General features: G+C 73.0%; 49 protein-coding genes and 1 riboswitch (1 of these 50 running past the window's edge). Of the genes, 32 read left to right on the top strand and 17 right to left on the bottom strand.

Features of this window, described 5'->3' with window-relative positions:
- The 6 genes from ACIG47_RS24250 to ACIG47_RS24225 all read left to right on the top strand — a co-directional run.
- A protein-coding gene (locus tag ACIG47_RS24250) for an anchored repeat ABC transporter, substrate-binding protein (RefSeq protein ID WP_397433630.1) crosses the window boundary here: on the top strand, positions 1 to 1,489 show its 3' portion. It extends 161 nt beyond the left edge of the window; the window shows 1,489 of its 1,650 coding nt (coding positions 162-1,650); its start codon lies beyond the left edge, outside the window; its stop codon occupies positions 1,487 to 1,489.
- Between the two features lie 65 nt (positions 1,490 to 1,554).
- Positions 1,555 to 2,568, top strand: a complete 1,014-nt coding sequence (locus tag ACIG47_RS24245) for a choice-of-anchor M domain-containing protein (protein WP_397433629.1) — start codon at positions 1,555 to 1,557, stop codon at positions 2,566 to 2,568.
- Positions 2,565 to 3,470, top strand: coding sequence for an anchored repeat-type ABC transporter ATP-binding subunit (locus ACIG47_RS24240; protein ID WP_397433627.1), 906 nt, complete (start codon positions 2,565 to 2,567; stop codon positions 3,468 to 3,470). Before ACIG47_RS24245 ends, ACIG47_RS24240 begins: the two co-directional genes overlap by 4 nt.
- Complete coding sequence (locus tag ACIG47_RS24235) at positions 3,467 to 4,339, top strand: anchored repeat-type ABC transporter permease subunit (protein ID WP_397433626.1); 873 nt, start codon at positions 3,467 to 3,469, stop codon at positions 4,337 to 4,339. Before ACIG47_RS24240 ends, ACIG47_RS24235 begins: the two co-directional genes overlap by 4 nt.
- Positions 4,336 to 7,269, top strand: coding sequence for a choice-of-anchor M domain-containing protein (locus tag ACIG47_RS24230; protein ID WP_397433625.1), 2,934 nt, complete (start codon positions 4,336 to 4,338; stop codon positions 7,267 to 7,269). Before ACIG47_RS24235 ends, ACIG47_RS24230 begins: the two co-directional genes overlap by 4 nt.
- 634 nt (positions 7,270 to 7,903) lie before the next feature.
- Positions 7,904 to 8,293, top strand: coding sequence for a hypothetical protein (locus ACIG47_RS24225; protein ID WP_397433624.1), 390 nt, complete (start codon positions 7,904 to 7,906; stop codon positions 8,291 to 8,293).
- 55 nt (positions 8,294 to 8,348) lie between these two features.
- Here ACIG47_RS24225 and ACIG47_RS24220 read toward each other — a convergent pair whose 3' ends face one another.
- From ACIG47_RS24220 to ACIG47_RS24200, 5 genes are all read right to left on the bottom strand, one after another.
- Complete coding sequence (locus ACIG47_RS24220; RefSeq protein WP_397433623.1) at positions 8,349 to 9,182, bottom strand: ABC transporter permease; 834 nt, start codon at positions 9,180 to 9,182, stop codon at positions 8,349 to 8,351.
- Positions 9,179 to 9,970, bottom strand: a complete 792-nt coding sequence (locus ACIG47_RS24215; protein ID WP_397433621.1) for an ABC transporter ATP-binding protein — start codon at positions 9,968 to 9,970, stop codon at positions 9,179 to 9,181. Before ACIG47_RS24215 ends, ACIG47_RS24220 begins: the two co-directional genes overlap by 4 nt.
- Positions 9,967 to 10,533, bottom strand: coding sequence for a TetR/AcrR family transcriptional regulator (locus ACIG47_RS24210; protein ID WP_397433620.1), 567 nt, complete (start codon positions 10,531 to 10,533; stop codon positions 9,967 to 9,969). Before ACIG47_RS24210 ends, ACIG47_RS24215 begins: the two co-directional genes overlap by 4 nt.
- A gap of 44 nt (positions 10,534 to 10,577) precedes the next feature.
- On the bottom strand, positions 10,578 to 11,861 hold the full coding sequence (gene nhaA, locus ACIG47_RS24205; RefSeq protein WP_397433618.1) for a Na+/H+ antiporter NhaA: 1,284 nt from the start codon (positions 11,859 to 11,861) through the stop codon (positions 10,578 to 10,580).
- A 107-nt stretch (positions 11,862 to 11,968) separates the two neighbouring features.
- The gene (locus ACIG47_RS24200; protein WP_397433617.1) at positions 11,969 to 12,613 is read right to left on the bottom strand and encodes a TetR/AcrR family transcriptional regulator; all 645 of its coding nucleotides are present in this window, start codon (positions 12,611 to 12,613) and stop codon (positions 11,969 to 11,971) included.
- Positions 12,614 to 12,765: 152 nt separating this feature from the next.
- On the opposite strand from ACIG47_RS24200, the gene ACIG47_RS24195 reads away from it, so the two are divergent.
- From ACIG47_RS24195 to ACIG47_RS24180, 4 genes are all read left to right on the top strand, one after another.
- A complete protein-coding gene (locus ACIG47_RS24195) occupies positions 12,766 to 14,028 on the top strand; it encodes a glycosyltransferase (RefSeq protein ID WP_397433616.1) in 1,263 nt (420 codons plus the stop codon).
- 160 nt (positions 14,029 to 14,188) lie between these two features.
- Positions 14,189 to 14,563, top strand: a complete 375-nt coding sequence (locus ACIG47_RS24190; RefSeq protein WP_397433615.1) for a DoxX family protein — start codon at positions 14,189 to 14,191, stop codon at positions 14,561 to 14,563.
- Between the two features lie 80 nt (positions 14,564 to 14,643).
- Positions 14,644 to 15,522 (top strand): sigma-70 family RNA polymerase sigma factor, encoded by an 879-nt coding sequence (locus ACIG47_RS24185; RefSeq protein ID WP_397433614.1) that lies wholly within the window; start codon positions 14,644 to 14,646, stop codon positions 15,520 to 15,522.
- A 76-nt stretch (positions 15,523 to 15,598) separates the two neighbouring features.
- Complete coding sequence (locus ACIG47_RS24180; protein WP_397433613.1) at positions 15,599 to 16,510, top strand: SDR family NAD(P)-dependent oxidoreductase; 912 nt, start codon at positions 15,599 to 15,601, stop codon at positions 16,508 to 16,510.
- 247 nt (positions 16,511 to 16,757) lie between these two features.
- Here ACIG47_RS24180 and ACIG47_RS24175 read toward each other — a convergent pair whose 3' ends face one another.
- The gene (locus ACIG47_RS24175) at positions 16,758 to 17,780 is read right to left on the bottom strand and encodes a zinc-dependent alcohol dehydrogenase family protein (RefSeq protein ID WP_397433612.1); all 1,023 of its coding nucleotides are present in this window, start codon (positions 17,778 to 17,780) and stop codon (positions 16,758 to 16,760) included.
- Between the two features lie 185 nt (positions 17,781 to 17,965).
- On the opposite strand from ACIG47_RS24175, the gene ACIG47_RS24170 reads away from it, so the two are divergent.
- Entirely contained in the window at positions 17,966 to 18,829 is an 864-nt protein-coding gene (locus ACIG47_RS24170) for a helix-turn-helix transcriptional regulator (RefSeq protein WP_397433611.1), read from the top strand.
- Between the two features lie 326 nt (positions 18,830 to 19,155).
- On the opposite strand, the gene ACIG47_RS24165 is transcribed toward ACIG47_RS24170, so the two are convergent.
- Entirely contained in the window at positions 19,156 to 20,247 is a 1,092-nt protein-coding gene (locus tag ACIG47_RS24165) for a LacI family DNA-binding transcriptional regulator (protein ID WP_397433609.1), read from the bottom strand.
- Between the two features lie 131 nt (positions 20,248 to 20,378).
- Here ACIG47_RS24165 and ACIG47_RS24160 point away from each other — a divergent pair, with 131 nt between their 5' ends.
- The 4 genes from ACIG47_RS24160 to ACIG47_RS24145 are packed head-to-tail and all read left to right on the top strand — an operon-like array spanning position 20,379 to position 26,258.
- On the top strand, positions 20,379 to 21,683 hold the full coding sequence (locus tag ACIG47_RS24160) for an ABC transporter substrate-binding protein (protein WP_397433608.1): 1,305 nt from the start codon (positions 20,379 to 20,381) through the stop codon (positions 21,681 to 21,683).
- Positions 21,677 to 22,603 (top strand): carbohydrate ABC transporter permease, encoded by a 927-nt coding sequence (locus ACIG47_RS24155; protein ID WP_397433607.1) that lies wholly within the window; start codon positions 21,677 to 21,679, stop codon positions 22,601 to 22,603. The genes ACIG47_RS24160 and ACIG47_RS24155 overlap by 7 nt, the downstream gene beginning before the upstream one ends.
- Entirely contained in the window at positions 22,600 to 23,427 is an 828-nt protein-coding gene (locus ACIG47_RS24150) for a carbohydrate ABC transporter permease (RefSeq protein WP_397410739.1), read from the top strand. The genes ACIG47_RS24155 and ACIG47_RS24150 overlap by 4 nt, the downstream gene beginning before the upstream one ends.
- A 14-nt stretch (positions 23,428 to 23,441) precedes the next feature.
- Positions 23,442 to 26,258, top strand: a complete 2,817-nt coding sequence (locus ACIG47_RS24145) for a family 78 glycoside hydrolase catalytic domain (RefSeq protein WP_397433606.1) — start codon at positions 23,442 to 23,444, stop codon at positions 26,256 to 26,258.
- Here ACIG47_RS24145 and ACIG47_RS24140 read toward each other — a convergent pair.
- Positions 26,230 to 27,093 (bottom strand): SDR family NAD(P)-dependent oxidoreductase, encoded by an 864-nt coding sequence (locus ACIG47_RS24140; RefSeq protein ID WP_397433605.1) that lies wholly within the window; start codon positions 27,091 to 27,093, stop codon positions 26,230 to 26,232. The two genes, ACIG47_RS24145 and ACIG47_RS24140, sit on opposite strands and share 29 nt — an antisense overlap.
- 184 nt (positions 27,094 to 27,277) lie before the next feature.
- On the opposite strand from ACIG47_RS24140, the gene ACIG47_RS24135 reads away from it, so the two are divergent.
- Positions 27,278 to 28,138, top strand: a complete 861-nt coding sequence (locus ACIG47_RS24135; protein ID WP_397433604.1) for a helix-turn-helix transcriptional regulator — start codon at positions 27,278 to 27,280, stop codon at positions 28,136 to 28,138.
- A gap of 106 nt (positions 28,139 to 28,244) precedes the next feature.
- Positions 28,245 to 28,682, top strand: a complete 438-nt coding sequence (locus tag ACIG47_RS24130) for a DUF4383 domain-containing protein (RefSeq protein WP_397433603.1) — start codon at positions 28,245 to 28,247, stop codon at positions 28,680 to 28,682.
- Positions 28,683 to 28,787: 105 nt separating this feature from the next.
- On the opposite strand, the gene ACIG47_RS24125 is transcribed toward ACIG47_RS24130, so the two are convergent.
- From ACIG47_RS24125 to ACIG47_RS24110, 4 genes are all read right to left on the bottom strand, one after another.
- The gene (locus ACIG47_RS24125; RefSeq protein WP_397433602.1) at positions 28,788 to 29,474 is read right to left on the bottom strand and encodes a small multidrug efflux protein; all 687 of its coding nucleotides are present in this window, start codon (positions 29,472 to 29,474) and stop codon (positions 28,788 to 28,790) included.
- A 125-nt stretch (positions 29,475 to 29,599) separates the two neighbouring features.
- Entirely contained in the window at positions 29,600 to 30,661 is a 1,062-nt protein-coding gene (locus ACIG47_RS24120) for a hypothetical protein (protein WP_397433601.1), read from the bottom strand.
- Between the two features lie 173 nt (positions 30,662 to 30,834).
- Positions 30,835 to 31,887, bottom strand: a complete 1,053-nt coding sequence (locus ACIG47_RS24115) for a hypothetical protein (protein WP_397433600.1) — start codon at positions 31,885 to 31,887, stop codon at positions 30,835 to 30,837.
- Between the two features lie 198 nt (positions 31,888 to 32,085).
- Positions 32,086 to 33,690, bottom strand: a complete 1,605-nt coding sequence (locus tag ACIG47_RS24110) for a hypothetical protein (protein ID WP_397433599.1) — start codon at positions 33,688 to 33,690, stop codon at positions 32,086 to 32,088.
- A 408-nt stretch (positions 33,691 to 34,098) separates the two neighbouring features.
- Here ACIG47_RS24110 and ACIG47_RS24105 point away from each other — a divergent pair, with 408 nt between their 5' ends.
- Both ACIG47_RS24105 and ACIG47_RS24100 read left to right on the top strand, forming a co-directional pair.
- On the top strand, positions 34,099 to 36,585 hold the full coding sequence (locus ACIG47_RS24105; protein ID WP_397433598.1) for a hypothetical protein: 2,487 nt from the start codon (positions 34,099 to 34,101) through the stop codon (positions 36,583 to 36,585).
- 150 nt (positions 36,586 to 36,735) lie between these two features.
- Positions 36,736 to 38,832, top strand: coding sequence for a hypothetical protein (locus ACIG47_RS24100; RefSeq protein ID WP_397433597.1), 2,097 nt, complete (start codon positions 36,736 to 36,738; stop codon positions 38,830 to 38,832).
- 7 nt (positions 38,833 to 38,839) lie between these two features.
- On the opposite strand, the gene ACIG47_RS24095 is transcribed toward ACIG47_RS24100, so the two are convergent.
- Positions 38,840 to 39,169: a DUF192 domain-containing protein gene (locus tag ACIG47_RS24095; protein WP_397433643.1), complete on the bottom strand. Its 330-nt coding sequence runs from the start codon at positions 39,167 to 39,169 to the stop codon at positions 38,840 to 38,842.
- Between the two features lie 192 nt (positions 39,170 to 39,361).
- Between ACIG47_RS24095 and ACIG47_RS24090 the strand changes: the two genes are divergently transcribed.
- The 13 genes from ACIG47_RS24090 (at position 39,362) to ACIG47_RS24030 (ending at position 51,351) form a co-directional block, all read left to right on the top strand.
- Entirely contained in the window at positions 39,362 to 40,195 is an 834-nt protein-coding gene (locus ACIG47_RS24090) for a hypothetical protein (RefSeq protein ID WP_397433596.1), read from the top strand.
- Entirely contained in the window at positions 40,192 to 40,896 is a 705-nt protein-coding gene (gene cpaB, locus ACIG47_RS24085) for a Flp pilus assembly protein CpaB (RefSeq protein ID WP_397433595.1), read from the top strand. Before ACIG47_RS24090 ends, cpaB begins: the two co-directional genes overlap by 4 nt.
- Positions 40,897 to 40,898: 2 nt before the next feature.
- Positions 40,899 to 42,575: a hypothetical protein gene (locus ACIG47_RS24080; RefSeq protein ID WP_397433594.1), complete on the top strand. Its 1,677-nt coding sequence runs from the start codon at positions 40,899 to 40,901 to the stop codon at positions 42,573 to 42,575.
- Positions 42,576 to 42,578: 3 nt separating this feature from the next.
- On the top strand, positions 42,579 to 42,944 hold the full coding sequence (locus ACIG47_RS24075; protein WP_397433593.1) for a TadE/TadG family type IV pilus assembly protein: 366 nt from the start codon (positions 42,579 to 42,581) through the stop codon (positions 42,942 to 42,944).
- A gap of 1 nt (position 42,945) precedes the next feature.
- Complete coding sequence (locus tag ACIG47_RS24070; protein ID WP_397433592.1) at positions 42,946 to 44,319, top strand: CpaF family protein; 1,374 nt, start codon at positions 42,946 to 42,948, stop codon at positions 44,317 to 44,319.
- Positions 44,316 to 45,239 carry a type II secretion system F family protein gene (locus ACIG47_RS24065; protein WP_397433591.1) on the top strand — a complete coding sequence of 308 codons (924 nt, stop codon included), beginning with the start codon at positions 44,316 to 44,318 and terminating at the stop codon, positions 45,237 to 45,239. The genes ACIG47_RS24070 and ACIG47_RS24065 overlap by 4 nt, the downstream gene beginning before the upstream one ends.
- Before the next feature lies 1 nt (position 45,240).
- On the top strand, positions 45,241 to 46,122 hold the full coding sequence (locus ACIG47_RS24060; protein ID WP_397433590.1) for a type II secretion system F family protein: 882 nt from the start codon (positions 45,241 to 45,243) through the stop codon (positions 46,120 to 46,122).
- Entirely contained in the window at positions 46,109 to 47,347 is a 1,239-nt protein-coding gene (locus tag ACIG47_RS24055; protein ID WP_397433589.1) for a sensor histidine kinase, read from the top strand. Before ACIG47_RS24060 ends, ACIG47_RS24055 begins: the two co-directional genes overlap by 14 nt.
- Positions 47,347 to 48,030: a response regulator transcription factor gene (locus ACIG47_RS24050; RefSeq protein WP_397433588.1), complete on the top strand. Its 684-nt coding sequence runs from the start codon at positions 47,347 to 47,349 to the stop codon at positions 48,028 to 48,030. Before ACIG47_RS24055 ends, ACIG47_RS24050 begins: the two co-directional genes overlap by 1 nt.
- 68 nt (positions 48,031 to 48,098) lie before the next feature.
- The gene (locus ACIG47_RS24045; RefSeq protein ID WP_397433586.1) at positions 48,099 to 48,347 is read left to right on the top strand and encodes a hypothetical protein; all 249 of its coding nucleotides are present in this window, start codon (positions 48,099 to 48,101) and stop codon (positions 48,345 to 48,347) included.
- 30 nt (positions 48,348 to 48,377) lie between these two features.
- Entirely contained in the window at positions 48,378 to 49,910 is a 1,533-nt protein-coding gene (locus tag ACIG47_RS24040) for an OmpA family protein (RefSeq protein WP_397433585.1), read from the top strand.
- Positions 49,907 to 50,581 carry a pilus assembly protein TadG-related protein gene (locus ACIG47_RS24035; RefSeq protein WP_397433583.1) on the top strand — a complete coding sequence of 225 codons (675 nt, stop codon included), beginning with the start codon at positions 49,907 to 49,909 and terminating at the stop codon, positions 50,579 to 50,581. The genes ACIG47_RS24040 and ACIG47_RS24035 overlap by 4 nt, the downstream gene beginning before the upstream one ends.
- Before the next feature lie 281 nt (positions 50,582 to 50,862).
- Entirely contained in the window at positions 50,863 to 51,351 is a 489-nt protein-coding gene (locus ACIG47_RS24030) for a YbaK/EbsC family protein (RefSeq protein ID WP_397433581.1), read from the top strand.
- 431 nt (positions 51,352 to 51,782) lie between these two features.
- Here the strand turns inward: ACIG47_RS24030 and ACIG47_RS24025 are convergent, their stop codons facing one another.
- The 4 genes from ACIG47_RS24025 to ACIG47_RS24010 form a co-directional block, all read right to left on the bottom strand.
- A complete protein-coding gene (locus tag ACIG47_RS24025) occupies positions 51,783 to 52,676 on the bottom strand; it encodes an SMP-30/gluconolactonase/LRE family protein (RefSeq protein WP_397433580.1) in 894 nt (297 codons plus the stop codon).
- A 73-nt stretch (positions 52,677 to 52,749) separates the two neighbouring features.
- The gene (locus tag ACIG47_RS24020) at positions 52,750 to 53,391 is read right to left on the bottom strand and encodes a cysteine hydrolase family protein (protein ID WP_397433579.1); all 642 of its coding nucleotides are present in this window, start codon (positions 53,389 to 53,391) and stop codon (positions 52,750 to 52,752) included.
- Positions 53,388 to 54,812, bottom strand: a complete 1,425-nt coding sequence (locus ACIG47_RS24015; protein ID WP_397433578.1) for a purine-cytosine permease family protein — start codon at positions 54,810 to 54,812, stop codon at positions 53,388 to 53,390. Before ACIG47_RS24015 ends, ACIG47_RS24020 begins: the two co-directional genes overlap by 4 nt.
- 120 nt (positions 54,813 to 54,932) lie before the next feature.
- On the bottom strand, positions 54,933 to 55,793 hold the full coding sequence (locus ACIG47_RS24010; RefSeq protein ID WP_397433577.1) for a C40 family peptidase: 861 nt from the start codon (positions 55,791 to 55,793) through the stop codon (positions 54,933 to 54,935).
- Position 55,794: 1 nt separating this feature from the next.
- Positions 55,795 to 55,979: riboswitch (cyclic di-AMP (ydaO/yuaA leader) on the bottom strand.
- Positions 55,980 to 56,209: the final 230 nt, after the last annotated feature.

Raw genomic sequence — 56,209 nt, 5'->3', positions numbered from 1 at the left:
GCGCAACGTGGCCGGCGACGGCGTGGAGGTCACCTCGATCGTGCCGCCCACGGGCGACCCGCACTCCTACGACCCGACGCTGCGGGACGTGCGTGACATCGTCTACGCGGACGTGGCCTTCAGCAACTACCTGCTGCTGGAGGCGCACGCCGTGGTCACCACCCTGGACGCGAACCTGCCGGACGGCGCGCCGAACGTCTCGCTGGCGGAGTCCGCCACGAAGTACGCGGCCGAGGTGATCCCGCTGGTGGAGAACGTCAACCTGGACACCGTCTGGCTGGGCCTGCGGGTGCGTGGCGCGGGCACCGAGCTCGGCGCGTCCCGGGCCTCCGAGGTCCGCCTGCGGGCGACCGCCGCGGACGGTCCGGGCCGGATGGCCGGGTACCTCACCGAGACGTTCGGCCGGCCGAGGGTGTACTTCGACTCGGGCGACGGGTTCGACGCGTCCGACGGGTACGCCCGGGACACCGCGACCCTGCCCACCGACGCGCACACGCACATGAGCTGGGCGTTCACCGAGCCGGGCGTCTACCGGGTGGCCATGGACGCGGAGCTGGTGACCGAGCCGGAGGCGAGACCGCAGACCGTGGGGGAGACCACGCTGACCTTCGCCGTCGGGGTGGACCCGTACTCGGTGCCCGGCATGGAGGGCGCAGAGGTACTCGACGCCGGGCACGCCGACGTGGCCGTGGACCTCGACGACGGCGCCGTCGTGCTGCATGCCGACGCCCCGGCCACCGACGCCGCGCCTGCCGAGAGCGGCGACGACGGCACGGGTCACGAGCCGGACACGGGCCACGACCACGCCGACTCCCGCACCCGGACGCTGGACCCCGCCGAGACCGTCGTCTCCGTGCCGAACAAGGCGCTCGCCTCCGTGCCGGCCGGGGCGGGGTTCGGCTTCCTCGGGCGGCCGGGCGACCAGGTCTACCTGCTGCCGCAGGCGGTGCTGGGCAAGCACGTGCACGGGGAGATCGACCCCCACCTGTGGCAGGACGTGCGCAACGCGCAGGCGTACGTCCAGGCGATCCGGGACACCCTGGTCGCGGCCGACCCCGCCCGGGCGGACCAGTTCCGGGCCAACGCGGAGGACTATCTCGCCCTGCTGCGCGAGACGGACGCCTACGTGCACCGCACCATCGCGCGGATCCCACGCTCCGACAGCTACCTCGTCACCACGCACGACGCCTTCGCCTACCTGGGCCGCGCGTACGACGTGGAGGTGGCCGGGTTCGTGACACCGAACCCCGCCACCGAGCCCAGCGTCGCCGACCGCATCAAGCTCACGCGGACCGTGCAGGCGCTGGACGTGCCCGCCGTCTTCCTCGAGCCGAACCTCGCGGCCCGGTCCACCGTGCTCACCGAGGTGGCCCACGAGAACGACCTACGGGTCTGCGACATCTACTCCGACGCGTTCGACGACCACGTCACCACCTACATCGACCTCATGCGCGCCAACGCCGACAGCCTGCGCCGGTGCCTGACATGACCGGACACCCCGTACCTCGACGCCGGACGGCGGACGCACCGCGCCGGCGAGTAGAAGGAGCACCCATGACACCCCGGACCACGCGGAACCCTGCGGCCGCCGCATGCGTGGCAGCGCTGGCCGCAGCCCTGGTCACCGGCGCCGCACCGGTCGCGGTTGCCGACACCGACGACCCCGCGCTCGAGCAGACCGTCGAGTCCGGCGAGGCGGTGGTCGGCGACGAGACCGTGGTGACGGACGGTCACGTCGACATCGGCCCCCGCTTCCTCGACGAGGAGTGGACCATGCTCGCGCGCGACGACCGCGAGGTGCCCTCGGTCTGGCGCGATCCCGCACGGACCGTGCTGCACCTCGGCGACGCGGCCGTCCTGCCGGCACCGGACAGCCCCGACTTCGAGTTCCTCGGCGTCGAGCCCGGGACACCCCTGCACGTCGTGCCGCAGACGCAGGCACCCGACGTCGCCTGGCTGGGCTGGAACACCCAGGACCCCGCGATCGTGGACGCGATCGACCAGGGTGCGACCCTCCGGCTCGACGCGGTGGACGGCCCGGGGGAGGTGTTCGTGTTCCTGCAGGAGGGTGTGACCGGACCGCCGAACGTCCTCTGGGACTCCGGCGAGCCCCTCCCGCAGGAGCTGTGGATGGAGGTGAACACCCACGTCCACGCGAACTGGGTGTTCACCGAGCCCGGTACCTACCTGCTCGACGTGACGATGCTCGCCGACCTGACCGACGGGACGCAGGCCGAGGACCAGAGCACGCTCGTCTTCGCCGTCGGCGCCGACGCCGACCCGGATCAGGCGCTCGCCCTCGCGGCCGAGGGCGCCGACCCCGCGGACGAGCCGTCGGACCAGACCTCGACCGAGGCGGAGAGCGCGCCGGCGACCGCCTCCGCCCCGGCGAGCGCGACGCCGGCACCGAACGGCCCGCAGGCAGACGGGGCGTCGGACGGCGGCAGCACGCTGCTCTGGTGGGCCGTGCCCGCCGGCCTGCTCCTCGTACTGTTCCTCGTCCTGCGTGCCGTACGCGCCCGGCGGGCACGGGCGGTCGCGGACCAGGACGCCGAGGCCGGGCGATGACGGCCACGGCCACGGGTACGTCCGCGGCGCCGGCGCCGTCCGCGGCACCGCCGGTTCTCCAGGTGGACGACCTCTCCGTGGCGCTCGGCGGGCGCCGCGTGCTCGAGAACGTCCGGCTCGGTGTGTCCGAGGGGGAGCTGGTCGGCCTGGTCGGCCCGAACGGTGCCGGCAAGACGACCCTGCTGCGAGCCGTGCTGGGCCTGGTGCCGTCGTCGGGCCGGATCAGCGTCGCGGGGAGTGCCGTGCGGGAGGCTCGTCGGCGGGCCGGGCGAATGCGGCACGCGGCCGCCGGCGACATCGGTTACGTGCCGCAACGGCACGAGTTCGCCTGGGACTTCCCGGCCACGGTCGAGGAGGCGGTGCTGACCGGGCGCGTGGCACGGATCGGCTGGCTGCGCAGTGCCGGCGCCGAGGACTTCCGGAAGGTGCGCCGCGCCCTGGACCGCGTGGAGATGACCGACCTGCGCCGTCGGCCCGTCGGAGAGCTCTCGGGCGGGCAGCGTCAACGGGTGCTCGTCGCCCGTGCCCTGGCGCTCGACCCCCGGGTCCTGCTGCTGGACGAGCCGTTCACCGGCCTGGACGTGCCCACGCAGGAACACCTCACGACCCTGTTCCGTGAGCTGGCGAGCGAGAAGAGAGCCGTCGTCATGACGAACCACGACCTGATCGGCGCGGTGCACGCCACCGACCGGCTGTACCTGCTGAACCGCACCGTCGTGGCCTCCGGCACCCCGGCAGAGCTCGGCAGCCCCGAGCCCTGGATGGCGGCGTTCGGGGTCTCGGCGGGCTCCCCGCTCCTGGCAGCGATCGGCAGGGTCGCACGGTCCCGGTCGGACGACGCACCCGACGCTCGACCGGACGCTCAGCCGGACGCCGGACCGGACGGAGAGGAACGCGCATGATCTCGCCCGTCGACTTCGTCAACGACCTGCTCAACCCCGACCTCGCGTTCCTGCCCAAGGCCCTGCTCATGGCGGTGCTCTCCAGCGTGGTGTGCGGCGTGGTGGGTACGCACGTGGTGCTGCGCGGCATGGCGTTCATCGGCGACGCCGTGGCCCACGCCGTGTTCCCCGGGCTCGCGGTGGCGTTCGTGCTGCAGGGGTCGCTCGTGCTGGGCGGCGCCGTCGCGGGCGTGACGACGGCGCTGCTGGTCGCGCTGTTCGCGCAGAACCGGCGGCTGCGCGAGGACTCCGTGATCGGCGTCTTCTTCGTCGCGGCCTTCGCACTCGGCATCGTGATCATCTCGGCCGCCCCCGGGTACGCGGGGTCGCTCCAGGACTTCCTGTTCGGCTCCATCGTCGGCATTCCCGACGAGAACGTGACCGTCGCCGTCGTCGTCGGGCTGGTGCTCATGGCCGTGCTGTTCCTGTTCCACAAGGAGCTGGTGGCCGTCAGCCTCGACCGCGAGACTGCGCGGGCGCTCGGCCTGCCGGTACTACGGCTCGACCTGCTGCTGTACGTCGTGGTGGCGGCCGCGATCGTGATCTCGGTGCAGACCATCGGCAACGTGCTCGTCCTCGCGCTGCTCGTCACCCCGGCGGCCGCGGCCCGGCTCCTGACGGACCGGCTCGCTCCGATGATGCTGCTCGGCCCGGCGATCGGCGGCGGCTCGGCCCTGGTGGGCCTGTACCTGTCGTGGAGCCTGGACCTCCCGGTGGGCGGCACGATCGTGCTCGTCGCGACCGCCGTCTTCCTCCTGGCCTGGCTCTTCGCACCCCGGCACGGCGCGGTGGCCCGCGCGACGACCCGCACGAGAGAGGTTTCACCATGACCCCCCTGGCACTCCGCCGCCGGTCCGAGGAGGCCGCACGGACGCCACTGCGGCGTGGCACCGGCGCCGGCCGGCGACGGCGCACCGCGGCAGCCCTCGCCGTCGGCGTCGCCGCCGCGCTCGCGGCCCCTGTGGCCGCGGCGCACGCCGCGGAGGGCCCCGCTCCGCGACCGACCGAGTACCGGGTGCTGCAGAAGGTGCACACCGACGCGGTCTCCACGTTCCTCGACGACGGGCGGTTCACGCTGGGCACCCGGGCGGACCTGCCGGAGGGCAACGGCACCCGCCTGGATCCCGCGCAGACGCTGTTCCACGTGGACGACGCGGCCCGGCAGACCATCCCCGCCGGGTACGAGTTCGTCGGCCCCGCGGGGGAGACCGCGTGGATCGCGCCCGAGTCCAACCCGTCCGGCGGCGACGGGTACACGCAGCTCTGGCCCGGGTTCTCGACCGAGTCCGTCCCGTCCGGTGGCGTCGACGACAACGCGACGACCTTCCGCCTCACGTCCGTCGAGGCCCCGGAGGGCGGGCAGGTCGAGGTGTGGCGAGGTGCGGGCGCCGGGCTGACCCGGATGTGGTCGTCGGACGAAGGCATCGCCCAGTTCGCCGTCGGCCGCACCCACCTGCACGCCAACTGGGCCTTCACCCGCCCGGGGACCTACCGGCTGACCGTCGAGGGCACCGCGACGATCGGCGGCGAGCCGGTCACCGACAGCGAGGTCTACACGTTCGTCGTCGGTGGGCTGCCCGAGACGGTCGAGACCACGACCGGGCTGACGGCGTCGGCGACCGAGATCGTCCAGGGCAGCCCGCTGTCCCTGTCCGCGCGGGTGGCTCCTGCCGGGGTGGACGGGTACGTCGAGTTCCGCGACGGCACGAGGGCACTCGGCCACGCCGAGGTGTCCGACACGGGAGAGGCCGAGCTGGAGGTGCCCGACCTCGGTGTCGGGACCCGCTCCCTGACGGCGGTGTTCGTACCCGTGGTCGCTAACTTCACGACCGGCTCGACCTCGGAACCGGTCGAGGTCACGGTGGTGGACGGCTCCGGTGCCGAGTTCGGCATCGTCGGCGTCGCGGACTCCTACCGGCCCGGTGACACGATGACCGCGACTGTGGTGGGCGCCACGCTCCAGGGGGACCAGGTCTTCCGCTGGCGGCTGCGCACCCAGGGCTTCGACTCGACGGTGATACCGCAGGGCTCCACCGCGACGTCCTTCACGCGCGAGCTCGACGCGCTCGCCGACGACACCGAGATCAGCGTCACCGTCTACGATCCCGGCACCCGGACGACCCTCGCGGAGTCCCCGTGGGTGCCGATCGTCGTCGAGAACCAGGGGGCCACGCCCGTCGTCACCGTGACCGAGGGACATCACGACCCGCTGCTGCCCGGAGACGTCATCGAGTACACCCTCAGCGGCCGCGAGCTCGGGCCGGGCGAGTCGATCACCTGGGGCTTCCTGCCGTACGGTGCCTTCTTCGGCGCGGAGATCGGCGAGTGGTCCTGGGAAGCGACCTACCCGGACGAGAACCGGACCACGATCCGCCTCCGCTCCAAGGTCAACCCCGACCAGACGGAGCCGTACTACGGGCCCCTGACCGCGAGCATCGTCAAGGACGGCATCGCCATCGCCCGCTCCGGCTTCCACACCGTCACCACCGGGCACCGCGAGCTCAACGTCACGGGCCACCGCAACCTCTACCGCGAGGGCGGCACCGTCACGATGGACGCCACTGTCTACCCCGAGCGCGCGGGAGACGACTTCACCTACACCTGGCGGTTCACCCAGGGCGAGTCGACCGAGCTCTGGGGCACCGAGCAGCAGCAGACCGGCGCCATGACCGGACCGCCTCTCCGTCTCGCGGAGCACCACGGCGGCACGCTGCGCCTCGACGTCTACAACAACGGCGCGCTCGCCCAGCAGTCACCCGAGTACACGGTGAACGTGACCGACGACCTGACCTCCCAGATCCTCGAGTTCGGCACCCTCTCCGGGCACTACCACCAGGGAGACCGGATCAGTCTCGGGCTGACCGTGGACCCCCAACCCGTGGCGGGCGACGACCTGCAGTGGCAGTGGAAGTGGCCCGGGTCGGACGCGTGGACGCAGATGACCGGAGTCGAGGACAACCGCTACGACGTGGTCGCGGAGCAGGCGCTCGACGGCGTCGAGCTCCGAGCCGTCCTGGACTACGCCGACCCGGTCACACCATCGGTGATCTCTGAGACCCGCACGATCCACGTCGACGACCACGGCTCTCCTGCACGGCAGAAGGTCACCGTCTCGGGCGAGACCACCTACGTCGAGGGCGATGTCGTGACTCTCACGGCGAACGTCGAGCCGACGACCGTGCTGACCGACTACCGCTGGGAGCGCAAGGCACCGGGCCTGGAGGAGTTCACCGTCGTCGAGGGCCGCACGGGACCGGTGCTGACCTTCGAGGCGGGGATCGGCGACGAGGGCGCGCAGTATCGCGCCGCACCGGTGACGCCGGCCGGCGTGGTCGCCTACGGGCCGTCCGAACCGGTTGCGCTGAACGTGACCCAGGCGCCCGACGACGATCCGGGCAGCGAGGACCCGGGCGCCGAGGACCCGGGCACCGAGGAGCCCGGCGCCGATGATCCGTCCGGCGCTCCGGGGACCGAGGGCCCTGAGAACGAAGGGCCTGAGACCGACGAGCCTGGTGGGTCCGGAAGCAAGGGTCCTGATGGCGACCAGCTGGCTGCAGGGACAGGTGACGGCACGGAGGACCCGGAAGCCGATGCTCCGGCGTCGCCGGGTGCCGACCGGCCGGAGGTTGCGGGCGGCGTCCTGGCAGCGACGGGTGCGTCGGGCGTGGGTTCTCTCCTGGCGGTCGCGTTCAGCCTGAGCCTCGGCGGAGCACTGCTGATCGCGCTGCGTCGTGGACACCTGAGACGAACGCGCATATGAGCACTCGCGCTCGATGCCGTGAGCGAGCGTACGACGGTCAGACCCCCGGGTGGCCTTTCGTGATCCTTGCGGGTGCGGGCCGTACTCGACCCCCGACAGAAACCCGACGGATTCAGCCGCTGCTGACCGTCACCAACGGACTACGCTTGCGCTCACGAGGGTGATTTCTCACCCCGCACACATCGCGGGCCAGAGTCACCAGAGACAGACGTGAGTCGCTGCCACCTGCAGAAACGCCGGCCGTGGAAACAGTGAGAGCGGAAGGGCGACCACGAACCCGCGGGTTGCCGGTACGGGTTGGCGATGCACCCACCTGGGAGCAGAGGGTCGCTGGTTCGAATCCAGTCAGCCCGACCAGAGAACACGGCGGGGAGCAGTCAGCTCCCCGCCGTTCTCCCGCCAGGTCCTCGCGCTGCCGACCGTCACGCCGTCGGCCCGGACGGGGAGACCTCAGGCGCCGTCGTCCTGGTCGGCCGAGTCACCCGCGAGATGCCGCCGTCTCGCAGAGCGGACCAGAACCGGGCCGAAGGTCCCGTGTGCCGATGGTCCTTGGCCCTGCCGCGAGCGTCGTGGGGGCGTGCAGCCTGGCAGTGCGCCGGCGCGACGCGGCGCAGCGGACAGGAGGGCGGGCGTCATGTCGGGATCCGTGCGTTCCCCGTCCCCGGCCCGGCCGGTGGCTCCTTACGTGGCCCGGCGGATGCTGCGTGCCGGCTGGGTGCTCCTGGCGCTGGCACCCGCGGCGTTCGCGCTCGGGATCTTCCTGCGCGGTGTGCTGCTGACGGCCCAGGGATGGCACCCCGACGGCAACCCGGGCCTCCCCGCCGTGGTCGAGCTCCGGGCCACCGTGCCCGCGCTCCTGGTGCTCGTCGTCCCGTGCTGCGCCGCGGCGTGGTACGGGCGCAGGGCGGAACGGCTCGGGCGTCCGGAGGGTCGCGACGTGTGTCGCGTCGCCGGCGTCGTGGCGGCCGTCTCGGTCGTCCTGAGCCTGGCGCAGGTCCTGGCCTTCTGGGGTCTCCGGGCCTGAGCGCAGCCGTTTCCCGGCACACCTGCCGGTGACGCACGCGACCCCTGCACCCGCCTCACACGTTGGTCAGCCGCCGCCACGCCCGCACCACTGCGCCCACCGCGAGCGGCACCACGGCGGCCGCCACGAGCAGGTGCGGCAGGCCGACGGCGGCCGCGGCGTCGGGCCCGCCCATCCCCGTCCAGAGGGACGGCGCGGCGTACGGGAACCAGGAGCCGCCGCCCAGCAGCACCACGATCTGGGTGAGGGCGACGACGCCGACCAGCGCCCCGACCGTCGCGAGCTGGCTGCGTGCCACGGTGGCGACCCACGCGAACGGCAGGGCCAGCCCGCCGCCCAGCAGCCCGGCGACCACTGCGATGCCGGCCTCCCGCCAGGCGCCGAACGAGGCGCCCGAGGACGCCGTCACCACCGCCGACGCGGCGACCGACAGGCCCACGGTCAGCACCACGGACGCCGTGGTCCAGGCGAGCGTGACCAGGCACTTCGCCAGGGCGGTCGTGCTGCGCGGGACGGCGAGCCCGAACAGCGCGCCGGCCGTGCCGCTCTCGAGCTCGCGCCCGAAGGACGACGCGACGAAGAACCCGCCCGCGGCCAGCGCCGCGACGGACAACACCTGGGCGCAGACCGTCAGGTGGGTCGTGGCCAGGTCGCCGGTGGCGTAGTCGGCGAGCTTGGCCGCCGTGGGGCCGCCCGCCTGCGGCGACCTGGCCAGCGCGACCATGCCGACGGCGGCCGCCGGGACGAGCACCGCCAGGAGCGCGGTGGCCAGCCGGGCCACGATCGAGCGGCCGAGCTTGAGGGTTTCGACGGCGAGGGCCGCGGGCAGCGGGGACGCAGGCCCGGCAGGCGCGGGCCTGGCTGAGGTCGGCACGGTGGGTGTGGTCATGCGGGGCTCCCGGTCCTGGTCGCGTGGTCGGTCCCGCCGGCCGGGGCCCCGGTGTCGTGGCTGGTCCCGGCGCGCGCGTCCGCGTCGAGCACCATGGCGAAGAAGCGCTGCTCCAGGTCGGCACCGCCCGGCTCCAGCCGGCCCACGTCCCGCCCGGCGTGCAGCACCACGATCTCGTCCGCGACGCGCGACACCTCGTCCAGGTGGTGGCTCGACACCAGCACGGCCGCGCCGTCGCGGGCCAGGTCCCGGATCAGGCCGCGCACCAGGACGACGCCCTGCGGGTCCAGCGCGCTGGTCGGCTCGTCGAGCACGAGGGCGGCCGGGCGGTGCAGCGTCGCGCACCCGATGCCGAGCCGCTGGAGGTTACCGGCCGAGAGCGCGCGGGCCCGTGCGTCCCGCCAGGGCGCGAGCCCCAGCCGGTCGACCGCCTCGCGTGCCGTGCCGGCGGCGTCGGTGCGGCCCAGCCCGTGCAGGCGCGCAGCGCAGCGCAGGTTCTCGGTGAGGGTCAGCTCCGGGTACACCAGGGGTGCGCCGACGACGTGCCCGAACCGCGCCGCGGCGTCCGCGGGCAGCGTGGCCGGGTCGTGGCCCAGTACCCGGGCCGTACCGTGACCTGGGTGCAGGCGGCCGACCAGCGTGCGCAGCGCCGTCGTCTTGCCCGCGCCGTTGAGGCCGATCAGGGCGGTGACCCGGCCGCCGTCGACCCGCAGGGTGAGGTCGTCGAGGGCGACCCGGCCGCCGAAGGTGCGCGAGACGCCGTCGAGCACGAGGGCCGGCGCGGTCATCGCGCGGCTCCCGCCGGGGCGAGCTGGGCCAGCGCGTGCCGGACCAGGTGGGCGAGCGTGACGTCGTCGGGCTCGGTGGCCCAGGCCAGCAGGGCGGCGGTGGTGGCGGCCAGGCACGCGGAGGCCGCGATGCTCGCGTCCAGTCGCGTGACGCCGTCGGCCACGAGGCGTTGGACGATCGCCTCCTGCGTTGCCTCGGTGCCGATGACGACGGCGGCGCGCAGCGCGGGCGACGCCGCGACCAGGGCCACGCGCCGGCGGGCGGTCGCGTCCTCGGTAGGGGTGATGTCGCCGAGCGCGGCGAGCAGGCCGAGCCGGGTGCGCTCCAGCGGGGGCAGGTGCACCGGCTGGGCGCTCACTGCCTCGGCGATGAGCGGGTCATAGGGGTCGGTGACCAGCACTGCGTCCTTGGTGGGGAAGTGCCGGAAGAAGGTCATGGGGGTGACCCCGGCGGCGTCCGCGATCTGGTTCACCGTGGTGGCGGCGTAGCCCTGGCGCTCGAAGAGGTCGAGCGCCGCGTCGAGGATGCGAGCCCGGGTGCGCAGGGACCGAGGGGTGACCACGCCACAATGTTAGTCACTAACATTGTGGCGTGGCAACGGTCTGCTCAGTGGCTCTCGCGGTCCTCGGCGTCGCCGATGTAACCGCCCACGGGGTCGGGCCGGCCGTCGAGGTTCATGTCCGACGAGCGGGCCCGCCGCGCGTCCCAGCGCAGGGCGACGGCGCCGAGCAGGGCCGCGACGACCGACCCGCACAGCACGGCGATCTTCGCGCCGTCGGCGTGCTCCGAGTCGGTGAAGGACAGTTCGCTGATCAGCAGCGACACGGTGAAGCCGATGCCGGCCAGGAAGCCGACGGGCAGCAGGTCGCGGACCCCGATGCCGTCGGGCAGGCGCAGCGGGGTGAGCCGCGTGATCGCGGCGGTGGCGCCGAGGATCCCGGCCAGCTTGCCCAGCACGAGCCCGGCCGTGATGGCCAGCACCACCGGCTGGCCGATCAGGGCACCCGCACCGTCGCCGTCCACCAGGGTGACGCCTGCCGCGAAGAACGCGAACAGCGGCAGCGCGAGACCCTGGGAGAACGGCCGGACCGTGTGCTCGAACGAGTGTGTGCGCGACGTCGTCTCGCCGTGGCGGGCGATCGCGGGCACGGTGAAGCCGAGCAGCACGCCCGCGATCGTCGCGTGCACGCCGGAGGAGTGCATGAGTGTCCAGGCGACCAGCGCCAGAGGCAGCAGCACGAACCAGCGCGGCGTGCGCGAGCGCACGTGCCAGGCGAACAGCGCCACGCAGACCAGCGCGCCGGCCAGGGCCCACCAGTGGATCTGCTCGGTGTAGAAGACGGCGATCACGACGATGGCCAGCAGGTCGTCCACCACGGCCAGGGTCAGCAGGAAGGTGCGGATGGCCACGGGCAGGCCCCTGCCGAAGATCGCGAGCACGCCGACCGCGAAGGCGATGTCGGTCGCCGTCGGGATGGCCCAGCCGTGCAGGGCGCCGGTGTCGCCGAAGGCGAGCAGCACCGCCACGTAGATCGCGGCGGGCACCACCATGCCGCCCACCGCGGCCACCATGGGCACCCCGGCCTCCTTGGGGTTGCGCAGGCTCCCGGCGACGAACTCGTGCTTGAGCTCCACGCCCACCACGAAGAAGAAGATCGCCAGCAGGCCGTCGGCGGCCCACGCCGCGAGCGAGAGGTCGAGGTGGACGTGCAGGGGCCCGATCCAGGCGGGGCCCACGACGGTCTCGGAGAGCGCGGTGTACGCCTCGCGCCAGGGCGAGTTGGCCCACAGCAGGGCCAGCAGCGCGGCTCCGATGAGCAGCGCGCCTCCGGTGGTCTCGCGGGAGACCCAGGTGCGTACGCGCTGGGGCAGGGTGGTGGTGTGGGGCACGGGGCTCCTCGAGGGGTCGGCGCAGCGGACCAGCCGTCGACCGGTCCACGCCGACCAGACTTCCCGGCACACCCTGGGTAAGACCCTACCTTGTCGGCACGCGGGGGTCAGTGGCGCCCGCCACCGGCCTCAGCGCGGCCGGCGGTGAGCCCCGCGGTGAGCGACTCGATGGTGAGGTCCAGGACGTCGGCGTACCGGTCGCCGAACTCGGCCGCGTGCAGGGGCAGCAGCAGCACCGCGCGCAGCGCGCCGACGACGACGGCCGGGTCGGTGCCCCGGATCGTGCCCGCCGCCTGCTGTTCCGCGACGTAGTCGGCGAGCTCGTTGACGAACTCCACCGGGGCGGGCTCGTCACCCGGCATCCGTGCGTCCTCGGGCCGGACCCTGCCGACGACCAGCGCCATCTCGTCGGGGTGGGTCACGAGCCTGCGGTAGAGCGGGTCGTCCTCCAGGATCGTGACCGAGGCGCGCAGGAAGCGGCGCAGGGCGTCCCGCGCGTCGGTGCCGCGGTGCAGGCCCTCCTCGATGGTGCGGCGGCGGGTCTGCCCGGCCTGTTCGAGCAGGAGGTCGAGGTAGAGGGCCTCCTTGGAGTCGAAGAACGTGTAGAAGGTGGACTTCACGATCCCGGCGTCGGCCACCAGTGCCGCCAGGGACGTCTTGCGCAGGCCCTCGGTGGCGAACAGCCGCCGCCCGGACTCCCGGAGCGAGGCGGTGATCCGCGCGCGCTCGGCCTCGCTGAACGCCACCGGCATCGTCGTCACCCCTTGAAAACGCGTGTGATTCCTGTTTCCAGACTCTACCGGCCGGACGGACAGTGCGTTGACGCGCCGTGCCCGGAGCGCTAGCGTCGTGAAAACAAACATGGTCACGTGTTTTCATGCGTGCTGAACGGGGAGGCGACCCGATGAAGGTCCTGGTGATGACCCTGGGTACCCGTGGCGACGTGCAGCCGTTCGTCGCCCTGGCCCAGGGTCTGGTGGCGGCGGGGCACGAGCCGCTCGTGGTGGCGCCCCACCGGTTCGAGCAGTTCGTCAGCGACCACGGCGTGCCGTTCGCCGGCGTCGACGACGGTCCGATGCGCCTCCTCGACGGTGACGGGGCCGGGGCGGTGCTGGAGGGCGGGATCCGTGCCCGGCTGGCGCTCATGCCGCGCATGGCGGCGATGTTCACCAGGGTGCTGGAGGACTCCTGGGCGGTGGCGCGGGCATCCGGCGCGGACCTCGTGGTGCACAACGGGCAGATCGTGGCCGGGCAGCACGTCGCCGAGGCCCTCGGCGTCCCGGCCGTGCTCGGTCTGCCGATCCCGATGTACGTGCCGACCCGGGAGTTCGCCTGGCCGGGGGTCGAGGTCGCGGGGCGCCTGCCCCGGGCGCTGAACCGGGCCACGTTCCTCGGCATGCGCAGCACCACCACCATGTTCGGCTACGTCGTGGACCGTTGGCGGCGGGACGAGCTGCACCTGTCGCGCCGGCCCGGCCGGCACGACCCCACCCGGGTGGCCGACGGCGGCCGCGCCCGCGTGCTGCACGCGATCAGCCCGGCGGTGCTGCCGCGGCCGGCCGACTGGCCCGGCGAGGCGGAGCTCACCGGGTACTGGACCCTGGCCGGGCCGCCGGCTCCGCTGCCCGCCGGCACCGAGGCGTTCCTGGCCGCGGGGGAGAAGCCCGTGTTCGTGGGATTCGGGTCGATGGCGGGTGCCGATCCGGCGGCCACCACGGCCACCGTCCTGGAGGCGGTGCGGCGCACCGGCCGTCGCCTGGTGGTCGGTGCGGGCTGGGGCGGCCTGGACACCACGGACCTGCCGGAGCACGTCCACGCCGTCACGGACGTGGACTACCGGGCACTGTTTCCCCGGGTCGCCGCCGTCGTCCACCACGGCGGGGCGGGCACCACGGGCGTCGCGTTCGCGGCGGGGACCCCGCAGGTCGTGTGCCCGTTCGTCGCGGACCAGCCGTTCTGGGGCGGGCGGGTCGAGCGGCTCGGGGTCGGCCCGGCCCCGGTGCCCCAGAAGCGGCTCACGGCCGACCGGCTCGCCGCTGCGCTGGAGCACGCCCTGAACGACCGGGCCCGGGCGGAGGCCGGGCGCGTGGCGGCGGCGATGCGCGAGGAGGACGGCGTCGCCACGGCCGTCCGGAGCCTCGAGGGGGCCGGCGAGCGGGTGCGCTGAGGCGCTGCGGCCGGGGTGGTGCCCGCTGCTGCGGGTCGGCCCGTCGCGGTGGGCAGCGCGCGTTCCCGCTGGTCGTCACGTCGGGCAGGGTCCGTCTCGTCGAGGGGGTCGACGGCGCCGGACACGGCCGGCGCCCCGTCCGACCAAGGAGAAAAGCCTCGTGAACCTGACCCTCTGGATCGCCACCGGGCTGCTGGCGGCGGTGGCGCTGCTGGGCGGCACCAGCAAGACGTTCTTCCCCAAGGCGAGGCTGGACGCGCACCCCGCGAGCTGGACGTCCCGCGCGAGCACCGGCTTCGTCAAGGCGCTCGGCGTGCTCGAGCTGCTGGCGGCCGTGGGCCTGGTCCTGCCCGCGGTGCTCGACGTCGCGCCCGTCCTGGTGCCGGTGACCGCCTTGTGCTGGGTGGTGCTCATGGTCGGTGCGATGATCACCCACGGTCGGCTCGGTCAGCCCCGGCTCGTGCTTCTGACGGCGGGTTACCTGGCGCTCGCGGCGTTCGTCGCCTGGGGGAGGTTCTTCGTGGTGCCGCTGTGACCGGTCGGTGCCCGTCGTTACCTTCGCCGGGTGCCGTCCGTCGTACGGGGTGACGTCACCCACCCGAGAGAGGTGCTCGCATGACCGGATCCCGTGCCCAGGACGCCGTGGCCGCGGCGTTCCAGGAGGAGAGAGGACGGCTCGTCGCCGCGGCGCGCCGCATTCTGGGCTCGCCCGCCGACGCCGAGGACGCGGTGCAGGAGGCGTGGCTGCGTCTGTCCGGCCAGGACCCGGCCACGATCGACAACCTCGCCGCATGGCTGACCACGGTGGTGAGCCGGGTGTGCCTGGACATGCTCCGTGCGCGCCGGGCCCGGCCTGCCGTGCCGCACGACGAGCCGCTGTCGCAGCTCGTGGTGACCGAGGACGACGCCGGCACGCCCGAGCAGGACGCCCTGCTGGCCGACTCGGTCGGCCTGGCGCTGCTCGTGGTGCTCGACAGCCTCGGCCCCGACGAGCGGCTGGCCTTCGTGCTGCACGACGTCTTCGGGCTGCCGTTCGACGAGGTCGGCTCGATCCTGGGCAAGTCCACGGACGCGGCGAAGATGACCGCGAGCCGTGCACGCCGCAAGGTGCGCGGTGTCGAGCGGTCCCGCGGCGCACGGGAACGGCAGCGCGCCGCGGTCGACGCGTTCCTGGCCGCAGCGCGCGACGGCGACTTCGCCGGGCTGCTGCGCGTGCTCGACCCCGACGTGGTCTGGCGTGCGCACACGCCGCACGGCGTGGTGGTCCGGATCGGGGCGACCGAGGTGGCCGCCAAGGCGCAGCAGGCCGTGCACGCGCGGGCGACCGCACGCCGCGTCCTGGTCAACGGCGAGCCGGGCATCGTGGTCTGGGGTGCGAACGGCACGGCGCAGGCCGTGATGTCGTGCACCGTCGAGCAGGGGCGGATCGTGGAGATGGTGTCGGTGCTCGACCCGCACGGGCTGGCCGTCGACCTCCCGGCCACGCCCGCGTGACGCCCGCTGTTACCTTCTCGCCCGCCCCGCCGTCGTCTGGGTGTACGGAACATCCACCGCAGGACGGGAGCACATCATGACCAAGACCTGGTTCGTCACCGGTACGTCGCGCGGCCTGGGCCGCGCCTTCGTGGAGGCCGCGCTCGCCCGGGGCGACAGGGTGGCCGCCGCAGCCCGGGACACGTCGACCCTGGATGACCTGGTCGCGGCCCACGGCGACGCGCTGCTGCCGCTCGGGCTCGACGTGACCGACCGGGACGCCGTCCACGCCGGCGTACGGCGGGCGCACGAGCGCTTCGGCCGCCTCGACGTCGTGGTGAACAACGCGGGGTACGCGCAGGTCGGCGCCGTCGAGGAGCTGACGGAGCAGGAGGTGCGCGACCAGCTCGAGACCAACGTGTTCGGGGCGCTATGGGTGGTCCAGGCGGCGCTGCCGTACCTGCGGGAGCAGCGTGGCGGGCACATCGTCCAGATGTCGTCGGCGGCCGGTCTCCTGGCCATGCCGTTGGGGGCCGCCTACCACGTGTCCAAGTGGTCGCTGGAGGCCCTGAACGAGTCGCTCGCGCAGGAGGTCGCCGAGTTCGGGATCAAGGTGACCATCGTCGAGCCGGGTGGGTACGCCACACGGGGCGGCAAGAACCCGGACCCGCTCGACAACGGGCACGTCTCCGCGCCGGACCCGGCCTACGACGGGCTGCGCCGTCGCCTGGCCGAGTTCACCCGGGACCAGCCCGCGGGGGACCCGGCCGCCGCCGCGCAGGCACTCCTCACCCTCGTCGACGCCGAGAACCCGCCCCTGCGGGTGCTGTTCGGCCAGGGCTTCCACGGGCTGCTGCAGAAGGTCTACGCGGACCGGCTCCGGACGTGGGCGGACTGGCAGGACCTGTCGGCACGGGCGCAGGGGTTGCCTGTGCCCGCGCCGGAGCCCCGGCCCGACTCCCGGCTCGACGCCCAGTCCGTCGCCGGGGGCGTCGTGACCCGCGGATGACGCGGGCGACGTCGGACCGCCCGGCCGGACCCGGCGGCCGGGCGGACCGGGCGGGCCGGCCGTCGTGAGAGCGACCAGGGACGACCTGCCCCGCGGGAGGCTGTCACTCGGTGTAGACAACGTCTACTCTCTGCAACCCCTGCCCGCGGGGCACCCTTCCACGGAGACCCCTGGACCACCGCGCAGACGGGTGGATCGTGCCTCAGCCTGAGGCCCGCACCGCCGGCGATGGTCAGGATGCTTCTGGTCAGACGGTGAGCAGCACCTTGGTCGCACGCCGCTCGTCCATGGCCCGGTAGCCCTCGGCCGCGTCCTCCAGGGGCAGGGTCAGGTCGAAGACCTTGCCCGGGTCGATCGTGCGGTCCCAGATGAGCTGGATCAGCTCGGGCAGGAACCGGCGCACGGGGGCGGGCCCGCCGTGCAGGTGCACGCCCGTGTAGAACAGGTCCAGGCCGTCGAGCTGCACGCCGTGCGTCACGCCGACGTACCCGACGTACCCGCCGGGCCGTGCCGACCGGATGGCCTGCCACATCGACTCCTCGGTGCCCACGGCCTCGACCACGCCGTGGGCGCCGTAGCCGCCGGTCAGCTCCTTGACCTTCGCGGCGCCCGCGTCGCCGCGCTCCTCGACGACGTCGGTGGCCCCGAACTCACGGGCCAGCGCCTGGCGCTCGGGGTGGCGGCTGAACACGATGATCCGGTCGGCGCCGAGCTGCTTCGCGGCCAGCACCGCGGAGAGCCCGACGGCGCCGTCGCCGACCACCGCGATGGTCCTGCCCGGCCCCGCCTCGGCGGCCACGGCCGCGAACCAGCCGGTGCCGAGCACGTCGGAGGCGGCGAGCAGCGACGGAACCAGGTCGGCGTCGGGCGCGCCCGGCGTGGGCACGAGGGTGCCGTCGGCCAGCGGGATGCGCGCGAGCTGGGCCTGGGTGCCCACCGAGCCCATCATCACGTGGTGGATGCACCGCGACTGGTACCCGGCCTGGCAGATCTCGCACGTGTTGTCGGAGGCGACGAACGATCCGACGACGTAGTCGCCGACCTTGATGTCCCGCACGTCGTCCCCGACCTGCTCCACCAGGCCGATGTACTCGTGACCCATCGGGGTGGGACCGTTCAGGGTCTCGATGCCCCGGTACGGCCACAGGTCCGACCCGCAGATGCAGGCCGCGGTGACCCGGATGATCGCGTCGGTGGGCTCGACGATCGCGGGGTCCTCACGGTCCTCGACGCGGACGTCGCCGGGGGCGTGCATGACTACTCCACGCATGGTGGTACTCCTTGCTCCGGAGACCTGCTCCGATGATCTGCTCCGGTGATCGCACCGGGACGGCAGGCCGCCTGGTGAGCGGCACCTCCTCAGTGTTCGTCCCGGTCGCCGGGACAGGGAGTCCCTGGCGTGGGGTGTACCGACAGGGCACCCCCGGGCCGGGGCATCCGACCTAGCCTGGGGGCATGGACAACCGAGCAGAGGTGCGCGAGTTCCTCATGACCCGCCGCGCCCGGCTCACGCCGGAGGCGGCGGGGCTGCCCGCGGGCACGCACCGCCGGGTCACGGGCCTGCGCCGCAGCGAGGTGGCCGCGCTCGCCGGCGTCAGCGTGGAGTACTACGCGAAGCTGGAACGTGGCGCGCTCGGCGGTGCCTCGGCGGCCGTCCTGGACGCGCTGTCCCGCGCCCTGCACCTCGACGACGCCGAGCACGCCCACCTGCTCGACCTGGCGCGCGCCGCCGACGGCATCCCGTCGTCGGGGCGCAGCCGCCGCCGGGCCGCCCGTCCGGGACCGCCGCGGTCCAGCCTGCAGTGGGCGCTCGACTCCATGACGGACTCCGTGGCCGTGGTACGCGACCAGCGCCAGGACCTCGTGGCGACCAACGCGCTGGGGCGCGCCTTCTACTCACCGCTGATCGGCGACGGCGGCCGCACGCCGAACTTCGCCCGCTTCCAGTTCCTGGACCCCGCGGCCCGCGAGTTCTACCCGGAGTGGGACCGGTTCGCCCAGATGTGCGTGGCCATCATCCGGGCCGAGGCCGGGCGCGACCCGCACGACAAGGGCATCCAGGACCTCGTGGGCGAGCTGTCGACGCGCAGCGAGCTGTTCCGCAGGCTCTGGGCCGCGCACGACGTCCGCACCCACGGCAGCGGCACCAAGCGGTTCCGGCACCCGGTGGTGGGCGAGCTGACCCTCGTCTACGAGGAGTTCGCGCTGACCGCCGAGCCGGGCCAGGTCATGCTCGTCTACACGGCCGAGCCCGGCTCGCCGTCGGCGGAGGGGCTGCGCCTGCTCGCGTCCTGGTCGGCGGAGCACGCCCCGGCCTGAGCCCTGGGTGCGCCACAGGCCGCGTTGGCGGTGTTTGGTTGGTCGGTTGCTTGTTGGGCTGGTGTGTGGTCGGTCTGTTGCCTGTCGGGCTGGTGTGTGATCGGTCGGTTGCCCGCCGGGCTGGTCGGTGATCGGTCGGTTGCCTGCCGGGTTAGTGGGGGATCGGTCGGTTGCCCGCCCGGGCTGGTGCGCGATCGGTCCCCTGCCTTGAGATCGGTCGCTCAACCGACCGATCTCAAGGCAAGCGACCGAGTTCTCGCGCGAGGTCCGTGCAGGTGACCGAATGCCACCGTCCCGCCACCGTCCCGCCGTCGGCCCGGCACCGTTCAGGGCTGGCGCGGCGCCGCGCTCGAACGTCGCACGTGCAGCACGGCGGGTGCCTCGTACCGCACGGGTTCGGTGCGCCCCGCCAGCCGTTCGAGCAGCAGCCGCACCGCCTCGCGGCCCAGGGTGATGCCGCTCTGGTCCACGCTGGTGAGGGAGACGAGGGGGTGCCGGGCGATCGGCACGTCGTCGTAGCCCACCACCGTGACGTCCTGGGCGTCGAGGCCGGCCTCCGCGACGGCGCTCAGCACGCCGATCGCCAGGGTGTCGTTGCCCGCGAAGATCGCGGTGGGCGGTTCGGGGGAGGCCAGCAGGGTGCGGGTCGCGGCGTGGGCCTCGGAGCCGTCGAACATCGTGTGCACCACCACGGGCTCGAGGCCCCTGGCCCGCATCCGTTCGCGGTAGACGGCGGTGCGTGCGACGTGCGGCTCCTCGCCGGCCTGGCCTGCCCACGGCGGCTCGGGCCGGGACGGGTGGATGGTCAGGTGGGCGATGCGCCGGTGGCCGAGGTCGAACAGGTGCGACATGACCTGGTCGGCGCCGGACCGGTCGTCGCCCGTGATGGTGTCGTAGCGGTCGGACCGGTCGTGCCGGCCGATCATCACCAACGGGGTGTGCTCGGCGATCTGGTCGAGCCAGGCGGGGTCGACGCGAGGAGAGATGGCCACGATGCCGTCCACCTGCCGGTCCGCGAGGCTGTTGATCGCCACGTCGCTCTTCTGGTCCCGGCCGAGCGGGGCGATGATCATCTCGTACGGGGTGGCGGCCAGGGCCTCGGTGGCGCCGTCGACGATCATGGTGAGGAAGTCGTTGCCGACCTGGGGCACCTCGAAACCGAGCGTGAAGCTTGCCCCGCGCATCGCCCGCGCGGCGACCCGGGGCCGGTACCCCAGGCGCTCGATCGCCGCCTCGACCTGTGTGCGCATGTGGTCGCTGACGCCGTACGCGTTGCGGATCACCTTGGACACGGCAGCGCGGGAGACGCCGGCCTCGCGGGCGACGTCCTGGATCGTCGAGGGGCGCAGCCCCGGTCCGGCGGGCGCCGGAGGTGTGCGGGGGACCGGCGGTCGTGCGGCCCGGGGCTCTGAGGTCACGGCTCTGTTCCCGATTCTGTAGATCGGTTGACACCCTATAGGGCGCTCGCTAGCGTGAGCGCACTGAAAGGATTCATTCCGCAGAGTGTAGATCGCTCTACGATCCTTTCGCTCTACAAGGAGGTAGAGAGATGCACCGCGCACTTCGTCGTCGGGCGGTCGTGGCCGCCGCGGCGCTCCCGCTCGCCGTCCTCGCCGGCTGCTCGTCCGGCGGATCGGGTGACGGCACCACCGAGATCACCTTCCTCACCTCGAACGACGCCCCGAACCCCGAGACCGCCGAGGCTCTGGCCGCAGCGTTCGAGGAGGAGCACCCCGACGTCTCCGTCACCGTCGAGATCCGGCCCGGCGGCACCGAGGGCGACAACCTGGTCAAGACCCGCCTGTCCACGGGGGAGATGGCCGACGTCTTCTACTACAACTCCGGCTCCCTGCTCCAGGCGCTCAACCCGGACTCCACGCTCGTGGACCTGAGCGACCAGGAGTGGGTGGGCTCGCTCACCGAGGAGTTCGTCCCGACGGTGAGCACCGACGCCGGCACCTACGGTGCGCCGCTGGGCGCCTCGTTCGCGGGCGGCATCGTCTACAACAAGCCGCTCTACGAGGAGCTCGGTCTGGAGATCCCGGAGACCTGGGACGAGTTCATGGCGAACAACGAGACCATCGCCGCCGAGGGCGACGGCGTGGCCCCGGTCATCCAGACCTACGGCGAGACCTGGACCAGCCAGCTCTTCGTGCTGGGCGACTTCGCCAACGTGCTCGCCGTCGACCCCGAGTGGGCCGACCAGTACACGGCACACGAGCGCTCCTACGCCGAGGAGCCCGCGCTGCTGGGATTCGAGCACCAGCAGGAGGTCGCCGAGGCCGGGTACTTCAACGAGGACTTCCCGTCCGCCACGTTCCCCGACGGTGCCCGCATGGTCGCCGAGGGCGAGGGCGCGCACTACCCGATGCTCTCCAGCGTGATCCAGACGATCCTGCAGAACACCCCCGACGCCGTGGACGACATCGGCTTCTTCGCGCTGCCCGCGCAGGACGCCGAGCACACGCAGGCGACCATCTGGCAGCCCAACGCGCTCTACGTCCCGCGGTCCACCGAGGGCGCCGAGCTGGAGGCGGCCAAGGAGCTCGTCGCGTTCGCGAACAGCGAGGCCGGGTGCGAGATCCAGAACGAGCTGCTGCCGCCCGCCGGGCCGTACGCGGGCACGTGCGAGGTGCTCGACTCCGCTCCGCCGCTCCTGGACGACATCCAGGCCTACTTCGACGCCGGCAAGGCCGCCAACGCCCTGGAGTTCAGCTCCCCGGTCAAGGGCCCGAACCTGGAGAAGGTGACGGTCGAGGTGGGTTCCGGCATCAAGACGGCGCAGGAGGCCGCCGAGTTCTACGACCAGGACGTCGAGAACCAGGCCCGTCAGCTCGGCCTCGAGGGATGGTAGCGGCGGCGACCGCCGAGGTGCGGACCGGCAGGCGCCGCCGGACGGCGGGGTCCACCTCGGCCACCCAGCGCAGCATCTACCCGTCGTGGTTCTACCTGCCGGCCGCGGCGCTCTACCTCGTGTTCTTCGCGGTGCCGACGTTCGCGTCGTTCTGGTTCAGCCTCACCCGCTGGACCCTGTTCGACACCGAGTTCATCGGCCTGGAGAACTTCGTCCAGTTCTTCAGCGAACCGCAGCTCTCCCGCGGCTTCGTGAACACGCTGATCTACGGGTTCGTGACCTCGGGCGCCAAGGTGGTGCTGGGGCTGGCGCTCGCGGTGCTGCTCACCTCGCAGCTCGTGGGCCGCGGCTACCTGCGGTCGGTGGTGTTCTTCCCGGTGCTGGTCTCCACCATCGGCGTCGGCATCACGTTCAAGGCGCTGCTCGACCCGTTCGACGGCGTCGTGAACACCATGCTCGCCGCGTTCGGGATCGAGGGGCCGGGGTGGTTCACCGACCCGAACCAGGCGCTGCTGACCATCGCGGCGGTCGACGTCTGGAAGGGGCTCGGCATCGCGACGCTCATCTACATCGCGGGCATCGTCGCGATCCCGCAGGAGTACTACGAGGCCGCGCGGGTCGACGGTGCGGGCCGGTGGCAGCAGTTCCGCTCCATCACGCTGCCGCTGGTCCAGCCCGCCACCGCCACGGTGATCATCCTGTCGCTGATCGGCGGCCTGCGGTCGTTCGATCTCATCTGGGCCACCACGGGCGGCGGGCCGGGGTTCACCAGCGACGTGATCGGGTCCGTCATCTACAAGCAGTACCAGGCCGGCTTCTACGGGCTGTCCACCGCGGGCAACGTGATCCTCTTCCTGGTGGTCACCGCGGTGATGGTGCCGGTCTCGATGCTGCTCAACCGCAAGGAGGTCGAGCGATGAGGCGCACCGGTTCCTGGGTGGTCGGCATCGTGGCCATCGCGCTCTCCGTGGTGGTCTTCCTCGTCCCGTTCGCCTTCATCTTCCTCACGGCGTCGAAGGACGCGTCGTCGGCGTCGCGGCTGGAGTTCTCCTGGCCGCAGGAGTGGGCGTTCTTCGACAACCTCACCGAGGTGCTCACCACGCGGGACGGCATCGTGGTGCGGGCGTTCGTCAACAGCACGGTGCTGACCGTGGTGAGCGTCGCGATCATGGTGGTGCTCGCGGCGATGGTCGGCTACCTGCTGCAACGGCGCCGCACCCGGCTCAACCCGGTCGTCAACTTCCTCGTGCTGGCGGGCCTCATCGTGCCGCCCGCCGTGGTGCCGACCATCTGGGTGCTGCAGCAGACCGGCCTGTTCAAGACCATGCCCGGCCTCATCCTCGTCGAGGCCACGTTCGGTCTGTCGTTCTGCATCCTGCTGTTCCGTGCGTTCGTGGCCACCATCCCGCGCGAGCTGGACGAGGCGGCGATCATCGACGGCGCCGGGCCGCTGCGGCTCTTCTTCACCGTGGTGCTGCCGCTGCTGCGGCCCGTGATCATCACGATCGTCGTGGTGCAGGCCGTCAACGTGTTCAACGACTTCACGAACCCGCTGTACTTCCTGCCCGGCGACGAGAACGCGACCGTCCAGCTCACGCTCTACAACTTCCAGAGCCAGATGGTCAGCCAGTTCAACCTGCTGTTCATGGACATCCTGCTGATCACGGTGCCGCCGCTGGTCATGTACATCTTCTTCAACCGCCAGATCGTGGCCGGCATGACGTCCGGCGCCGTCAAGGGCTGAGAGGTTCGCATCGCATGAGCAACTACACCCACGTCCGCGAGCTGCGCGTCGAGCGCCGCACCGACGGCGCGTACGCCGACACCCCCACGCCCCGGCTGAGCTGGACCGTCGAGAGCGACGTGCCCGGCTGGTGGCAGGCCGGCGCCGAGGTGCGGCTCGACGGCGAGCACGTCGCCCGCCTCGACACCGACGAGTCGCACTTCGTGCCCTGGCCGTTCGACGCCCTGGCCCCGCACGCCCGGCACACCCTGGAGGTGCGCGTCACGGGTACCGACGGCGGCACCTCGCCCTGGAGCGCCCCCGTCGCCCTGCGCAGCACCTTCCTGGCCGACGGCGAGTGGACCGCCCCGTTCGTGGGGCTCGCCGAACCACCCGTGCCCGCGACCCCGGGCCTGCTGCGCACCGAGCTCGACCTGGGCGGCGAGGTCGCGAGCGCGACCCTGTACGCGTCGGCCCACGGCGTCTACCAGGTGGAGATCAACGGGCAGGACGTCGACGACGCCGTGCTCAAGCCCGGCTGGACCGCCTACCAGCACCGCCTGGTGCACGAGGCGACCGACGTGACGGCCCTGCTGCGCCCCGGCGCGAACGCCGTCGGCGTGCGGCTGGCCGGCGGCTGGTGGACCGAGAGCTACGGGTTCCACGGCGAGGCCCGCCCCTTCTACGGCGAGCAGCCGGCCGTGGCCGTGCAGCTCCACGTCGTGCTCACCGACGGCACCACCCGCGTGCTGACCACGGGCCCGGACTGGCGCGGCGCGGTCGCGGGCCCGGTCACGGCCAGCGGCATCTACGCCGGCGAACGGATCGACGCCCGCCGCGCGCTGCCCGGCTGGAGCCTGCCCGGGTTCGACGACTCGGCCTGGTCGCCCGTCCGCACCGACGACGACGCCGTCGTGCCCGAGCCCGCCCTGGCCGAACCCGTGCGCCGCGTCGACGAGCTCGGCGTCCAGGACGTCATCACCACGCCGTCGGGGCGCACCGTGCTGGACTTCGGCCAGAACCTCGTCGGCCGGCTCCGGGTGCGCGTGTCGGGCGAGGCCGGCCAGGTGATCACCCTGCGGCACGCCGAGGTGCTGGAGCACGGCGAGCTCGGCGTCCGCCCGCTGCGGCACGCCGAGGCCACCGACCGCCTCGTGCTGTCCGGCGGGCAGGACGTGTTCGAGCCCGAGTTCACGTTCCACGGGTTCCGGTACGCCGAGGTGGACGGCTGGCCCGGACGGCTCGACCTCGCGACGGCCCAGGAGGCCGTCACGGCCGTGGTGATCAGCAGCGACATGCGCCGCACCGGGTGGTTCGAGTGCTCCGACGAGCGCGTCAACCGGCTGCACGAGAACGTCGTGTGGGGCATGCGCGGCAACTTCGTCTCCCTGCCCACCGACTGCCCCCAGCGCGACGAGCGCCTCGGCTGGACGGGCGACATCCAGGTCTTCGGCCCCACGGCGAGCTACCTCTACGACAGCGACGCCTTCCTGGCCTCCTGGCTGCGCGACGTCGCCGCCGAGCAGGCCGCACGCGACGGCGTCTGCCCCATCGTGGTGCCGTTCGTGCTGCCCTTCGGCTCCCAGCCCGCGGCCGCCTGGGGCGACGCCGCGACCGTGGTACCCACCACCCTCCTGGAGCGCTTCGCCGACCGGCGGGCGCTCGCGGAGCAGTACCCGAGCATGCGCGCCTGGGCCGACGTGCTGGTCGGCCTGTCGGGCGAGCGGCTGCTGTGGGAGGGGATGTTCCAGTTCGGCGACTGGCTCGACCCCGACGCGCCGCCGGACGACCCCGCCGGAGCCAAGACCGACCCCGACATCGTCGCGAGCGCGTACGTGGTGCGGTCGCTGCAGCTCGTCACCGCGGCCGCGCACGAGCTCGGGGACATCGCGGCCGCCACCCGGTACGCCGACCTCACCGAGCGCGCCCGGCAGGCCTGGGTCCGCGAGTACACGACGCCGTCCGGCCGCGTCGTGTCGGACGCCCAGACCGCCTACGCGCTCGCCATCGCCTTCGACCTGGTCGACGACGCGACGCGCGCCCTCATGGGCGACCGGCTCGCGTGGCTCGTGCGCCGCGCCGGCTACCGGATCGGCACCGGCTTCGTGGGCACCCCGATCGTCCAGGACGCCCTGACCTCGACGGGTCACGCCGACGTCGCCGCCCGCCTGCTCCTGCAGACCGGCGTCCCCTCCTGGCTGTACGCCGTGACCATGGGCGCCACCACGGTCTGGGAGCGCTGGGACAGCATGCTGCCCGACGGCAGCATCAACCCCGGCGAGATGACGTCGTTCAACCACTACGCGTTCGGCGCCGTCGCGGACTGGCTGCACCGCACGGTGGCCGGGCTGGCGCCCGGCACGCACGGGTACCGGCGGCTGCGGGTCGCGCCCGTGCCGATCGCCGGGCTCGACCACGCGGCGACCCGGTTCGAGAGCCCGTACGGGACGGCGGAGGCCGGGTGGACGGCCCGCGACGGGCAGGTCGTGGTCCGCGCGGTGGTGCCGCCGAACACCCGCGCGGAGGTGCTGCTGCCCGGGGGAGACCGCCTGGAGGTAGGGGCCGGCCGGCACGAGTGGACCGTCGCCGACCCCCGCACGCGGCCCGCGCCCGCCCCCGTCACGCTGGGCTCGACGCTCGGCGAGGTCGCCGACGACGCCGAGGCCTACGCGCTGGTCCAGGCCACCGTCGAGGAGCTCGCGGGCCGGCGGACCAGCGCCCTGCGCTCGCTGCGGGAGTGGACCGACCAGCGCACTCTGGAGGAGGAGCTGACACGGCTGGCCCCGGCGGCACGCGAGCGCGTGGGCGCGGCGCTGGAGGTGCTCAGCTCTCGGCGGGGTAGTCGGTCGTGACGGCGAGCGCCCGTGACGCCGCGACGTCGTCGGCCAGGGCCTGGAGGCGGCCGTCGGCGAGGGCGAGGGAGTCCGAGCCCAGGAGCTGGTGAAGCGGCGCGTCCCCGCCGGTCGCCACGGTGATGATCGCCGTGGCGGCCCGGGCGGGGTCGCCCGGCTGGGTGCCGGGGATCTGGTGCAGGTGCTGGTCGACCATCTCGCGGATCGCGGGGTAGGCGTCGCTGGTGGCGGCGGGCAGGCCGACCGAGACCGGGCGCAGGAAGTCGGTGCGCATGTAGCCGGGCTCCACGCTGTTCACCCGGATGCCGTGGTCGGCGACCTCGGCGGCCAGGGACTCGGTGATCGCCTCCAGCGCGAACTTGCCGGCGGTGTAGAGGCTCCAGCCCGGGAAGGAGAGCAGCCCGAGCACGGAGGAGACGTTGATGACGTGGCCGCTGCGGTGCGCCCGGAAGTGGGGCAGCACGGCGCGCAGCACGTTCCAGACGCCGAAGACCTGCACGTCGAACATGGCGCGCGCGTCGGCGTCCGAGACCTCCTCGACCGCGGCGAGGTAGCCGTAGCCCGCGTTGTTGACCACGACGTCGAGGGTGCCGAAGCGGTCGATCGTCTCCGTGACGGCCCGGGTGACCTGCTCCTGGTCGGCCAGGTCGACGGTCAGGGGCAGCAGGCGCGTGGTGTCGCTCCCGGCCAGGGCCGTCGTGAGGCGTTCGGTCGAGCGGGTGGTGGCGGCGACCTGGTCGCCGCGGTCGAGGAGCTGGCGCACCAGCTCGAGGCCGAGCCCGCGGGAGGCGCCGGTGACGAACCAGGTGGCGGGGCGGTCGGTGGGGTAGGTCATGGGAGTTCTCCTTCGTGGTGCGGTGGATGCCGGCACTGCCTGCCGACGTCCACCAGCCTTCCGCCGGAACAGGCACTCCGGGGGCGCATACCGGGCCCGGCGGAACCTCGGTCGCGCCTGACCAGGACGCGGAGGTCCACCCAGACGGCTGCGCCGCACGGACCCGGCCGCGCAGAATGAGGACATGCCCGAGAAGAACACCGAGCTGGCCGACTTCCTGCGGCGCGCCCGCAGCCAGTGCGACGCCTCGCGGGCCGGCCTGCCGGCCGACGGCCGGGTGCGCCGCGTGCCCGGCCTGCGCCGGGAGGAGGTCGCCTTCCTGGCGGGCGTGTCCACCGACTACTACGCGCGTCTGGAGCAGGGGCGGCGGATCGTGCCGTCGCCGTCGGTCGTGGACGCCATCGGCCGCGCGCTCGACCTCGATGCGGCGGGGCGGGCCCACCTCGCCGACCTGATCGGCCTGGGCACCACGAGGCCGCAGCAGCGGTCCCGTCCCGTCCAGCGCGTGCGCCCCGGCCTGTACCAGCTCCTCGACGCGCTGGACGACGTGCCGGTGCTGGTGCTCGGCCGCCGGTCGGACGTGCTGGCACAGAACCGCATGGGCCGGGCGCTGTTCACCGACTTCGAGCGGTTCCCCGCACCGCGGCGCAACTACGCGCGGTGGATGCTGCTCGACGACGAGGCGCGGTCGCTGTTCGTCGACTGGGAGGAGCAGGCGCGCGTGGCCGTCGAGAGCCTCCGCCTGGAGGCGGGCAACGATCCCGAGGACCGGGCGACGGCCGAGCTGGTCGCGGAGCTGCGCCAGTCCGCACCCGAGTTCGGCAGGTGGTGGGACGAGCACCGCGTCAACCGGCGCACGTACGGCGCCAAGCGGCTGCGGCACCCGGTGGTCGGGGACCTCACGGTCGGGTACGAGACGCTCACCCTGCCCGGCGACGCCGACACCACGCTGTACGTCTACTCGACGGAGCCGGGCTCGCCGTCGGCCCGGGCGCTGGACCTGCTGGCGAGCTGGTCGCTCACCGGAGATCCCGCCGCGCACTGACCCATCCGATCCGGGCGTGGGTCCGAACCCCTGCTGAGCCCCGCCGGCCGTCCGGTACGACGGCCGAGGGGTGCGCACGGACACCCACCCAGGATGGAGATCAGCGATGACGCAGTACACGCCCTCGACACGTACCAGGGCACCGCACCAGTGGCTCGCCGTGACGATCGGCGCGGTCTACCTCGTGGTCGGCATCGCGGGGTTCTTCGTGACCGGCTTCAGCGGTTTCGCCGAGCACGACCACGGCCAGACGCTGCTCGGTTTCGCCGTGAACCCGCTGCACAACATCGTGCACATCGTGATCGGCCTGCTCGGCCTCGCGCTGTGGTCCACGCCGGGCCGGGCCCGGACCTTCGGCTGGCTGCTCGCCGTCGGGTACGGCGCGACGTTCGTGTTCGGCCTGTTCGCGGTGAACAACCCCGGCATCAACATCATCAACATCAACGCTGCGGACAACGTGCTGCACGTCCTGAGCGCGCTGGCCGGCCTGGCCATCGCCCTGTGGCCGGCCCGCTCGACCACGACGGCGGCGTCGCACGCCTGACGCCACGACCTGTCCGGGTGCCCCCGGAGGTGGACGGTTGTTCACCAGGCCGCTGGGGACCGTCATGCCATGCATGACGGTCCCCAGCGGCCTGGTGAACGAGGGTCAGGCGGCCGTGATCGCCGTGATGAAGCCGGCAGCAGCCAGGGTCAGGACGGTGGTCCAGGCGACGATGGCGATGACCTGCCAGAGGATGACCCAGTTCTTGCTCACGCCGGAGGCGACCAGGGTCGCGGCCGTCAGGTGGGTGGGCAGCGCCAGCGGGCCGAGCAGGCTCGCCCCGGGGACGCCGAACCGCACGAGCCAGCGGCGCAGACGCTTCTGGCCCTTGGCCTTGCGGGTGGTGGGCTCGGCGTCGCCGACGCCGTTGCCGTCGGCGTCGGGCTGCGGCTCGGCCCCCGGGCCTGCCGTGGCGTCCGGCTCCGCCTCGGGGCGTGGCCCCGCGCCCGTACCAGGGCCGGCCGCGACGGTGGTGCCGGCGCCTGCCGGGACCGCCCGGGCCGCCACGGGTGCACCGGCGTCCGCCGCGACCTTCCGGGCGCGGCGGGCCTGGACCGCGCCTCGGGCCCGCGAGCTGAGCAGCACCACCAGCACGACGGCGATGATGTTGCCCGCCGCGCCGGAGACGCCGGCGACCACCGGGTTGATGCCCGCGAGGACGCCCAGCGCCGCCGATCCCTCGCCCTCGATGTACGGGATCGCGCCGGCGAACGCGACGATCAGGGGCTGCACCAGCTCAGGCACCTGCGCCACCAGGTCCTGAAGGTCCTCGTAGGGGTTGAAGCCTGCCATGGGCGTCTCTTCCGACGGGGCGCCCGAGACGGGCGCCGGGTTTCTACGGCCGGCTGTCCGCCGGCGTAAGCCAGTAGAAACCGTGTCCCAGGAACAGGGTCAACGGGTGCGTCCTGGGGTGCGCGTCACACGGGACGGCGCGACCGGCCCGCCGTCCGCTCCTCGCGGAGCGCGACCTCCAGCGCCAGGAACGCCAGCACGTCCAGCAGCAGTCCGAAGGCCGCCGTCCACCGCACCGCACGGAACACCAGGACCTGCGTGAACAGCAGGCTGACCAGCACGGCCCGGCGCACCCAGGCGGCACCGTGCAGGCGGTCCCGGCGGCCGACCACGACGCCCACGGCGAGGAGCACCACCGACGCCGTGACCGCCACGAGGATCGCGACACCGGTCCACGTGGGCAGCCCGGGCACCAGACCCTGGACGATGCGCACGCCGACCGTGGCCTCCGCGGCGCTCGTGACCAGGAGCAGCGAGATCACCAGCCATGCCACCCAGGCGCGGTCCACGAGCGCGTCCAGCCCGCGCACCACCCGGTCCACGCCGGAACGGACCAGGTCGGGCACGTCGGCGTCGTCGTCGGGGACGGCCTCGACGAGGCGGGTGACCAGGTCGGCGCCCGGCTCGCCGGCACCGCGCCGCGCGAGGGTGCGCGCCTCCTCGCGGGCGTCCGGGGTGAACCCGCCGGCCAGGCCGGTGGCGAGCCGGTCGGCGGCGACCGCCAGGTACTCCGCCGGGTGGTGCGGCCGGCGGCCGTGCAGCCCCTCGACGACGAGCACGAGCAGCACCGTGACGACGTAGATGATCGCGGCGGTGGGCGCGTAGAAGTAGTCGTTGTCGGAGGTGACGAACTTGCCCACCTCGTCGATGAACAGCCCGAAGCCGACACCGCCGAGGATCGCGCCGAGCGAGCGGGGCACCGGGCCCACGTACGAGAGCAGCAGCATGATCGCCAGGGCCATGAGGAGGCCGCCCCACAGCACGTGGGCGACGTGCAGGCCACCGCCGCCGATCTGCGGGTAGCCCGTCGCGGCGAGGTAGGCCCGGGTGGCGAGCACCGTCACCACGCTCGCGACGAGGAACGTCACCAGGTGCCGGACCGCGGAGGTGTCGCGTGGTGCCCCGAGCCGCAGCAGGCGCCCCCGGCCCGCGAGGCTCACCGGTCCGGTGCGTGGTTCGTCGGTCATACGGCCCCCGTCGTCGCCCTGTCGCCGGCGCGCGGGCCGGTGTCGTCCCAGGCCATCCTCTCGCAGGGGGTGCGCCGGGTTCCACCGGCACGGGTCGGGGGGGCGGCACCGTCCCGGGCGATCGTGCCGGCGGCGGCCGCCGTCCGTGAGGCCCGGACGACGGCCGCCGGCGGTCAGGCCGTCCGCGCGATGGCGATGTTGGTGTTGCTGCGCGCCCCGGCCTCGTAGAACATGTACAGCCGCCCGCCCTCCTCGGCGAAGCTCGGTGCCGCGGCCCGGGTCGCGACCGGCTCCGTGTAGAGCACGCCCAGGTGGTTCTCCCGGTCGAAGCTCGTGCCGACGTCGGCCACGTGGATGGTGCCGGACCCGCTGTGGTAGACCACGTGGCCACCGCCGTTGCGGGACCAGTAGTGCGCTCCCGAGAGCTGGCCGCCCTCGCCCGAGCGCGGCGAGATCAGGGGCTGGTGCTTGAACTGCCAGCCCGAGGCGAGCCGGTCGGACCAGCCGATGAAGATCTTGCGCGTCCCGGCCTGGGCGCCCATGAAGAGCATGATGTGCGTGCCGGACTGCGTCGGGTGCGGGAACACCCGGGCGTACGACGTCTCGGTGACGTCGGAGGGCAGCATCCCCGTGTGCAGCACGGTGGCGCCGTAGGTGAAGTTCACGCCGTCGTCCGACGTCGCGACCCGGGTGGTCGTGTTCTCCCCGTGGAAGAACAGGTAGATGCGGCCGTCGTCGGCGTTCCAGACCGCGTGCGGGCTGGAGACGTGGCTCACCGAGTAGTGCGGTGACCAGGTGCGGGAGATGATCGGGTTGTTCGGGTACTCGCGCCACGGGCCGGCCAGCGAGTCGGCGTACGCCAGGCAGATCCCGCCCGGGGCGTCGTGCGGCGCGTAGTACATGTACCAGGCGCCGAGCGGGTTGCGGACCTTGCCCGCCACGTGGCGCACCGAGGGAAAGATGATCTCCTTGCGCGCCGGGGCGTAGGCGAGCTGGGACCTGTCCATGGCGGCGCCCAGCCGGGTGAAGGTGGGAAAGCCCGGCACCGCGGCGGCGGCCGGGGCACCGGCCGCCGCGCCGACGCCGAGGGCGGCGGCCGAGCCGAGCACCGCGGCGCCGACCAGCAGGCTCCGTCGGCCGAGCAGCGGTGGTGTGCCGGTGGCGTCGGAACCGGCGCCCGGTGTGCCGGCGGTGGATCCCGGGCCGAACCTGTCGTCGAACGTCATGGCGACTCCGCTCCGGCCCGTGCGGCTGCCGCGCTCCGGTGCGCGACGGCGGATCACGCCGGGCCACTAGGTGTCGAATGTCGGGCCAGGGCGGTGACCCGGTCAACCGGATGATAAGAACCATCACCTGGCGGCCCGGCCGTCGCCTGCGTCCGACCCGTCGACCGGGGAGCGGGGCGCGCGCCGCCGGGGTCGTGCTCAGTCCGTGACGTGGGCCTGCCGCGCGTGTACCGGCAGGAGGTCGACGACGAACGTGGCGGGCACCGCGGTCCCGTCGAGGGTCCGCGCGGAACCGTTGCCCCGGCCGTTGCCGTTGCTGTTGCCGTTGCCCTGACCGCCACCGTTGCCGTGCCCGGGTCCCTTGCCTGGTCCGGCGCCGGGCCCCTTGCCTGGTCCGGCGCCGTTGCCGTTGCCCGGGCCCTGGTCGTTGTCCTGGGTCGGGCCCTTGCCGTTCGGGTTGCCGGGGTTGCCAGGAGGCCCGCCCGCCGGCGGCTCGGGCTCGGCCGGCGGCTCGGGTGCGGGCGGGGGTTCCGGCGCGGTGGGTGGCTCGGGTGCGGGCGGCGCCTCGGGTTCCGGTGCGGGTGCCGCGGGCTCCTCCGGGGCGGGCTCGACCGGGGGAGCGGCGGACCCGGGCGCGTCGGTACCGGCGTCCGGCGCGGCGTCGGCGGGCGGCGGGTCGGACAGCGGCTCCGCCGCCTCCGGCTCGGGCTCGGGTCCGGCCGGCGGCTCGGGCGCCGCGACCTGCTCGATCACCGGTTCGGCCGGCTCGGAGACGTCCTCGGGGCGTGGGGCCGCCGCGGAGGTCGGCTCCGCGCCGCCCGGCGCGGGGGTGTCCGGCGCCGGACGCCCGGGCGGCGGAGCCTCCGGCGCCGTCGGGCGGGCCGGTGCGGTGCCGGTGTCCGGACCCGCGATGGTCTGGGCGGGTGGCTGGTCACCCTGGCCGCCGAGCGAGGCCCAGGCGATCCCGCCCAGGACGAGCACGGCCGCGACACCTGCCGCCACCGCACCCTGCTGTGCCCGGGGCAGGCGCGGTCCGGTCGCGGCACCGCCCACGGTGCCGACCCCTGCGGTGGCGAGCGCGGCGCCCAGCGTGCCCGTGGCCACCGCGCCCGCGACCAGGTGTTGTCCGAGGTCGCGGAGCATCCAGGAGACTTCGCGGACGTCGATGAAGGCGCGGGTGCAGTCGGCGCAGCCGTCCATGTGGACCTCGAGGCGGTGCTGGCGGCGGGGCAGCATGCGGCCTTTGAGGTAGTCGTGCATGCCGGCGCGGGTGGTGCGGCACTCGGGTTCGGTCACGGCCTGGGCGTGGGCGGCGGCGAACGCTCCGGCGAGGCGTTCCTCGGCGCGGCGTAGCCGCATGGTCACGGCGTGGGGGCGGACGCCCAGGCCGGTGGCGATGTCGGTGACGGCTTTGTCGTGCACGTGGCGGTCGAACAGGATCTGGCGGTCGTCGTCGGCCAGGTCGGCCAGGGCGGTGCGGAGCATGCCGGCGTCGGCCTGGCGTTCGGCGTCGAGCTCGGCGCCGTGGGCGGGTGGGGTCAGGCCGTCGAGGGTGTCGTCCTCCACGAGGGTGGTGCGGCCTTGCTCGCGGGTCATGGAGATGGCTTCGTTGACCGCGGCGCGTCGCCAGTAGGGGGCGGGGTCGGTGATGGTGCCGCCGGTGGAGACGATGCGGATCATCTTCTCCAGGGCGCGGCTGGTGGCCTCCTCGGCATCGATCCCGGGTACCCGGGCTGCTACCGAACGCACGACGTTACGACGATGCACGACCCAGTCGTGCACGCCCGGCTCCAGCATGCTCATGTCTCCTCCTCCCGCCACACCGATGGACGACCCTTTAAAGGCAGATGGGATTTATGTCCTAAATGGGCCCCTGAAATGCGCCCGGGGTCGATGACACAGCATACGGAATTGGCTCCTGGCGTCCCGTCGGTGGTGGTGAAGTGAGGGCGGTGAACGGCGCGATGCCGCGGCTCCCGTCCCAGGGTGAAATCCGTGCGAGGTGCTCCCGGTGCGGGCGCGCGGAATTGCCCCGGTGTCCTTTCCGGCGTCTTTCTCAGGGGTGTGCTCATGGGCGTGGCGGTTGGCCGCGCCATGGCAGGCCCGGTCCGGTCCGGCGCCCGTGCTGGGCCTCCGGGCCCAGGGAATCTGGGTACACGGTTGGGTCGCCGGGCCGTCGTTCCTCGCTGCGCCCGTTCCTACCGTGAGTGAATGGCCGGCGACGTCGAGGTGAACGCAAGTTGTCGTGCTGGGGTGCGCGACCGGGCCCGGCGCTCGTCGCGCGAGTCCGGGCAGGCGCTGACGGAGTACGTCGCGGTCATCGGCGTGCTGCTGCTGGTGGTCGCTGTGGTCTTCGCGGCCGCCAGCCCGGTGGCGGCGGACATCGGCGAGCAGTGGCTGTGCGCCGTCGACCCGATCGTCAAGGAGGACGGCGCGGAGGGTTGCGTGGACGAGGACGGCGGCCCGGGGGAGCCGGGCGACACGCCCGGCCCCGGCGACGACTACAGCCCGCCGACGGGCGACTGCGAGCAGGACGTGACGTTCGACTTCGTCGACAGACCGGACTCGCCGTGGGACACGGCGGTGGTGCAGATCGACTGCGTCTGGTACCCGGGCCCGACCCTCTGCTTCTCGGCGGACATGCCCGACGGGCACCTCGACCGCGACGTCGGCGACCGCGTGTACCTGGAGGAGGAGATCCAGGATTTCGTGGACTGCGTGCTGGACGGCCGCGGTGGGCCGAAGGACGACCCCGACGACGCTTCCTGCGTGAACACGATGCCCACCAGCGAGGAGTTCGACGAGGACGCCCCGCCCCGCGTGCAGGTGGGCTGCCGGGAGTACCCCGTGCCCAAGGGGTGCGAGAAGGAGTGGGCGGCCTACGAGGACGCCGAGCCCGGCCGGGAGCGCGCCGCACGCTCCGGGGAGCTGGCCAACTGCATCGTCGAGAAGTACAAGTCCATGGAACCGACGTGCGTGGTGCAGGCGACCGGTCACGTGGAGAGCTCGGAGATCCAGTTCCTGTTCTTCCGGTGGGGCGACAGCAACGGCACGCTCATCGAGAAGCTGGGCGACGGGCGCATCCGCATCCACATCCTCACCGGGGTGGAGACGGGTGCGGGCGTGAGCGGCAGCGACGTGGGCGGCTCGCCGGTCAGCTTCGACATCGCCGGCATCACCGGGTACGGCACCGACAAGACGTACGAGTTCACGGACATGACCAAGGCTCAGGAGTGGATCAACTGGTACAAGAAGTACGACATGGCCAAGTCCATCGTCTACAGCGGCGGCGGCCGCAACTGCCCGCCGCCCATGAGCTACTGCCCGCCGCCACCCGACCACATGCCCGACGTCGGCGACGTGCAGGACCTCCAGGACGAGGAGCCCGAGCACCACGAGCTGGCCGAGGCGGACAGCGACATCAAGAAGGTGAAGCTCAAGGGCGGCCTCAGCCTGACCGGCAAGAACGGGCCGTTCTCCCTGACGGGCAGCGTCGAGGGCGGCTACGAGGGCGAGGTCCAGGTCGAGGACCGGCGGTGGTCGGACGGCAGCCGCACGGCCACGTACACGTCGTCCGACATCGGCGGGTTCCTGATCGGGGCCTCGCTGGGCGGCAAGAAGCCGTTCACCAAGGACAAGGACGGCAAGGAGACCAGCTCCGGCTCGGGGGCCGGCTCGGGCTCGGTGGGCATGGAGTGGAAGGGCACCACGAGCACCACGGCCGCCTGGGACAAGGAGGGCAAGCTGGCCAAGCTCATCATCTCGATGGACGAACAGGTCATGCGCACGCTCTACAAGGCCGGCGTCGACCTGTCGGTGGCGCTGCCGTACGGGTTCGCGGTGAACGGCGGCTACAGCACGTCCGAGGAGTCGGGGACCATCTCCAAGCGCGAGCTGATCATCGACTTCAACCAGTACCCGGAGCTGCGCGAGAAGCTGGGCCCCCGGATCGACGAGGTGTTCCCCCGTGACAAGGAGGGCAACCTCGTGAAGGGCGACGTCGAGATCGACGGGGAGAACGAGGAGGGCGGGCTCCTGTACGACACCGCCGAGGACTACGCCAACGTGCGCGAGCTGACCTACGACGCGACCCGGGCGACCGAGGGCGGCAGCGGCGGGATCACATGGCAGGGCCTGGACCTGTTCAAGGTGTCGTTCACATCGGTGGACGAGGAGCAGATCCTGTCGGAGTCGTCGTTCGAGGTGACCGACGTGGACGGCACCAAGCAGAAGGTCTCGCCGGCCCCGCAGTGCAAGGCCAAGGACTTCGAGCAGCCGCCTGCCTACTACAGCGACGACTTCTCCGACCCGCCCACGCAGATCGGGCAGCAGAGCCACGACATCGGCACCGAGTACGTGGACAACAAGTCGCCCAAGTTCACCGAGGGCACCTACCCGGGCACGGACTACGACGGCGACGTCCCGGGCGACCGGGCCGAGCGGGTGCACTCGCTGCTGGACGAGTACTCCGCGGCCTTCCCGGACAAGAACATCCTGGTGGTGAAGGACTTCGGCAACTTCAGCTTCAGCGGCCTGTTCGGGTTCGTGCACCTGGCGACGGTCGACGGGATGGACGTCATCGGGATCAACCAGGGCACGGTGAAGAACAAGGGTGACGGCGGCTGGATCAACTGGGGGTTCACGGGCAGCTACGACTACGACCCGGACACCAGGACCGTGAAGTTCAAGCAGCCGTGAGCGGTCGGGTGAAACCTTCCCGCGCTCTGGGCCCGTGGCCCCACTGCGTGGTGCCGCAGGCCCATGACCTGCGGTTTCGGTGCAAATCTGTACGCCGACGGGACGTTTCCCGGACAGTTCGAGTTCACGCTCCCGTCCTAGTTTTCGAGCATGACCAGACGAGACCGCGAGGCGGGACAGGCGCTCACCGAGTACGTCGCGGTCATCGGTCTCCTGTTGCTGGTGGTCGGCATCGTGTTCGCCGCGGCGACCCCGGTGGCGGCCGACGTGAGCGAGCAGTGGCTGTGTGCCGTCGACCCGATCGTCAAGGAGGAGGGTGTCGACAGCTGCGGCGACCCCGGCTCCCCGGGGGACCCCGGTGACCCGGGCGACGACGAGTCCCCCGGGGACAGGTACAGCCCGCCCACGGGCCGCTGCGAGGACGACGTGACCTTCGACTTCGTGGACAAGCCCGAGTCGCAGTGGGACACGGCCGTCGTGCAGATCGACTGTGTCTGGTACCCGGGCCCGACCATCTGCTTCTCGGCGAACATGCCCGAGGGGCACCTGGACCGCGACCGCGAGGACCGCGTGTACCGCGAGGACGAGATCCAGGACTTCGTGGACTGCGTGCTCGACGGCCGGGGCGAGCCCAGGGACGACCCGAACGACGAGTCCTGCGTCGCCACCCTGCCCACGAGCGAGGAGTTCGACGAGGACGCCCCGCCGAAGGTGCAGGTGGGCTGCCGCGAGCTGCCTGTGCCCAAGGGTTGCGAGAAGGAATGGGCGGCCTACGAGGACGCCGAGCCCGGCAAGGAGCGTGCCGCACGCGCGGGCGAGCTGGCCAACTGCGTCACCGAGAAGTACGGCTCCATGGAGCTGCCCTGCGTGGTGGAGGCCACGGGACACGTGGACAGCACCAACATCCAGTTCCTGTTCTTCCGCTGGGGCGACAGCAACGGCACGCTCATCGAGAAGCTGGGCGACGGCCGCATCCGCATCCACATCCTCAAGGGCGTGGAGTTCGGCGTGGGCGCCAGCGGCAGCGACGTGGGCGGCACGCCCATCGCCTTCGACATCGCGGGCATCACCGGCTACGCCGAGGACTACACCTACGAGTTCACGGACATGCAGAAGGCCCAGGACTGGATCAACTGGTACAAGAAGTACTCCCTCTCGGCGGAGATCGTGAGCTCCCCGCCGACGCACTGCCCGCCGCCGCACATCAGCTCCTACTGCCCGCCGCCCCCGGACCACATGCCCGACGTCGGGGACGTGATGGACCTTCAGGACGAGGAGCCCGACCACCATCTCGTCGCGACGTCCACGAGCGACATCAAGAAGGTCAAGCTCAAGGGTGGTCTCAAGTGGGGTGCCGGGGTGGGCCCCGTCGAGCTCAAGGGCATGGTCGACGGCGGCTACGAGGGCGAGATCCAGGTCGAGGACCGGCAGTGGTCGGACGGCTCGGTGACCGCCACGTACACCTCGTCCGACATCGGCGGGTTCCTGATCGGCGCCGAGCTGTCCGGCAAGCAGCCCTTCACCAAGAAGAACGACAAGGAGACCAGCTCCGGCAAGGGCAAGGGCAAGGGGCAGGTCGGCATGGAGTGGAAGGGCACCACCAGCACGTCGGTGATCTGGGACAAGGACGGCAAGCTGTCCAAGCTCACGATCGCCATGGACGACCAGGTGATGAAGACGCTCTACAAGGCCGGTATCGACATCGACGTGGTGCTCCCGTACGGCTTCAAGGCGACAGGTGGGTACAGCAAGTCCGAGGAGGAAGGCACTCTCTCGAAGACGGAGCTGATCATCGACTTCAACCAGTACCCGGAGCTGCGCGAGAAGCTCGGCCCGAAGATCGACGAGATCTTCCCCCGCAACGACGACGGCACCCTGAAGAAGGGCGATGTCGAGATCAACGGCGAGGACTCCGAGGGCGGCGAGCTGTACGAGGCCGCCCAGGACTACGCCAACGTGCGCGAGCTCACGTACGACATGGACAGGGTCACCGAGGGGGGCGGGTACGGCCTCAAGTGGGAGGGCCTGGACCTCTTCAAGGTCGACTTCACCTCGGTCGACGAGAACCGGACCCTGTCGGAGTCGTCGTTCGAGGTGACCGACGTGGACGGCAACAAGCAGACCACGTCGCCGGCGCCGCAGTGCCGGGCCAAGGACTTCGAGGCGCCCGACGACTACTACACGAGCGACTTCTCCGCACCGCCGACCCCGACGTTCAGCGGCGGCCAGAGCTTCGGCAACCCATGACCCCCGGTCACTCCCGCACCAGGGCGAGGCGGCTGCCCGGGCGCAGGCCCCAGCGTTCGAAGCTCCCGGCGGGCGCCTCGAGCACCTGGTGCACGCCCCTGCGGGGCCGGGTCACGGCCCACGGGCGCAGCACCTGCGTATGCAGCACCTCCAGGCCGGCGGAGAGCAGGGCGACGTCGAGCGGCACGCGCATCCACGCACCGTGCACCGACGAGCACGGTCGCAGCAGCAGGGCCTCGGGCAGCTCGCGCCGGAACAGCAGGCCGCGTGCGCGGGCCAGGGCGGTGTCGGCGACCTCGACGCCGGCCACCGGACGGTCGTCGACCACGAGCTGCATCGGTGTCACGGGAGTCCTCTCGGTCGGGCCACCACGGGATCGTAGCCGCTCATATGAGCGCAGAGATACGGGAAAACGCTCAAAAGTCGAATTCATCCGCCGGACATGTATACGTTTATGGGCAAAATTAGTACAGTCCGTGGTGTCCACATGGCTATCCGTGGGCGCTTGTGGCGATCGTGAGGGGGTAGCGTGCAGGTCATTGCGATCGGCGGCCCGGTCGGTGCGCACCCGGGGGCACGCCGGGTCGGGCGCACACTCGGTGAGGTCGTCGACGCCGTCGCCGCGCTCCGGGCGGACGACGTGGTGCTGACCACCCGTGACGAGCCGGCCCGCCGCGTGGCTCGCTCCACGCGCCTGGTGCTCGGCCCGGAACGGATCGGGGTGCTCCACGTCGACGCCCCCATGACCGCCTGGGCGGTGCTGCTCGCGGGGCTGTGCTCGCCCGGGCTCACGGCATCGGCAGCGCGTGCGGTGGCCGACGAGGTGCTGTCCCGCACGACCACGCGGGTGCTGCTGTCGAGCGTCGCCTCGCTGCACCGGCCCACCCCGACGTTCCGCCAGCACGCCGGGAGCTACCTGCCGCGCACGGCGTTCGTCGTCGATCCGGGTCGTGGGTCCACCCGCGGCACCGTGCGTCGCTTCCGCGGCAGCCTCGGGGTGCCGGACGGCGGCGACCTGCTCGTCGTGGCGCGTTCCCCGCGTCCCGTCGTGCCGGACGACGACGGCACGCTGCTGCCCCGGTCGCCCGACGCGGAGCTCGTGGCCGCGGAACCGGGCTGGACGGCGACGCGCTGGCTGGAGGCCTCGACCGTCGAGGGTTCGCTGGGAGCCGCCGTCGCGACCGCGCTGTCCCGGTCGTACCTGTGGGGCGCCTGCGACGCGTGCGGCCGGGCCGTGGCCGGCGCGTGCGTCTTCTGTGACATCGCGGAGCGCCGGGTCCGCGCCCGGACGGAACCGCCGGCCGGCACCGACGCCGACACGCCGACCGGGACACCGACCGAGACCCAGGGAGTGATCAGTTGAACCCGCGTCAGCGCCGGGGAGTGTTCTTCCTCGTCGTCACCTCGATCCTGGCGGTCGCCGTCTTCGTCGGCGTCCTCTCCTACGTGCGCACCGTGAGCTCCCAGGTGGGGCCCATGGTCACCGTGCTGCAGCTCAACCGCTCGGTCGACGCCCTGGAGCCTGTGGACGAGTCCATGCTGGAGCGGGTCCGGGTGCCGGAGCGCTGGGTGCCCGAGACGGCCGTGCGCAGCGCGGAGGACGCCGACGGGCTCGTCGCGGCGACCGCCTTCGACGAGGGGGCGCTGCTGCAGAGCGGCATGCTGATCGAGCGCCCGGGCGTGCAGCCGGGGTTCCGCGAGGTGGCGATCATCGTGGACGCCGAGACGGGCGTGGCCGGCAAGGTGGAGCCGGGCGACCACGTGGACATCATCGCGACCATGGGCGGCACCGGCGGTGAGAAGCCCGTCTCGCGGGTCTGGGTGTCCAACGTCCTGGTCCTGGAGGTCGGCCTCCCGCGGACGGTGGAGGCGTCCGACAACCTGGAGACGCGCAGCGGGTTGCCGGTCACGTTCGCGCTGAGCACCGAGGACGCACTGACTCTGGCCTACGTGGAGTCCTTCTCCGTGAAGATGCGCCTCGCGCTGCGCGGTGCGGGTGACGAGGACATGCTTCCCGAGCAGCAGCGCGTGTACGACGGCGCCGCCCCGAAGGCGGAGGGCTGACCATGGTGACCAAGGTGCTGCTCGCCACGCCGTCGCACGAGGTCCGGGACCACCTGGGCCACGTCTTCGGGGAGTCCGGCGGGTTCGAGCTCGCGGCGGCCGTGTCCGACGGCGCGAGCGTGCTCACGGCGCTCGACAGGCAGCCGGACATCGACATCGTGGTGGTCGACGAGGCCGCCGACGACGGCCACGGGCACGCGGTGGCCCGCAGCGTCGGCCTGGCCACGCCGCTCACCGGCATCGTCATGGTCGTGGACGCGCACAGTCCCGCCGAGATGAGCCGGGCGATGGCCTCCGCGATGGAGGTCGGGGCGCGCTCCGTCATCGCCCGGAACGCAGGCCTGGAGGAGGTGCTGACCCGGCTGGAGACCGTGGCCTCCTGGTCGGCGATGGCCCGGGCATCGATCGCCGCGGAGCGCAACGGCGGACGCAGCGGCCAGGTCGTCGCCGTCGCCGGTGCCAAGGGTGGCGTGGGCACGTCGGTGCTGGCCCTGCTCCTGGCCCGGGCGGGCCGCTCGAACGACACCGTCCTGGTGGACCTGGACCTCGGCGCGGGCGACCTCACCGCCTACACGGGCGTGCGCACGCGCCGCTCGGTGGTGGACCTGGCCGCCGTCGAGGGCGAGGTCACCGGCCGCATGCTCCGCGAGACCACCTACGAGGTGCCCGGCGGCCTGCGGCTGCTGCCCGCGCCGAGCGAGGGGGAGCGCGGGGAGGCGATGACCGCGGCCGCGACGCGCTCGATCGTCAGCGCGCTGCGGTTCGAGTCGGGGCTGGCCGTGATCGACGTGGGCAGCCACCTGGACGAGCCGCGCGCCACGGCCCTGGAGTTCGCCGACCGGGTGCTGCTGGTCACCACCCCGGACCTGCCCGCGCTGCGGGCCGCGCGACGTAGTCTCGCGCAGTGGGACCGGCTGGCCGTCCGCCGCCCGTCGACGGTCGAGCTCGTGCTCAACCGGCGCACGCCGCGCGACGAGGTGACGCCCGCCCTCGTGGAACGGATCGTGGAACGTCCGATCGCCTTCACGGTGCCCGACGGCGGAGTCGCCTTTGCCGGCGCGGTCAACACGGCCACGCTGCTGGAGACGCCCACGCCGGTGCACGCCGCCGTCGCCAAGGTCGGTGTCGCGGCGATCCGGCAGGAGGCGTCCGCGGCGCGCGAGGGTACAGCGGACGGCCCCACGGAGGTCGAGGCGCTGGTCGCGGGTTCGGCCCGGCGGTCCGGCGGCCGCAAGGGCACCGGACGCCGCAGGGCCGGCGTGCGCACGGTGGCCGGACGTCGTGGTCCCGGCCGGGCGGGCGCGGACCCCGAGGCGGGGCAGTCCACCGTCGAGCTGCCGGTGGTGGTCCTCGTGGTGCTCATGGTGCTGCTGCTGTGCGTGCAGGGCATCGGCTGGGCGTCGGGCCTGCTCGCCGCGCGGGCCGCGGCACAGGAGGGCGCGCGGACCGTCGGCGTGCTCGGCTACTACGACGACCTGGGCGGGCGCCGCGACGACGTCGTCGACCAGGTGCGCGACGACGTGCGCGACCAGCTGCCGGGCACGTTCCGCGAGGTCGTGAGCGACTCCGACATCGAGGTGTCCTCGGACACGGTGAGCGTGCGGGTGACCGTGCCGACGCTCGTGCCCGGCGTGGACCTGTCGGCGTCGTCGTCCGCGGCCGTCTACCGGGAGGGCTGAGGGATGCCCGGCGACGGTGGCGAACGCGGGCAGGCGGCCGTCGAGCTGGTCGGCCTCGTGTTCGCGCTGGTGCTGGTGGGGCTGCTGGCGATCCAGGGCATCACCGTGGCGCAGACGGCGTCGATCGCGCAGGAGGCCGCCCGCAACGGGGCCCGGGCCCTGAGCCTGGGCCAGGACGCGCGGGCCGAGGTGGAACGGTCGGTCCCGGACGGCCTCGACGTGCGCGAGGTGCGACCCGTCGTCGACGACGGCACCGCGCGCGTGCGGGTGACGGTCTCCGCGCCGCTCGGGCTGGCGGGGATGACGGTGGTCGACGTCGCGCTGACCCGCACGGCGGCGTTCCCGATGGCGTTCGCAGGGGAGGACTGACATGGCGCTGCGCGACCGGCTGGCCGCCGACGAGCGGCACGACGAGGACAACGACCTCGCCAAGGTGTACCGCGAGCGGCTGCTCGAGGAGATCGACGTCGACGACCTCGCCCGGCTCTCGCCGTCCCAGCGGCGGGTGCGGCTGGAGCGTGTCCTGTCCCGGCTGCTGTCCGTGGACGGTCCCGTGCTGTCCGCGCGCGAGCGCAGCGCGCTGGTGCAGCGCATCACCGACGACGCGCTCGGCCTGGGTGTGCTGGAGCCGCTCCTGGCGGACGAGTCCATCACCGAGATCATGGTCAACGGCCCGGACGACGTGTTCGTGGAGCGCTACGGCAAGGTGGAGCGGGTGCCCGCCCGCTTCGCGTCGGCGGAGCAGCTCTACCAGACGATCGACCGGATCGTGTCCCAGGTGAACCGCCGCGTGGACGAGTCCTCGCCGATGGTGGACGCGCGCCTGCCCAGCGGCGAGCGCGTGAACGTGATCATCCCGCCGCTGGCGCTGGACGGGCCCACGCTCACGATCCGCCGGTTCCCGACGCCGTTCCGGATGGGCGAGCTGGTGGACCGCGGCACCCTCGACGTCACGACGGCGAGCCTGCTGGGCGCGTGCGTGCGGGCGCGGCTGAACATCGTGGTCTCGGGCGGCACCGGCTCCGGCAAGACGACGTTCCTCAACGCCCTCTCGGGGCTCATCCCGGACCACGAGCGCATCGTCACCATCGAGGACGCCGCCGAGCTCTCCTTGCAGCAGGGACACGTGGTGCGGCTGGAGTCCCGGCCCGCGAACGTGGAGGGGCGCGGCGCCGTCGCCATCCGCGACCTGGTGCGCAACGCGCTGCGCATGCGGCCCGACCGGATCATCGTGGGCGAGGTGCGCGGCGGCGAGACGCTCGACATGCTCCAGGCGATGAACACCGGCCACGACGGCTCGGTGGCCACCGTGCACGCCAACACAGCCCGCGACGCGCTGGGCCGCCTGGAGACGCTGGCGTCGATGAGCGAGCTCGACCTGCCCGCCGCGACGCTGCGCGACCAGATCAACTCCGCGATCGACCTCGTGGTGCACCTGGAGCGCGCGCAGGACGGCACGCGGCGGGTCATCGAGGTGCAGGCGGTCACCTCGCAGCGGCGCGAGGAGTACGCGCTGACGCCGCTGATGCGGTTCGTCGCCGAGCCCCTGGGCCCCGACCGCACGGTGACCGGCCGGTTCGTGCCCGAACCCGTGCCGGCTGCGCTGCTGGAGCGGCTGCACCGGGCGGGCGAGACGGTGCTGACGGTTCCGGGCACGGCCTCAGGCACGGCCTCAGGCACGGCGCGCGGTGACGGTGACAGCCGGCCTGGTGCCGCCGTCGGCGGGCCGGGAGGTGCGGCGTGATCGTCCTGCTGATCGCCGCCGGCCTGCTGGTGACCCTGCTGATGGCGGCCGCCACGGTGGCCACGCTCGTCAGCAACGCGGAGACCGAGCGACGCATGGTCGAGAGCGCGGACCTGGACCAGCTCGCGGGCGTCCCGCTCTTCGCCCGGCTGGACGAGCGGCTCGCCCGCGCCCGCTGGGGTCAGCGGCTGGTGGCGCTCCTGGCCGGAGCGGGGCTGCCCGCCTGGTCTCCGTCCCTGTTCCTCACGGCCGCGTGCGCGGGGGCCGCACTGGCGGGACTCGCCGTGCTGCCGCTGTTCGGCTGGGCGACGGCCGCGCTCGCGGTGCTGCTGGTCGCCGTCGGCGCGCAGCGGTGGCTGGACCGGCGCCGCAAGCAGCGCGTGGACCGGTTCGTGGCGCAGCTCCCGGAGCTGGCCCGGCTGCTGGCGAACGGCGCGTCGGCCGGGCTGGCCGTGCGCCGGTCGCTCGAGATGGCGGCCGAGGAGATGGCCGAGCCGGCGGCCTCCGAGGTGGCGCAGGTCAGCGCCGAGATGGCGGTGGGCCGGTCGATGCGAGACGCCCTGTCCGGGCTGAGCGAGCGGCTGCCGTCACGCGAGCTGTCGGTGCTGGTGCAGACCCTGACCATCCAGGGCCGCTCGGGTGGCGAGCTCGTGACGGCGCTCGCGGGCATCGGGCAGACGCTGGAGGAGCGCCGCCGGCTGCGGCGCGAGGTGGTGACGTCCACGATGGGCGCCCAGTTCTCGGGCTACACGGTGATCTTCCTGGCGTTCGGCGCGGTCGCGCTCATGAACGCGTTCAGCCCCGGCGTGGTGGACGTGATGATCACCAACCTGGCGGGTCAGGTGGTGCTGCTGGTGGCGACCGGCCTGTTCGTCGTCGGGTACCTGGTGGTCCGCCGGCTGTCGCGGGTGGAGGTCTGACGTGGAGGGACCGCTGCTGGCCGCGGGGGCTGCGCTGCTGACGGTGCTGGGGATGGTCGCGCTGCGGCTGCTGACCAGCACGGGCCTGGAGGATGTCGAGGCCGAGTACGCTCCGGAGGCCGAGGCACGGCAGCGCGGGTTCGTCGCCCTCCTGGACCGCATCGGGGCACCGCTGCTGCCGCTGGCCGTGCGGCTGTACGGGCGACTGCGCCTCCAGCGCCTCGACACCGTGATCCGCAGGGCGGGCCGGCCCGAGGGCGTCACGCTCACCATGTTCGTGCGGCGCGAGGCGGGCCTCGTGGCACTGGGCCTGCTGTTCGGCCTGCTGTTCACGGCGCAGGGCCTGTGGTCCATCGGCGTGCCGCTCGCCCTGGTGCTGTGCGCCTGGATGCGTGTGTGGCTGTACACGGAGGCGGCTCGGCGGCGCCGGCAGATCGACGCCGAGCTGCCCGACTTCCTGGACGTGCTGGCGGTGACCGTCACGGCGGGCCTGGGCTTCCGTCAGGCGCTGGAGCGGGTGTGCGAGTTCCACGGCGGCGCGCTGGCGGCCGAGATGCGCACGGCCCTGGAGGAGATGAACGTCGGTGCGTCCCGGCGGCAGACGTTCGTGGCGCTGCGCGAGCGCAGCAGGTCGGCTGCGGTCGGTGCGTTCGTGACGGCGCTGCTCCAGGCGGAGGAGCTGGGTGTGCCGCTGGCGGACGCCCTGACCGGCATCGCCTCCGACGTGCGCCGGGAGCACGCCGAGACCGTGCGCCAGCGTGCCGCGCGTGCCGCGCCGCTGGTGTCGCTGGCGGTGACGATGACGATCCTGCCGGGCGCCCTGATCCTCATCGTCTCAGCCGTGCTGGTGGCGAACGCGGGGGTGCTCGGTGAGCTTTTCTGAGCGGCTCAGCCCGCCGCACGCCATGGACGCCCTCACGCAGCGCGCCATCGGTCCTGCGGTGCGCCTGCTGTGCCAGGTGCGGCTCGTGGTCCTGGCGTTCGCCCTGGTGCTCGCGCTGCTCGACGGCGCGGGCTGGCTCGGCGTGTTCCTCGTGGTGCTCGCCGCCCCGTTCTCGTTCGTGCCCGCGCTGAACTGGGACACCCGGGGCCGGTTCTACGCCCGCAACGGGATCTTGCTGGCGGGGGACACCGCCGTGGCCGTCGTCGCCCTGCTGCCGCTGGCCGGGTCGCCGCTCATGGCGGTCTACGCCGCGGCCACCGCTGCGCTGTGGGGACTGTTCGCCGGGCTGCGGCTCGCACTGGTGATGGCGGCACCCCTGTGCCTCTACCAGCTCACCGGGTACGACGGCGGCTGGCGCGGCCTGGTCACGGGCCTCGCCGGCACCGTCCTGACCATCGTCATGACCTGGACCGGTACCCACCTGGGCCGGCGGCTGCGACGGCAGGCCGTGCAGTCGGCCGAGCTGGCGGCCGCCCGCGCCGACCAGGCAGCCCTGGCGGAACGGCTGAGCCTGGCCCGGGACCTGCACGACACGGTCGCGGGCGACCTCGCCGGTCTCGCCCTGGCGGCCCGCGGGCTGGCCGAGCGGCTGGCCCGCGAGGGCGCGGCGGCGGAGACGGTGGCGGTCGCGCGCGGCCTGGGCATCGCCGTCCGCACGGCCCACGATCACACCCGTCGCGCCCTCGGCGAGCTGCGCGACGACCCGGACGGCCTCGCGGCGTCCCTGGCCGACACCGCCCGGCGCTGGACGGAGCGGACCGGGGTGGCCACGACCGTCGACGTCGACCCGGAGACCGACGGCACGGCCGGGCCGCACCGGGCACGGCACGCCCGGGCCGTGGTGACCGAGCTCCTGGAGAACGTGCGCAAGCACGCGCGGGCGTCGCGGGTCGAGGTGGCGGTGTCCGTGCGCGACGGCGTCGTGCGGGTGCGCGTGGCCGACGACGGCGTCGGGCTGGGTGCTGGGCTGGGTGCGGGTGCTGCGGGCCGAGGGCCGGGTGGTGGCCGGGCGCCGGGAGGTGGCCGCTACGGCATGCGCGGCGTCCGGGAGCGGGCCCAGCTCTGCGGGGGTGACGCGACCTGGGAGCCGGGACCGGGGGGCGGCACCGTGGTCACGGTGGTGCTGCCCGCCGAACCGGCACGAGCACTGAGGGAGGTGGCCTGATGCGCATACTCACGGTGGACGACAACCCGATCATCCGGATGGGCCTGCGGACGCTCCTGGACGGCACACCGGGCGTGACGTCCGTGGCCGACACGGGCGACCCGTACGAGGCGATCGCGTACGTCCGCGCGGGCCAGGTGGACGTGGTGCTGCTGGACGTGCGGATGCCCCGGATGAGCGGGCTGGAGCTGCTCCCGCAGCTCTCCGCCGCGACCGTGGTGATGCTGACCCACACCGACGACCCGGCCACGGTGGCGGAGGCGATGGCGGCGGGCGCCGCCGGGTACCTCGTGCACGGTGCCCTGGAGCCGGGGGCGATGGTCGATGCGATCCGGCTCTGCCGGAACGGCAGCCAGGTGGTCTCGGGCGTGGCCGCGCCGTCCGCGGCGCCGCCGCGCGGGCCGGCGGTGCGCGACCTGCTGTCCCGCCGCGAGGCCGAGGTGATGGACCTGGTGGCCGACGGCCTGGCCAACGGCGAGGTGGCGGCCCGCCTGTTCATCTCCGAGAAGACCGTGAAGAACCACGTGAACAGCCTGTTCGCGAAGCTGGGTGTCACCACGCGGAGCCAGGCGATCGTGCGGTGGCTCCAGCAGGGCCCGGACGCGGGTAGTGCCGTGGGCCCAGGCGGAACAGGCCCTCGACCGGGTCCGCATACCCTGGGTCCGCGGGCCGCCGCTCCGTAGTTTTGCCGGTGTGGCCGCGGTCCGCAGATCCGCGGCAGGTCACCGGACACCGAACGCGGAGGGACACCATGAACAAGCTCATCGAGAAGGCGACGGCCGCCCGGGTCGCGCTGGCGGCCGTCACGGAGCGCGCCGCCCGGCGCGCCCGCGACGACGAGCGCGGCCAGGGCACCGTGGAGTACGTCGGCGCGGTTCTGCTGGTGGTAGCGGTCGTCGGTATCGTCATCGCCGCGGCCAGCGACGTGGGCGACGCCATCGTCACGCAGCTCACCGAGGCCGTGAACGACATCGCGGGTGCCGGCGGCGGCGGCGAGTAAGGCTCTTCCGAACCACACCGGAGGTACTGGATGCGTCAGGTCCACCGCGCGGCGCTCGCCGTCGCCCTCGTCGGCGCGCTGGCCGGCTGCGGGCTCACCGGCCCCGACCGGGCCGGCACGGTGACGCCGCCACCCGACGCATCGCCGGCCTGGACCTCGTCCGCGGGCACCCCGCCCCCGGACGAGGTCGTCTCCGTGGAGCGCGAGCTGCACGAGGCGCGCGTGCGGTTCGACCTGCACCCCGTCGAGGTGGACGGCGACCTGGCCGTGCTGCGGTACGAGTACACGGCCGAGCCCGCCGGGCCGGACCCGCTCGGGTCCGGCACGGTCCCGCTGAGCCTGGGCGGGCTGGGCGAGTCCGTCACCGACGGACGCGGGGTGCGGCTCGTGGACACCGGAGCCGGCGTGGTGCACCCCGTGGCCGAGGCGGCCGACGGCACCCCCGCGGCCGAGATCGAGCAGGAACGAGCCGACGACGACACGCTCCACGGCTCCGCCGTCGCGCTCTTCGCGGCCCCCGCCGCGGACCTCGTGGACGTGCTGCTGCCCGGGTACGGCGCCGTCTCCGTGCCCGTCGTCGCCGCGGGCGGCGACTTCGCCGAGGCCGTCGACCAGGTCGGCGGAGCGGGGGAGGCGCGCACCGAGGAGCTACGGGCCTTCACCCAGGGCTACGACGCCGGGACCGCGACCGCCGCGCAGGACGACGACGTCACGGTCACCCTGGCGTCCGACGTCCTGTTCGCCTCGGACTCCCACGCGCTGTCCCGGCGTGCGCGAGGCGTGGTGGAGCGGGCCGCCGCGGCCATCGTCGAGCAGGCCGACGCCGGGGAGGTGCATGTGGTGGGGCACACCGACGTCGTCGACACCGACGCGTACAACCAGGCCCTGTCCGAACGGCGGGCCCGGTCCGTGGCCGAACGCCTGCGCTCCGGCCTGGGCGACGGCTTCACCGTGACCGAGGAGGGCCGGGGCGAGGCCGAACCGGTCGCGGAGGGCACCGGTGACGAGGCGCGGGCCGCCAACCGGCGCGTCGAGATCCACTTCGAGGGCCACCTCGTGGTCGACACGACGGCCCGCAGCGAGGCACCCGGCACCGACGCCCCGACGGCGAGGGACGCCGCCGTCACCGTGGCGACGGACCGCGGTGCGTACAGGGTCGAGGTCGAGTCCGTGCAGCGGCGCTCGGGCGCGCTCGTCGGCACGCTCGTGACCGAGCGCACCGAGGGCAGCGCCATCGACCCCGCCTGGTTCCTCCCCGCCCACCTGACCATGCTCGGCGACCGGAAGTTCGGGGCCCTCGCCGAGGTGGCCGGCCCGCACAACCTGTCGCTGCTCGGCGCGCGCGAACGGGTGCTGCCGTTCGACTACGTGGCCGAGGAGCGCACGGGCGGGTTCGTGCTGCGCCGGCTGCTCGGCGACGAGGAGGTCCAGACCCTGGACCGGGGTCAGCGCGCGACCGTTACCGTGTACTGGCCCGACAGCGGCCAGGACACCGTGACCGTGGACGCGCCGGACCGGTTCCGGATCACCGACGTACCAGTGACCGAGGCCGGGGAGCGATGACGGCGCGGCGGCCGTCCGGTGACCGCGAGCGCGGGTCGATGCACGTGATGACCATCCCGGTCGCCGTCGGCATGCTCACCGCCGCCGTCCTGGTGATCTCGATGGTGGGCACGGCGACCGACGACCGTCGCGAGGCGGGCACCGCCGCCGACGCCGCGGCCCTCGCCGCGACCCAGGAGTGGGACGAGCACCTCGGCCTGCTGCACGCGCTGCACCTCGGCGTCGACGAACCGGAGGCGTTCTGGGACCTCGCCGAGGAGGCCCTGCTCACCCCGGAGCTCGAGGGGGACATGCGGGCCGTCGCCCGGGCGTACGCCGAGGAGAACGGTGCGGAGCTGTTGCGGCTCGACATCGACACGGCGCGGCTGCGGGTGACGGCCGAGGTTCGGCACGAGGTCGCGGTGCCGGGCACCGGCATCCGATCGGAGGCGGCCGCCACGGCCGGCGTCCGCCTGCGGGGCGGGCTGTGCCTGGCCGACGGCGGGCCGGGCTGGGTGATCGACGGGGAGTGCCGGACGTCGCCCGAGCCTGAACCCGGCGGTGAGGGTTCGGAGAATGGTTCGGGCGGTGAAGGTTCGGGTGGTGAGGGTTCGGGTGGTGAAGAGGAGGAGCCGGCGTGGAGCCCGCCCGAGGTCGAGGACTACACCAGCTCGGTGGTGCTCGTGGGCTGACCCTGAACCGTCGGTGCAGCGCGGGGTACCAGAGCGACACCATGAGCTGTCTGTGCTCCTCGGGCCGCCACGGGTCGGAGCGCTGCTCGTCCACGAGGTCCCCGTCATGGCACTCTTCCCACCCGAAGCGTCCGGTCTCTCATAAGGTGCGCTTCTACCCAGCGATTGCGCCCAGATGGCACCTCGAATCTGGGCACAATCGCTGGGTAGAAGCGCACCTTGTGGACTGGGGGGCCAAAACAGCGGGGTCGTCGTGGTGGGCGATGTCTACCATCTGGCGCATGTCGAACTCGTCGCCCCGTCATCCCGCCGTCGAGAAGGTCACCGCTGCGCTCGCGGAGGCCGGCGCCACCGGCCAGGTCCGCTGGCTCGACGACGCTGCCACCACCGCCACGCTCGCCGCCGCGCACCTCGGTATCGAGGTGGGGCAGATCGCGAACTCCCTCGTGTTCCTGTTCGACGGGACGCCGACGCTCGTGCTCACCTCCGGCGCCCACCGCGTGGACACGGCGTGGTTGGGCGAGCAGGTCGGGGCGACCATCACCCGCGCCTCGAAGGACCAGGTCAAGGAAGCAACGGGCCAGGTCATCGGCGGCGTCGCGCCGGTGGGCCATCCGGCACCTGTGCCGACGTACGTGGACACGGCGCTCGCCGAGCACGCCGAGGTGTGGGCTGCCGCGGGCCACGCCAAGACCGTCTTCCCGACGACGTTCGCCGAGCTCGTCCGCATCACGGGCGGCACGCCGACACCGGTCACACCCGAGAACTGAGCCCTCGAGCTGTCGAGCGTGGAAGCCGGCTGAGCACGTTGGAGCATTGAGTGTGGAGGCGCGCATGGTGTGCCGGAGCATTGAGTGTGGAGGCGGGCTTGGTGTGCCGGAGCGTCGAGCGTGGAGGCGGTCTGAGTGTGCTCGAGCACTGATCTGGGACTGCCGGAGGGCGGGGCGGGCAAGCGGACCTGGACCGTAGCCCGTGCGGTGTCCGTGGTGTGTGCCGTTGCCGCCCGGGGAAGGTGCCCCGCGAAGGTCGGTCACTCCGTGTAGACAATGTCGACGCAGAGTGACCGACCTTCGCGGGGCACCTTCCCCGGCCGCTCGGCATTGGTGCTCGACGCCCGGCGGCGTCCGGCACGGCCTCGGCGTGCTCGCGTGCTCGCGCGGTCGTCCGGTCGCGCGCCCGTCCGTCCGCCCGGTCGAGCGCCTCAGCGGATCCCGGTCGCCGTCACTCGGATCGAGAGCAGCAGGTTCGTCGCCGTCACGAACAGCACGTTGCGCTTGGCGCCGCCGAAGGTTAGGTTCGAGCAGACCTCGGGCAGCAGCAGCTTGCCGAGCAGGGTGCCGTCCGGGTCGATGCAGTGCAGGCCGTCGTGCGCGGCCGCCCAGATCCGCCCGGCGTCGTCCACCCGGATGCCGTCGAACGTGCCTGCGTCGCACGTGGCCAGCACATCGCCGCCGGAGAGCGTGAGGTCGGGGGCGACGTCGAAGCGCCGCAGGTGCTTGCGCTCGCTGTCGGTGACGTAGAGGGTGCGTTCGTCGGCGGAGAAGGCGAGGCCGTTGGGCCCCGTGAGGTCGTCGGCGACCTGGGTGACGGTGCCGTCAGGGTCGCGGCGGTAGACGTGGCAGCCGTCGATCTCGGGTGGTGCCGCGAAACCCTCGTAGTCGCTCTGGATGCCGTAGGACGGGTCGGTGAACCACACGCTCCCGTCGCTGCGTTCGACCAGGTCGTTGGGGCTGTTGAACCGCTTGCCCTGCCATCGGTCGGCGAGCGTGGTCACCGTCCCGTCCGGCTCGGTGCGCGTGACCGAGCGGCTGCCGTGCTCGCACTGGAGCATGCGGCCGGCCCGGTCGACGGTGCGGCCGTTCGCGTACCCACCCGGGCTCCGCCAGACACCGACGGCGCCCGTCGCCTCGCCCCAGGAGAGCACCCGGTCGTTCGGGATGTCGCTGAACAGCACCGTCCGCCAGGCGGCCGACCAGGCGGGGCCCTCCAGCCAGCTGCCCTCGTCGTAGTGCACCGTCGCGTACGTGTCGCCGTGGACGGGCGAGAACCGCTCGTCGTGACGTTCCCACCGGGCACGGATCCTGTTGCCGGTCACACCTACCTCCTTCGTGCATGGTGACCATGCGGTTGCTGCCGGTACGGACCCGATCCTGGCAGCAACCGCATGGTCAAGGGTGGGTTGTCGCCAGGACGGCCTCGGTGGTCGTCACCTCGATCAGCGGGGCGTACAGGCGCATGATCGCCAGGGCGCACTCGTGGTTCTCCGGCGTCGAGCCCGCGCAGGCGTCCTCGACGACGAGCACGTGGCGGCCGGCGTCGGCGGCGGCGAGCGCCGTCGAGATCACGCAGCAGTCGGTGGCCACGCCCGCCAGCACCAGCTCGCCGGCGTCGCGGGTGGCGGCCGCCAGGTCGGGGCCCCACTTGCCGAACGTGGTGGCGGTGACCACGGGTGCACCCGCCGCTGCGACGTCGCCCAGGTCGGTGATCTCGTACAGGGGGTCGCCGGGTGCCACCAGCGCGAACGGCCACTGGTCGAAGTAGGCGCGCCAGGCGCCGTCGGGCACGGCGGGGGCGACGTACCGCGTGAGCACCGTGCGGCCCGCGAACGCAGGGAGCAGACGGCGGGTGCCGGCGAGCGCGCGCGGGTAGTCGGGGGAGGCCCAGGGGCTGGGCGGCCGGGCGAACACGTCCTGCATGTCGATCACGACCAGCGCGGCATCCGGCCCGCCCGCACCGGCCCAGGCACCACCGGCCCCGGCACCACCGGGCCCGACGTCGAGCGCCCCGCCCGCCCGGGCCCCGTTCGTCATCGCCCCTCCTGACGGCGCACCCGGCGGGCGCTCAGCACGAGCGTCCCGGCGAACCCGATCACCAGGGCGACGAGCACGCCCAGGTTGGCGAACGCCCAGCTTCCCTCGATGCCGCCGAGGGGGCCCAGGAGGTAGCCCTGCCAGGCGAGCCACGGCGCGTAGGTGTTGGTCACCAGGCCCCAGCCGACGGCGGTGCCGCCCACGACCAGCAGCACGGCGGCCCAGTTCACGGAGCCGTAGCGGCCGGCCGGGTCGTACAGGTCGGCGTCGGCGTAGTCGCGGCGGCGCAGCAGGATGTCGGCGAGCAGCACGCCGCACCAGGCGGCGACGGGCACGCCGAGCGTGATGAGGAAGCCCTGGAAGGGGCCGATGAAGGAGTCGGCGACGAACACGACGTAGACGGCGCCGAGCACCATGAGGGCGCCGTCGATGGCGGCGGCGACCCAGCGCGGCGCGGGCAGCCCGAGGGACAGCAGGGCCAGCCCGGAGGAGTAGATGTCCAGGGCGGCGCCGCCGATCAGCCCGGCCAGTGCCACGACGGCGAACGGGACGAGGAACCAGGTGGGCAGGAGGGTCGACAGGGCGCCGATGGGATCGGCGCCGATCGCCTCGTCGAGCACGGGGTCGGAACCGGCGAGCAGCAGGCCGAACACGAGCAGGGCGACGGGGGCGAGCGAGGCGCCGAACGTGGTCCAGCCGACGATGCCCGGGCCGGACGCGGAGCGGGGGAGGTAGCGCGAGTAGTCGGCGGCCATGTTGACCCAGCCCAGGCCGAAGCCCGTCATCATGAACACGAGCCCGCCGATCACCTGCGGGCTGCCGCCCGCGGGGATCGCGGCGACCGTGGCCCAGTCGACGTGGTCGAGCACCAGGACGACGTAGACGACGGTGAGCACGGCGGTCAGCACGGTGATCACGACCTGCAGCCGCATGACGAGGTCGAAGCCGAAGACGCCGGCCACCACGACGATGCCCGCCACCACCACGAGGGCCACGACCTTGGTGACCGTGCCACCGCCCCAGCCCAGGGCGCCGAGCACGGTGGAGGTCGCGAGCGTGGCCAGGGCGACCAGGACCGTCTCCCAGCCGACGGTGAGGATCCAGGACAGGAGCGACGGCAGCGCGTTGCCACGGACACCGAACGCGACCCGGGACAGCACCATGGTGGGCGCCGAGCCGCGCCGTCCGGCCAGCGAGATGAACCCGCAGAACAGGAACGACACCACGATGCCGACCACGCCCACCACCACGGCCTGCCAGAACGACACGGCGAACCCGAGCAGGTAGGAGCCGTACCCGAGGCCCAGCACGGAGACGTTGGCGCCGAACCACGGCCAGAACAGGTTCCGCGGCGACCCGCGCCGCTCGGACTCGTCGATGGTGTTCAGGGCGTTGGTCTCGACGCTCGTGGGTGAGCTCATGCCGGTGATCCTGCCACCGCCACCGCCCCCGCGGCGAGCGTGCGGCCACCCCCTGGGACGCCGAAGGGCCCGCACCACGTGGTGCGGGCCCTTCGGGGTACCTCGGTCGGACGACGGCGGTCAGCCGACGTGGATGAAGACCGGGGCGTCCTGCCAGATCGACGTGTAGCGGACGGTCTCGCCGGGCACCGGGGCCTCGATCTGCATGCCGTCGCCCGCGTAGATGGCGATGTGGCCGGGGGACCAGATCAGGTCACCGGGCTGTGCGGCGTCCGCGGAGACCGCGGTGCCGGCGTAGCGCTGCTCCGAGGACGTGCGCGGCAGGTCGATGCCGACCTGCGCGTACACGTACGAGGTGAAGCCGGAGCAGTCGAACCCGGCGGGGGTGGAGCCCGCCCACAGGTACGGCACGCCGAGGTACTGCATGGCGATGTCGACGATGGCGGACCCCGAGGCGGACACCGGGGCGGCCTCCTCGACGGGCTCCTGGACGGTCTCCGCGACCGGCTCCGCCTCGGCGACGGCCTCCTCCACGACGGGCTCCGGCTCGGGCTCGACGACGGGCTCCGGCTCCGGCTCCGGCTCGGGGGCCGGGGTGACCTTGATGGTGCCGGTCTCGAGCGTGAACTCGCTGTCGGCGGCGACCCGGACCGCGGGAGCGGTGTCGGCCTGCGCCGTCGTGAGCGCGGCGGTGGTCACCTCGGCGGCGGCCGCCTCCGTGCGGGCGGCGTCCTTGCGGGCGGCGTCCTTGACGGCGTCCTTCACGGTCTTGAGCTCGGCCGTGCTGGTGCCCGGGTCGCTCGCGGGGGCGGCGTGGGCGGGGGCGCCGAGCAGGGAGACGAGGAGTCCCGAGCCGGCGGCGACGACCGCACCACGGCGGGCGGTCGCGGACAGGCCGCGTGCGGCGGCGCGTGAGAACGGTGTCAGCGGTGTGATGGGCGGGTGGGCAGCACGATGCCGCCCGGGCGTGCGTGTGTTCACAACGATTTCTCCCGGCGCCTGCGAGGTGAGCTGTCGGATTCGGATCGGAGAATGACCCGGCCGCGTCGTGCTGGTGCGGCTTCACCCCAAGGGCACCGTCGGTGCCCGTCTTCGTGGTTCCCCCGTCCCTGTCATCTGTTCTCGAGCAGATCTCGCGGCGGTGACAGGGCTCGGCGTCCACCACGAGTGCCCACGGAATTCCCCGCGAGCGGGACCGACCGTAACCCGGGTCGGCCAGAAAGTCACAATCGCGTTACGGCCGAGGGGTCAGTCCTGGTAGCGCTTGACGGTTATATCCGACATGAGATACGTCACTCCGGCCTGTGGTGGGGCCCCGGGGCGGGGGGGCCCCCCCCCCGCCCAACCCCGCCCGACGGTGATGGTGTGGGCGCACACGTTTGCGGGGTGGTTACGGC

It is taken from the genome of Promicromonospora sp. NPDC052451 (assembly GCF_044547525.1).
In the GTDB taxonomy this organism is placed as follows: Bacteria; Actinomycetota; Actinomycetes; order Actinomycetales; family Cellulomonadaceae; genus Promicromonospora.
The sequence above is the reverse complement of the archived record's forward strand: the minus strand, read 5'-3'. Positions and strand labels throughout refer to the sequence as shown.

What these genes read in the sequence shown, in the direction of transcription:
- ACIG47_RS24245 (WP_397433629.1), top strand. Translation starts at nt 1,555, where the DNA reads ATGACACCCCGGACCACGCGGAACCCTGCGGCCGCCGCATGCGTGGCA.
- ACIG47_RS24240 (WP_397433627.1), top strand. Translation starts at nt 2,565, where the DNA reads ATGACGGCCACGGCCACGGGTACGTCCGCGGCGCCGGCGCCGTCCGCG.
- ACIG47_RS24235 (WP_397433626.1), top strand. Translation starts at nt 3,467, where the DNA reads ATGATCTCGCCCGTCGACTTCGTCAACGACCTGCTCAACCCCGACCTC.
- ACIG47_RS24230 (WP_397433625.1), top strand. Translation starts at nt 4,336, where the DNA reads ATGACCCCCCTGGCACTCCGCCGCCGGTCCGAGGAGGCCGCACGGACG.
- ACIG47_RS24225 (WP_397433624.1), top strand. Translation starts at nt 7,904, where the DNA reads ATGTCGGGATCCGTGCGTTCCCCGTCCCCGGCCCGGCCGGTGGCTCCT.
- ACIG47_RS24220 (WP_397433623.1), bottom strand. Translation starts at nt 9,182, where the DNA reads ATGACCACACCCACCGTGCCGACCTCAGCCAGGCCCGCGCCTGCCGGG.
- ACIG47_RS24215 (WP_397433621.1), bottom strand. Translation starts at nt 9,970, where the DNA reads ATGACCGCGCCGGCCCTCGTGCTCGACGGCGTCTCGCGCACCTTCGGC.
- ACIG47_RS24200 (WP_397433617.1), bottom strand. Translation starts at nt 12,613, where the DNA reads ATGCCGGTGGCGTTCAGCGAGGCCGAGCGCGCGCGGATCACCGCCTCG.
- ACIG47_RS24195 (WP_397433616.1), top strand. Translation starts at nt 12,766, where the DNA reads ATGAAGGTCCTGGTGATGACCCTGGGTACCCGTGGCGACGTGCAGCCG.
- ACIG47_RS24185 (WP_397433614.1), top strand. Translation starts at nt 14,644, where the DNA reads ATGACCGGATCCCGTGCCCAGGACGCCGTGGCCGCGGCGTTCCAGGAG.
- ACIG47_RS24180 (WP_397433613.1), top strand. Translation starts at nt 15,599, where the DNA reads ATGACCAAGACCTGGTTCGTCACCGGTACGTCGCGCGGCCTGGGCCGC.
- ACIG47_RS24175 (WP_397433612.1), bottom strand. Translation starts at nt 17,780, where the DNA reads ATGCGTGGAGTAGTCATGCACGCCCCCGGCGACGTCCGCGTCGAGGAC.
- ACIG47_RS24170 (WP_397433611.1), top strand. Translation starts at nt 17,966, where the DNA reads ATGGACAACCGAGCAGAGGTGCGCGAGTTCCTCATGACCCGCCGCGCC.
- ACIG47_RS24160 (WP_397433608.1), top strand. Translation starts at nt 20,379, where the DNA reads ATGCACCGCGCACTTCGTCGTCGGGCGGTCGTGGCCGCCGCGGCGCTC.
- ACIG47_RS24155 (WP_397433607.1), top strand. Translation starts at nt 21,677, where the DNA reads ATGGTAGCGGCGGCGACCGCCGAGGTGCGGACCGGCAGGCGCCGCCGG.
- ACIG47_RS24150 (WP_397410739.1), top strand. Translation starts at nt 22,600, where the DNA reads ATGAGGCGCACCGGTTCCTGGGTGGTCGGCATCGTGGCCATCGCGCTC.
- ACIG47_RS24145 (WP_397433606.1), top strand. Translation starts at nt 23,442, where the DNA reads ATGAGCAACTACACCCACGTCCGCGAGCTGCGCGTCGAGCGCCGCACC.
- ACIG47_RS24140 (WP_397433605.1), bottom strand. Translation starts at nt 27,093, where the DNA reads ATGACCTACCCCACCGACCGCCCCGCCACCTGGTTCGTCACCGGCGCC.
- ACIG47_RS24135 (WP_397433604.1), top strand. Translation starts at nt 27,278, where the DNA reads ATGCCCGAGAAGAACACCGAGCTGGCCGACTTCCTGCGGCGCGCCCGC.
- ACIG47_RS24130 (WP_397433603.1), top strand. Translation starts at nt 28,245, where the DNA reads ATGACGCAGTACACGCCCTCGACACGTACCAGGGCACCGCACCAGTGG.
- ACIG47_RS24125 (WP_397433602.1), bottom strand. Translation starts at nt 29,474, where the DNA reads ATGGCAGGCTTCAACCCCTACGAGGACCTTCAGGACCTGGTGGCGCAG.
- ACIG47_RS24120 (WP_397433601.1), bottom strand. Translation starts at nt 30,661, where the DNA reads ATGACCGACGAACCACGCACCGGACCGGTGAGCCTCGCGGGCCGGGGG.
- ACIG47_RS24115 (WP_397433600.1), bottom strand. Translation starts at nt 31,887, where the DNA reads ATGACGTTCGACGACAGGTTCGGCCCGGGATCCACCGCCGGCACACCG.
- ACIG47_RS24110 (WP_397433599.1), bottom strand. Translation starts at nt 33,690, where the DNA reads ATGAGCATGCTGGAGCCGGGCGTGCACGACTGGGTCGTGCATCGTCGT.
- ACIG47_RS24105 (WP_397433598.1), top strand. Translation starts at nt 34,099, where the DNA reads ATGGCCGGCGACGTCGAGGTGAACGCAAGTTGTCGTGCTGGGGTGCGC.
- ACIG47_RS24100 (WP_397433597.1), top strand. Translation starts at nt 36,736, where the DNA reads ATGACCAGACGAGACCGCGAGGCGGGACAGGCGCTCACCGAGTACGTC.
- ACIG47_RS24095 (WP_397433643.1), bottom strand. Translation starts at nt 39,169, where the DNA reads ATGCAGCTCGTGGTCGACGACCGTCCGGTGGCCGGCGTCGAGGTCGCC.
- ACIG47_RS24080 (WP_397433594.1), top strand. Translation starts at nt 40,899, where the DNA reads ATGGTGACCAAGGTGCTGCTCGCCACGCCGTCGCACGAGGTCCGGGAC.
- ACIG47_RS24075 (WP_397433593.1), top strand. Translation starts at nt 42,579, where the DNA reads ATGCCCGGCGACGGTGGCGAACGCGGGCAGGCGGCCGTCGAGCTGGTC.
- ACIG47_RS24070 (WP_397433592.1), top strand. Translation starts at nt 42,946, where the DNA reads ATGGCGCTGCGCGACCGGCTGGCCGCCGACGAGCGGCACGACGAGGAC.
- ACIG47_RS24050 (WP_397433588.1), top strand. Translation starts at nt 47,347, where the DNA reads ATGCGCATACTCACGGTGGACGACAACCCGATCATCCGGATGGGCCTG.
- ACIG47_RS24045 (WP_397433586.1), top strand. Translation starts at nt 48,099, where the DNA reads ATGAACAAGCTCATCGAGAAGGCGACGGCCGCCCGGGTCGCGCTGGCG.
- ACIG47_RS24040 (WP_397433585.1), top strand. Translation starts at nt 48,378, where the DNA reads ATGCGTCAGGTCCACCGCGCGGCGCTCGCCGTCGCCCTCGTCGGCGCG.
- ACIG47_RS24035 (WP_397433583.1), top strand. Translation starts at nt 49,907, where the DNA reads ATGACGGCGCGGCGGCCGTCCGGTGACCGCGAGCGCGGGTCGATGCAC.
- ACIG47_RS24030 (WP_397433581.1), top strand. Translation starts at nt 50,863, where the DNA reads ATGTCGAACTCGTCGCCCCGTCATCCCGCCGTCGAGAAGGTCACCGCT.
- ACIG47_RS24020 (WP_397433579.1), bottom strand. Translation starts at nt 53,391, where the DNA reads ATGACGAACGGGGCCCGGGCGGGCGGGGCGCTCGACGTCGGGCCCGGT.
- ACIG47_RS24015 (WP_397433578.1), bottom strand. Translation starts at nt 54,812, where the DNA reads ATGAGCTCACCCACGAGCGTCGAGACCAACGCCCTGAACACCATCGAC.